Below are 56,014 nucleotides of genomic sequence, written 5' to 3' on the forward strand. Positions count from 1 at the left end.
GCCAAGGCCGCCCCGAGCGCCGCGCCCGCCGCCGCCGCTCCGGCCGCCGCCGAGCCGCGCAAGGCGCTGTCGCTGGAGCAGATGGGCATCCCGGCCGGTTCGTACGACCTCGTGCCGCTGGACGGCATGCGCAAGACGATCGCGCGCCGCCTGACCGACAGCTTCCGCGACGTCCCGCACTTCCCGCTGACGATCGACATCGAGATCGACACGCTGCTGGCCGCGCGGGCCAAGATCAACGGCCTGCTCGAGAAGCAGGGCGTGAAGGTCTCGGTCAACGACATCGTCATCAAGGCCGCCGCCGTGGCCCTGAAGCAGGTGCCGGAGGCCAACGCCAGCTACACGCCCGAAGGCATCGCCCTGCACAAGCATGCCGACATCGCCGTGGCCGTGGCCATCGACGGCGGCCTGATCACCCCGATCATCCGCGCCGCCGAGACCAAGGGCCTGGCCCAGATCTCGACCGAGATGAAGGACCTGGCCGCCCGGGCCAAGGCCAAGAAGCTGAAGCCCGAGGAGTTCCAGGGCGGCACCTTCTCGGTCAGCAACCTTGGCATGTTCGGCATCAAGGCCTTCTCGTCGATCATCAACGAGCCGCAGGGCGCGATCATGAGCGTCGGGGCCGGCGAACAGCGCCCGGTGGTCAAGAACGGCCAGCTGGCCGTGGCCACCGTGATGACCGTGACCCTGACCTGCGATCACCGCGTGGTCGACGGGGCCATCGGCGCCAAGTTCCTGGCGGCCTTCAAGCCGCTGATCGAAGAGCCTTTGACCCTGATCGTCTAAGGCCAAGGAGGGGCAGGGATGTCCGTCTACGACTATTCGGCCAAGACGCTGGACGGCCAGGACGCGAGCCTGGCCGACTATCGCGGCCAGGTGCTGCTGATCGTCAACACCGCCAGCAAGTGCGGCTTCACCCCTCAGTACGAGGGGCTGGAGCAGCTGTGGCGGACCTACAAGGACCGCGGCTTCACGGTCCTGGCCTTCCCCTGCAACCAGTTCGGCGCGCAGGAGCCCGGCGACGCCGCCGAGATCGCCAACTTCTGCTCGCTAACCTACGACGTCACCTTCCCGGTGATGTCGAAGATCGACGTCAATGGCGAGGGCGCTCATCCGCTGTACCGGTTCCTGAAGAAGGAACAGAAGGGCCTCTTGGGCACCGAGGCGATCAAGTGGAACTTCACCAAGTTCCTGATCGGTCGCGACGGCGAGGTCGTCGAGCGGTTCGCGCCGACGACCAAGCCCGAAGACCTGAAAGCGGCGATCGAAGCGCTGCTCTGAATTTCCCCGGACCGATCGCCTGGATCGGTCGATCGTCGCGCCGCTCCCCCGGCCGACGTCAAAGCTAGGGTAGACAAGACTATGTCCACGGAATTCGATGTCGTCGTCATCGGCGCCGGTCCTGGCGGCTACGTGGCCGCGATCCGCGCCAGCCAGCTGGGCCTGAAGACGGCCATCGTCGAGCGTGAGAACCTGGGCGGCATCTGCCTGAACTGGGGCTGCATCCCCACCAAGGCCCTGCTGAAGTCGGGCGAAGTCTATGAGCAACTCTCGCATCTCGGCGGCTACGGCCTGTCGGTGCAAGGCGCGTCGTTCGATTTCAACAAGATCATCGAGCGCTCGCGGGGCGTGGCCAAGCAGATGTCGGGCGGCATCGCCTTCCTGATGAAGAAGCACAAGATCGAGGTGATCGAGGGCGAGGCCAAGCTCGAGAAGGGCGATCCGGCCCCGAAGCTCGTCATCGCGCTGAAGGCCGGCGGCAGCCGCACGGTCCAGGCCAAGAACGTCATCCTGGCCACCGGCGCCCGCGCCCGCGAGATCCCGGCCATCGGCGCGGTCTCTGACGGCGACAAGATCTGGACCTATCGCGATGCCCTGGCGCCCAAGAGCATGCCCAAGTCGCTGGTCGTCATCGGCTCGGGCGCCATCGGCATCGAGTTCGCCAGCTTCTACCGCGCCCTGGGCGCCGAGGTGACCGTGGTCGAGGCGATCGACCGCATCATGCCGGTCGAGGACGAGGAGGTCTCCAAGGCCGCCCAGAAGGCGTTCGAGAAGCGCGGCATCAAGTTCCGCGTCGGCGCCAAGGTCGGCAAGATCGAGAAGGCCAAGGACGGCGTGGCCGTGACCGTCGAGGCCGGCGGCAAGATCGAGCAGCTGACCGCCGAGAAGTGCATCGTCGCCGTCGGCATCGCGCCGAACAACGACGGCCTCGAAGCGCTGGGCCTCAATCTCGATCGCGGCCACGTCGTCACCGACAAGCACTGCCGCACCAACATTCCGGGCCTCTACGCCATCGGCGACATCACCGGCGCGCCCTGGTTGGCCCACAAGGCCAGCCACGAAGGCATCCACGCCGCCGAGGCGATCGCCGGCTACAAGACCCCGAACGTCCACTCGCCGATCCCGGGCTGCACCTACGCCAACCCGCAGGTCGCCTCGGTCGGCTACACCGAGGCCGGCGCCAAGGCGGCCGGCATCGAGGTCAAGGCCGGCCGCTTCCCGTTCCGCGTCAACGGCAAGGCCGTGGCGGCGGGCGAGGTCGAGGGCTTCGTCAAGACCGTGTTCGACGCCAAGACCGGCGCGCTGATCGGCGCCCATATGATCGGCCACGAGGTCACCGAGATGATCCAGGGCTTCGTCACGGCCATCACCCTGGAAGCCACCGAGGAAGACCTGCACGGCATCGTCTACGCCCACCCGACCATGTCGGAGGCCATGCACGAAGCCGCGCTGGACGCCTACGGCCGCGTGCTGCACATCTAGGACAACTAGGGAGTCTGGATGGCGCGCAAGGCGGCCGCGACGACGGGTGAGAAACCAGCCAAGGCGCGGAAGGGATCCAAGACGACCCTTTCCGAGGCCAATCTGGTCGACCTGGGTCCCGAGCGCCTGGCCGCCATCCTGCTCGACCTTTCCAGCGACAGCCACGTCAAGCGCGTGCTGCGCCTGGAGCTTTTCGCCGAGGCGGGCGGGGAGGGGCTGGCGAGCGAGATCGCCAAGCGCCTGGCGACCATTGGCAAGTCGCAGTCGCGCATCCACTGGCGCAAGCGGCCGGCCTTCGCCAAGGATCTCGATCTGCATCGCCGGATGATCGAGCGGCTGGCGCGGGACGACGCCACGGCCGCCTTGGGCTTGATGCTGGATCTGCTGGATCTGGCCACGCCGACCCTGGACCGTCTCAGCCAGATCGAAGGCCCGATCGGCGACGTCTTCCTGGCCGCGCGCGACGGCGTCGGCGCCATCGCCGCCCAGGCTCTGCCCGATCCGCTGGCCCTGGCCGACCGCGTCGCGAGCCTGTTGCGCCACGACGAGTATGCTCAGTTCGGTCCGTTGGTGAACGCCCTGGCGCCGACCCTAGGCGGGACGGGGCGTGACCGGTTACGAAAGACGCTGGAGCAGTTGCTGGCCGCGCGGCCGACGCGGTCGGCCCACGCCTATGACGCGCGCGGCGCCATCTACAAGGACGCCCTGCGCCGCCTGGCCGACGCCAGCGGCGATGTCGACGCCTTCGAGGCGACCTTCTCGCCCGAGCTGCGACGCACGCCGCTGGTCGCCGCCGAGATCGGCCGGCGCCTGCTGGCGGCCGGCCGGGCCGAGGACGCGCTGGCTACGTTGCAAGCCGGCGCGCCCGGCGACCAGCGCGGCCGGCATCAGAGCTCGCTCGAGGAGCGCGCGACCTGGGAAGACGTGATGCTGGAGGCGCTGGAAGCCACCGGCCACCGCGACGAAGCCCAGAAGCGCCGCTGGACCGAGTTCGAGCGCACGCTGTCGATCCCCCGCCTGCGGACCTATCTGAAGGGCCTGCCGGACTTCGATGATGTCGAGGCCGAGGATCAGGCCAAGGCGGTCGCCCGGCGCTTTCCCCGCTTCGACATGGCCTTGGCGTTCCTGGTCTCGTGGCCCGACCTGCCGGCCGCCTCGCGCCTGGTGCTCGAACGCGCAGGCGAGATCAGCGGCGCGGACGACACCCTGATCGCCGAGGCCGCGCGCCGGCTGGAGGGGAGCTATCCGCTGGCCGCGACCCTGCTGCTGCGCGCGTCCATCCAGTACGTGCTGACCTATGGCGTGGCGACCCGCTACGCCGACGCCGCCCGCCAGCTGCTGGAGGCCGAGTCGCTGGCGGCGATGATCGGCGACTTCGGCGAATATCCCGACCACGCCGCCTTCGTCGCCGACCTGCGGGCCATGCACGGGCGCAAGCACGGCTTCCGCGCCGAGGTCGAGGCCCTCGGGGCGGTGTTTTAAGCCGCCCGCGCGTCCGTCTCGGCCATCCGCTGGATGGCGACATAGTCCGTCTTGCCGCTGCCCAGCACCGGCACCTCGGTGACCTTGAGGATCTTGCGCGGCACGGCCAATTCGGGCGCGCCGATCGTCTGGGCGTGCGCCACCAGCGGCCCGACGTCGGCGTCTGGACGGTCGGTGATCAAAACAAGCTTCTCGCCCTTCTTCTTGTCGGGCATCGAGATGACCGCGTGACGGCCATCGGGCCAGACGGCCGAGGCCAGGTCCTCGGCGGCCGTCAGGGAGACCATCTCGCCGCCGATCTTGGCGAAGCGCTTCACACGGCCCTTGATCGTGATCCACAGATCGTCGGTGACCGTGACCACGTCGCCGGTGTCGTGCCAGCCGCCCTCTGGCGCATCGACGCCGCCGTCCTCGCGCAGATAGCCGGCCATGATGTTCGGGCCGCGCACCAGGAGGCGTCCGCCTTCCGGAATGCCCTCGACCGGTTCGATCTTCCACTCCTGCCCGGGGAGCAGGCCGCCGACCGTGCCCCGGCGGTTGTCGTCGGGCTTGTTGACCGCGATGACCGGCGCCGCCTCGGTGGCGCCATAGCCTTCCAGCACGGGCACGCCGCCGAACTTCTCGGCGATCAGGTTGTGGGTCTCCTCGCGGACCTTCTCGGCGCCGCAGACGATGAAGCGCAGTCCCGAGAGCTCGTCGCTTTCCGCCGCGCGGGCGTACTGGTTGACGAAGGTGTCGGTGGCCAGCAGCACCGAGGCGCCGGCGTCCTTCAGCAGCGGCGGAATCTGCTTGGTGTGCAGCGGCGACGGATACTGGAACGCCTTCATGCCGGTCAGCATCGGCAGGATCACCCCGCCGGTCAGGCCGAAGCAGTGGAAGACGGGCAGGGGGTTGAAGAACACCCACGCGGGATCCAGCGCGATATGCGCGGCGATCTGCATGGCGTTCTGAACCAGGTTCTCCTGGGTCAGCACCACCCCGCGCGGCGCGCCGAAGCTGCCGGAGGTGAACAGCACGACCCCGGTGTCGGAAGGCTTGGCCGGATGGCGGAAACGGCGCGGAAAGAAGCCGGCCGCGGCGGCGAACAGCTTGTCGCCAAACCCGATCGTCGCCCGAACGTCCTCGAGATAGGTGACCTCGGCCGTCTCGCTGATCGCGTCGACGATATCGTGCAGCTTGCCCAGCTCGATGAACTTGTGAGCCGTCAGCACCCGCTTGACCTTGGCCAGCTTGCAAGCGGCCTTGATGTTCCGCAGCCCCGCCGTGAAGTTCAGCATGGTCGGCACGCGGCCGAAGGCGTGAAGCGCGAAGAAGGTCACCACCGAGCCCGCGCCGGAGGGCAGCAGAACGCCGACGTTCTCGCCGGGTTCGGTCACGGCCGCGATCTTGCGGCCCAACGCGAAGCTGGCCCGGATCACGTCCGTATAGGTGAGCGGATTGCGATCCTGGTCCTCCAGGATCGGCTTTTTGGCCCCGTATGTGTCGCGGGCGTCGATAAGGGCGTCGAACAGGGCCTTGTGGCCGTTACGCGCGTCGTAAGCTACCGGCATCCCGGCGAAACCTCCCCGAAAAGCGATGACCGCTTTCGTTCGTTGAACGCGGAGTCTGCCGAGGAAGGTCCAGCTTTGCAAGAAAGAGTCACAAACCGTGAGCTCAGCCCTTGCCGCCCGCGCCTTTGGCGGTGATCCGCGCCCGGGTGAAATCCTCGATCGCGGCCAGCCACGGGCCGCGAACGGCGTCCGATTCCAGGTGTAGCGCGTGCCCCGCGCGAGGGTCGCGGACCTCTCGACAGGCGGGCATCGCGGCGCAGAGCCGGGTCTGAGGGCCGGCGGTGGCCACCCTGTCGTCGCCGGCGGTCAGCATCAGGGTCGGCGCGGTCGCCTTCTTCACCTCGCGCGCGGCGGCCTCGGACGCGTCGAAGAAGGCCGCGTACCAGCCAAGGCTGCGGCCGCCCATCCGCAGGTCGGGATTGGCCAGCATCCAGGCCGCCCGCACCTTGCCGCGCGTTGCGTCGTGCGTGAGGCCGGCCTGAGCGTCGTCGGGGCCCTCGCGCCGCCAGCCGGGCTGGCCCGGGGCGCGGACCCAGCCCAGGTGAAGCGCGCGCATCGCCGGCGTGAATTTGGCGAACTCCGCCCGTGAGCGCGGCAGGGTTTTCAGGCCGAAGGCGGGCGTGGAGAGGATCAGGCCGTCCATGGCCAGGCCCTCCTGCGCCGCGCGCAGGGCGACGAGGCCGCCTTCGCCATGGCCCAGCAGGACCAGAGGCGCGCCGGCCGCCGGCCGGATCACGCCCTTCACCAGGCCCTTGGTCGCGGCGACGTCGGGCGCGAAGCTCTCGACATGGCCAAGGTCTCGCCAGGGCGTCGCCCGCTCCGAGCCGCCTTGGCCGTCGCGCTCCAGGACCCAGACCGAATAGCCCTGGTCCACGAGTTCGGCCACGGTTTCGAACCAGACCTCGGCGCTCTCGCCATAGCCCGTCAGGATCAGGATCGTGGCCTTGGGGGCGGTCGGCGGCGCGGTGACGCCGTAGCGCTGGGCGCGGCCGTCCCCGCTGCGGACATAGCCCCAGGCCCAGCCCGGCGGCGGATAGAAACGGACCCCCAGGGCCGGCGGCGTCCGGGTCTCGGCGAACGGCGCGCGCGCGCCGCCGTCGCCGCAGGCGGAGACGGTCAGGACGGGGACGAGGGCCAGGAGAACGGCGAGGAGGCGGCGACGCATATGCCGCAGTCATTTCGCGCCTCGCGGCCTTAAGCAAGATCGAGCGCTTGATCCAGCGGGCAAGAAGACCGATTTAGGCGCCATGGCCACGGTGATCGACACCCTCAAGGCGCGCGGCCCGGAAGACCGGGCGGCGCGTCACCCCGAAAAGCAGAACCGTCCGGACACGCCCGTGCTCCGCAAGCCCGAGTGGCTGCGCGTCCGCGCGCCAGGCTCGGGTCAGTACAACGAGACCAAGGGCATCGTGCGCGAGCACAAGCTGCATACGGTCTGCGAGGAGGCGGCCTGTCCGAACATCGGCGAGTGCTGGAGCCAGAAGCACGCGACCATGATGATCATGGGCGAGATCTGCACCCGCGCCTGCGCCTTCTGCAACGTCACCACGGGCCTGCCGACCCAGCTGGATCCCGATGAGCCGCGCCGCGTGGCCGAGGCCGTCGCCAAGATGGGCCTCAAGCACGTGGTCATCACCTCGGTGGACCGCGACGACCTGATCGACGGCGGCGCGCGGCATTTCGCCGAGGTCGTCACCGCCATCCGCGCCGCCGCGCCGGGCACGACGATCGAGATCCTGACCCCGGACTTCCTGCGCAAGGACGGGGCCGAGGACGTGGTGATCGACGCCAAGCCCGACGTCTTCAACCACAATCTCGAGACCGTGCCGCGGCTCTATCTGAAGATCCGCCCCGGCGCCCGCTACTACAATTCCCTGCGCCTGCTCGATCGGGTGAAGCAGCGCGATCCCTCCCAGTTCACCAAGTCCGGCCTGATGGTCGGTCTGGGCGAGACCAAGGAGGAGGTCATGCAGGTGATGGACGACATGCGCTCGGCCGGGGTCGACTTCATCACCATCGGCCAGTACCTGCAGCCGACCCGCAAGCACGCGGCGATCGACCGGTTCGTGACGCCCGAGGAGTTCAAGGCCTACGAGGCCATCGCCCGGGCCAAGGGCTTCCTGATGGTGTCGTCGAGTCCGCTGACCCGCTCGTCGCACCATGCCGGCGACGACTTCGCCAAGCTGCAGGCGGCGCGGCGCGCGCTCGACGCTCGCTCGGCCTGAGCCGTGCACCGCCATGCCGTCACGCGCGTCTTGCCTTACGCGCCCGAGCAGCTGTTCGAGCTCGTCGGCGACGTCGACGCCTATCCGAGTTTCGTGCCGTGGATCACCGGCATGCGGACCTGGAACGGCCGCGTGGACGGGGCGGTGAGCACCGTCGACGCCGAGGCTCAGGTCGGGTTCTCGTTCCTGAAAGAGAAGTTCGCCACCCGGGTTCGCCGCGATCGCGAGGCGCTGACCATCGACGTCAGCCTGCTCTACGGCCCGTTCAAGCGCCTCGCCAACGGCTGGCGCTTCGTGGCGGAGGGGGAGGCGACACGCGTGGAGTTCGTCATCGACTTCGCCTTCAAGTCGGTGATGCTGGACGCGCTGCTGGCGGCCAATATCGACAAGGCGGCCCACAAGCTGATCGCGTGCTTCGAGGATCGGGCGCGGCGGATCTACGGGTCGAAAGTCTAGTCCTTCTTCGCGACCGCTTCCTCGATCCGTTCCTCGAAGTCGCCGAGGTTGCCGAACAGGTTCTCGACCGCGAAGACGAGGCCGAACACGCGGGCGGCGTCGTCGAATTCCAGGTCCCGCGTCACGCCCTCCCGCCGCAGCGCCTCGACCGCGCCCTGAAACGCCTGGTGCGCGCTGGCGAAGGCCAGGCGGTCCGGTCTCGGGCCGTCGGCCAGCAGCGCCGCCGACGCGCGCAGAAAGGCGGCGCTGGCCTCCAGCATGTCCGCCGCCGCCGGGGCGAGGCCGGGCGCGGGCAAGGGCGCTTGCAAGGTCCGCCCCACCATCACCGTGTCGTTGCGCAGACGCCAGAGCGTGCGGGGCACGGCTTCGGAGATCGAGCGATCGCTGAGCTTGCTGGCGCTTTCACGGTCGGCCTCGGTCATGGCGCCCTGCAACCTGGCCAGCGCGGCGCGCAGCTCGTCCTGAGCCTTGAGATTGTCGACCGGACCCGCCGTTCCCCGCAGGATCGCCACGTGATTGTCCAGGACCTGGGCCTCGAGGTTCGCGATCTTCTGGACGCTGGCGACGACCGAGGCGTGGGCGCGGGCTGGGAAGATCAGCAAGGTGGCGGCCACGCCGACCACGCTGCCGACCGTGATCTCGGCCACCCGGAACCAGGCGGTCGTCAGCGGATCGAAATGGGTCGAGGTCCCGCCGATCAGCATGATCACCGCCGTCACCGGCGCGACCTTGAGCGCGGGCCGCATCGACACCACAAAGGACAACAAGGCCACCGTGACGCACAGGATCACCCCGCCGAAGTCGGGCCAACGGGCGTGAAAATACGCCGCCGCCGCCCCGGCCAGCGCGCCGACCACCGTGCCCATGAACCGCTCGACCGACGCCGTGATCGTCGCGCCGAGGCTGGATTGCACGACGATCACCGCGGTGAACACCGCCCAATAGCCCTGCGGCGGACGCAGCAGGGTGGCCAGGGCGAAGGCCGCGCCAACCGCGGCCGACACGCGGATCGCGTGACGAATCTCGGTCTGACGCGCGGCGGCGGCCTTCAGCGCCGTGCGCGGCAGCGCAACGCCCGTGAAGCGCCTCCAGTCGCCGGGCGTCGGCTCGGCCATCTAGGCGACCGCTTCGCGCAGCATCTCCAGCGCCGTGCGCACCGCCGCCAACTGCACGGCCTCGCGGGTCTGGCCGTCGAATCGCTCGTGGCGATGGACCACGGACCGATTGGCGCGGGCGACGGCGAAGTGGACCGTGCCGACCGGCTTCAAGGGCGTGCCGCCGCCCGGCCCGGCGACGCCGGTGATCGCGACGGCGACGTGGCCGTTGCTCTCCCGCAGCGCGCCTTCGGCCATCATCCGCGCCACCGGCTCGGAGACCGCGCCGTGGTCGGCGATCAGGTCGCCCGGGACGCCCAGCATCTCGGACTTGGCGCGATTGGTGTAGGTGACGAAGCCGCGCTCGAAGACGTCGGACGCGCCGGCGATGGCGCAGATCGAGCCGGCGACGAGCCCGCCCGTGCAGCTCTCGGCGGTGACCAGGCGGAGCGATCGGGCGCGCGCCTCGTCGATCAGCAGTCGGGCCAGGGTCTCGATTTCCAGCGGGAACATCCAAAGCGCTCCGGTTGCTATGACGACGAGTGTAACCCGATCAAGCCGGCGTCTCGACCGCCACGACGGCGGAAGCCGCCAAGCCCTCGCCGCGGCCGGTGAAGCCCATCTTCTCGGTCGTGGTCGCCTTGACGCTGATCCGGTCGAGCGGCAGGCCCAGGATCTCGGCCAGCCGTTCGCGCATCGCCTGCCGGTGGGGTTTGATCTTGGGGCGCTCGCAGATCAGGGTCACGTCGACATTGACGATCGCGCCCCCGCGCGCCGCCGCCAGCTCGGCCGCGTGCTTTAGGAACCGGTCGGAGGACGCGCCTTTCCACTGGGGATCGGTCGGCGGGAAATGGTCGCCGATGTCGCCCTGGCCGATCGCGCCGAGGATGGCGTCGGTCAGGGCGTGCAGGCCGGCATCGGCGTCGGAGTGGCCGATCAGGGTCTCGTCGTGCTTGATCGCCACGCCGCACAGCCAGACCTCGTCGCCCGGACCCCAGCGGTGGGCGTCGAACCCCTGGCCGACTCGGGTGATGCGCGCGGCGCCGGCGAGCCGTTCGGCCATGGCGAAATCCTCGGGATAGGTGAGTTTCATCAAGAGCGGATCGCCGGGCGCCAGCGCCACGCGGCCGCCGGCCGCCTCGACCACCTGGGCGTCGTCGGTCGGCTCGCCGCCGGACCAGACGGCGTAGGCGGCCAGCAGCGTCGCGCGGCGGGCGGCCTGCGGGGTCTGGGCGCGCCAGAGGTGATCTCGGGATGTCGTCGCCAAGGGCTCGCCTGGCTCAGCGCGCTTGAGCGTGTCCGCGACGGGCAAGGCGGGCAGGGCGAGGTCGGCGCTCTCCAGCGCCGCCAAGACCCCTGTGATCGTCGCCCCGCTCACCAGCGGACGGGCGGCGTCGTGGACCAGCACGGGCTCGTCATCCGGGCGATCGGCAAGCGCCGCGAGACCGGCTTGCACCGACAGGGCGCGCGTCGCGCCGCCTAGGGCCGAGGTCCAGCCGCTCAGGCCGGCGAGCACGTCGCTCAAGGCCGCTTCGCCGTCCCGCGTCGTGACGACGACGATCCGCGCCGCGCCCGCCGCCAGGAAGGCCTCCACCGACCACCGCAGCACGGGCTTGCCCGCCAAGGGCCGCCACTGCTTGGCCTGGCCGGGACCGGCCCGGGTTCCGGAACCGGCGGCGACGATGACGGCGGAGAAGGTCATGGCCGCTGTTTAGTCCGACCCTGGCGCTTGTCCAGTCGATCAGGGCTTTACTGCGCTGCACAACATGCCTAAAAAGATAGCTACGGGGATGATCAGAAAATGAGCAACAAGCTCGAAGTCGGCGGTGTCACCGTCCCCGGTCGGGTGTGGATCGCACCGATGACCGGGGTCTCGGACCTGCCCTTCAGAGAGACGGCCACGGCGCTCGGCGCGCCTTACGTGGCGACGGAGATGGTGGCCAGCGCGGAGTTCGCGAAGGGGCGACCCGATGTGGTGCGCCGCGCCGCGGTCGGCGAGGGGCTGCCGCTCACCGTGATCCAACTGGTGGGGCGCGACATCGGCTTCATGGCCCAGGGCGCGCGCATGGCTGAGGAGGCCGGCGCCGAGATCATCGATCTGAACTTCGGCTGCCCCGCCAAGGAAGTCGCCGCCGGGGCCGCGTGCGGTTCGGCTCTCATGCGCGAACCCGAGCTCGCCGAGGCGCTCGTCGCCGCCGCGGTGGAGGCGGTCGATGTTCCTGTCACCGTCAAGATGCGCCTGGGCTGGGACGTCGACAGCCTGAACGCGCCCGACATCGCGCGCCGGGCCGAGGCCGCCGGCGCCAAGGCGATCACCGTGCATGGCCGCACCCGCAACCAGTTCTACAAGGGCGTCGCGGATTGGACCGCCGTCTCGGCGGTGAAGCGGGCCGTCTCGGTGCCGGTGCTCGTCAATGGCGACGTCGTCGACGGGGACAGCGCGCGACAGGCCCTCGCCCAGTCGGGCGCGGACGGGGTGATGATCGGGCGAGGCGTGTATGGCCGTCCGTGGATCGCCGTCGCGATCGAGGCGGCGCTGGAGGGGCGCGGCTTCGTCGAGCCTGGACCCGAGGAGCGGCTGGCCATCGCGCTCACCCATTTCCGCCGAAGCCTGGCCTTCTACGGCGAGCGCTTGGGTTTGAAGATGTTCCGCAAGCACCTGGCCTCGTACATCGAGGCCGCCCCGTGGCCCGAGACCGCCGAGGCCCGGCGCGCGGCGCGCGCCGACCTGTGCCGTCTGGAAACCCCCGACGCCGTGGAAGCCGCCCTGAGCGACCTTTGGCTGGCGGGGCGGAGACTCGCCGCATGACCGACCGCGCCCGCGTCCTGGGAACCCTCGCTCCCGAAGCCCTGAAGGCCGCCGCCTTCGACCTCAGCCCCGAACCGGCCCTCGTCGTCGATCGGGATGGCGGCCTCGTCGCGGTCAACGAAGCCGCCGAGGCGCTGTTCGGCCACGGCCTGTCTCTGCTGGCGCGCGGCCGGTTCCGCGCCGCCTTGCCCCCCGGCTCGGTGCTGGTCTCGCTGATCGACCGCGCGATCTTCGAAGGCGCGCTGGTTCGCGAGCATGGCGTGGAGGTCAACCTCTTCGGCCAACCGCCGTTCGAGGCCGACGGCGCCGCCGCGCCGCTGGGCGACGGCTCGGTGCTGCTGACCCTGCACGTCAAGGGCGTCCTGGGCGTCGATCGCGGCGCCGACGCCGCCGGCCTACGCTCGGTCGTGGGCCTGGGCAAGATGCTGGCGCACGAGATCAAGAACCCGCTGGCGGGCATCCGCGGCGCGGCCCAGCTGTTGAAGACCGGCGCCAGCGCCGTCGACCAGCCTCTGGCCCAGTTGATCGTCGACGAGACCGACCGCATCCGTCGTCTGGTCGATCGAATGGAGGCGTTCTCCGACGAAATCCCGACGCCGCGCGAGCCCGTCAATATCCACCTCGTGCTGGACCGCGTGCGCGCCCTGATCGCCAATGGCGTCGCCGACGGGCTGGCGCTGAAGGAAAGCTATGATCCCTCGCTTCCCCCCGTCTGGGGCGACGAGGATCACCTGATCCAGATCTTCCTGAACCTGACCAAGAACGCCGCCGAGGCGGCGCACGCGCGGGGCGATGGTCGCGGCGCGATCTCGATCCACACGGCCTGGCGGCCGGGCGTACGGGTGCGCGGGGCCGACGGCAAGGCGACCAGCGGCGCGCCGATCGAGGTGCGAGTGGTCGACAATGGTCCGGGCGTGCCCGCCAGCCTGCGCGACCACCTGTTCCAGCCGTTCGTGACCACCAAGGCCAACGGCACGGGCCTGGGGCTGGCCCTGGTCACCAAGCTGGTCACCGCCCACGGCGGCCTGATCGATTTCGAGTCCGAGCCCGGCCGCACCGTGTTCCGCGTGCTGTTGCCCGTCGCGCCCCAGAAGGGCGCCCCCGAAGTCCAAGCCGGAGACGCCTGAGCATGAACGCCGCGAGCAAGAAGATCCTGATCGCCGACGACGACAGCTCGGTGCGCCTGGTGCTCAGCCAAGCGTTCACGCGCCTCGGCTATCAGGTTCGCGCCACCGGCAACGCCACGACCCTGCTGAAGTGGGTCACGGACGGGGAGGGCGATCTCGTCGTCACCGACGTGATGATGCCCGACGAGAACGTGTTCGACGTCCTGCCGCGCATCCGCAAGGAGCGGCCCAAGCTGCCGATCATCGTGATGAGCGCGCAGAACACCCTGCTGACGGCCGTCAACGCCGCCGACGCCGGCGCGTTCGAATATGTCTCCAAGCCCTTCGATCTCGACGATGTGACCGCCGCGGCCCGCCGCGCCTTGTCTCGCCCGGCCGACGCCGAGGCCTCCAAGGCCCAGGCCCGCGCCATGCGGGACGAGCGCCTGCCGCTGATCGGCCGCTCGGCGCCGATGCAGGAGGTCTATCGCACCATCGCCCGCCTGGTCGGCGCCGACCTGACGGTGCTGATTCTCGGCGAAAGCGGCACCGGCAAGGAGCTGGTCGCCCGCGCGCTGCACGAGCTGGGCCGTCGCCGCGACGGCAAGTTCGTGGTGATCAACCTGGCCGCCGTGCCGCGCGAGCGCGTCGAGGCCGAGCTGTTCGGGCGCGGCGAGGGCGACAACGGCCGCCTCGTCGAAGCCGATGGCGGCACGCTGTTCCTCGACGAGATCGGCGACATGCCGCTGGACGCCCAGACCCGCCTCCTGCGCGTGATCGACGGCACCGAGCCGGTGGTCAATCCCAAGACCGGCCGCCGTCCGAACGTGCGGATCATCGCCGCCACCAATCGCGATCTGCGCGGCCTGATCCAGCAAGGCCTGTTCCGCGAGGATCTGTTCTTCCGGCTCAATGTCGCGCCGGTGCGACTGCCGCCGCTGCGCGACCGGGCCGAGGACATTCCGGATCTCGCCCGCACCTTCCTGCTGCGCGCCGCCCGCGAGGGTTTGCCGGCCAAGACCATCGACCAGGGCGCCCTGGATCGGCTGAAGGCCCATCCCTGGCCCGGCAATGTGCGCGAACTCGAAAACCTGATGCGCCGGATGTGCGCCCTCTACGCCGAGGAGCTGATCACCGCCCGGATCGTGGATCGCGAGCTGCAGGATCACACGCCCACGGTGCGTTCGGAGGAGGGGCCGGTGACGCTCTCGACCCTGGTCGAGCGGCATCTGGCGTCGCACTTCGCCGATCAGCCCGACGGCGTGCCGCCGCCCGGCCTATACGACCGGATCCTGGAAGAGGTCGAGCGGCCGCTGATCCAACTGACTCTGTCGGCCACGCGCGGCAACCAGGTGCGGGCCGCCGAGATTCTGGGGCTGAACCGCAACACCCTGCGCAAGAAGATCCAGGACCTCGGGGTCGAGATGACGCGCGGGCGCAGGTAGCGCTGAAGCTTTCCTAGCACATAGCTGTTGAATTTGGGACACACGCTCCTAAACTCAGCGGCGATGTCGTCAGTGGCTTACGCACCGGAAACGGAAAGCCCGCCGACCCGGTACAGCCGGGCCTGGTGGCGGGCGCTGTTACGATCGCGCTATCTGACCGGCGGCGCCTACGCCCTGGCCGTGATCCTGACGGTCGCCAGCGTCGCCCTGGCCTCGTCTCCGCCGCGCACCGACTCGATCAGCACCGCCAGCACCGCGATCTTGGTCGTGCTGGGCTTCAATCTGGCCCTGATCCTTGGCGTCGCGACCATCATGGGTTTGCGGCTTTACGACCTGATTGACGCGCGGGCCAGCGACGCCGGCGCGCGGCTGCACCTGCGGTTCGTCGGGCTCTTCTCGCTGGCGGCCGTGGCGCCGGCGGTGATCGTGGCGCTGTTCTTCGGCGTCCTGGTCAATCGCGGCGTCGACGGCTGGTTCAGCCAACGTGTCCAGACCGTGGTCGGCAACTCCGCCAAGGTCGCCAACTCGTACGTCGAGCAGCAGAAGAACTACATCTCCGAGCACATCGCGCCGATGGCCGCGGACCTGAACCGCGCCGCCCCGGCCCTCGCCCAATCGCCGGTGGCGTTCGGCCACTATCTGGCGGGCCTGACCGAGGACAACGGCTTTTCGGCCGCCTACATCCTCGATCGCGACGGCCGCATTCTGGCCCGGGCCGAAAGTCCGTCCGCGCCGCCGTTCCTGGCCCCGCCGCCGTCGAGCTATCAGGCGACGGAGACGGGCGAGGCGACGGCTCAGCGGTTCATTTCCAACGACCTGTTCCGCGCGCTCTACAAGTTGAAGGCCTTTCCGGATGGCTATCTCTATGTGGTGCGGCCGATCGAGCAGGGAATTCTGAGCCACCTGATCGAGACCCAGGACGCGCTCTTGTCCTATCGCGACGCCAAGCGCAGTCGCGGACGGATCCAGGCGATCTTCGGCCTCAGCTATCTGGAGACCGCCCTGCTGGTGCTGGTCGCCGCGATTTGGGTCGGCATCGCCGCCGCCAACTCGATCGCGGGCCCGGTGGCCGGCCTTGTCGAGGCGGCGGGCCGGGTCTCGGCCGGCGACCTGGACGCGCGGGTGGAGGCCGACGCCGGACCGGAGGAGATTCGCGCGCTCTCCGACGCCTTCAACATGATGACCAGCGAACTCCAGCTCCAACAGGCGGCCTTGAAGGACGCCAGCCTGGACGCCGAGAGTCGCCGGCAATTCATCGAGACCGTGCTGTCGGGCGTCAGCGCCGGGGTGGTCAGCCTGGACGAACACGGCAAAATCTCGGCGGTGAACCGGCGGGCGGTGGCGCTGCTCGACCTGCCGGACGGCGCCCTGGGCGTCGACCTGATCCAGCTGGCGCCCGAGTTCGAGCCGGTGATGGCGGCGTTGGAGGAAAGCCGGCCGGAGACCGATGTCGAGGTCGACCTGACGCGCGCCGGCGAGACGCGGCGCCTGCGGGTGCGCGCGGCGGGCCATGTGGCCGAGGGCCTCGTGCTGACCTTCGACGACATCACCCGCCTGGTCGCGGCCCAGCGCAACGCGGCCTGGAAGGACGTCGCGCGGCGCATCGCCCACGAGATCAAGAACCCGCTGACGCCGATCCAGCTGTCGGCCGAGCGCCTGCGCCGCAAGTATCGCAAGGAGATCGCCGGGGATCTCGAGACCTTCGATCGCTGCACCGACACCATCATCCGCCAGGTCGGCGACATCGGCCGGATGGTCGACGAGTTCTCGGCCTTCGCCCGGATGCCCGCGCCGCGCTTCGAGCCGGCCAACCTGACCGAGATGCTGCGGGCCGCGGTGTTCGCCCAGCGCTTCCAGGACGCCGAGATCGAGGTGCGGCTGGAGGAGCCCGGCGGCGAGGACGTCTGGATCACCTGCGACCAGCGCATGATCGGCCAGGCCCTGACCAACATCCTCAAGAACGCCGGCGAAGCCGTGGGCGGGCGACGGCTCGCGGAGTCGGGCCTGCGCGGCCGGATCACCGCGACCTTGATCTCGGACGCCGACGATCTCTGCGTGACCATCGAGGACAACGGCGTCGGTCTTCCCGCGAAGGATCGTGACCGACTCACCGAACCCTATGTGACGACCCGCGAGAAGGGCACGGGCCTGGGCCTGGCCATCGTCAAGCGGATCATGGAGGACCATGGCGGCGGCCTGGCCCTCACCGACGCGCGCGAGCTTCCCGGAGCCCGCGTGATCCTGAAGTTTCCGACGACCGCGCGACTGCACGCCGCGGCCCAAAGTGGCGTTGAGGAGATGACATGAGCGCCGACGTTCTCGTGGTGGATGACGAGGCGGATATCCGCGAACTGGTGGCCGGCATCCTGGAGGATGAGGGCTACGCGGTGCGGACCGCCGCCGACTCCGACCAGGCCCTGGCCGCGATCCGGGCGCGCAAGCCCGCGCTGCTGGTCCTGGACATCTGGATGCAGGGCGGCGGCATGGACGGGCTGGAGCTGCTCGACATGGTCAAGGCGCTGGACGCCGACCTGCCGGTGATCATGATCTCGGGCCACGGCAATATCGAAACCGCCGTCAGCGCGATCAAGCGCGGCGCCTACGAGTTCCTGGAAAAGCCCTTCAAGTCGGACCGTCTGCTGCTGGTTGTCGAGCGGGCGCTGGAGGCGGCGGGTCTGCGTCGGGAAAACCGTCGCCTGCGCGCCCAGACCCTGGCCCCCGACGGCCTGATCGGCAAGTCGGCCCCGGCCCAAGCCCTGCGGCAGCTGATCCTGAAGGTCGCCCCCGCCAACAGCCGTGTTCTCGTGTCCGGCCCGCCGGGCGCGGGCAAGGAGCTGGTGGCGCGGCTGATCCACGGCGCCAGCGCGCGGGCCCGCCAGGAGTTCGTCGCGGTCAGCGCCGCCGGCATGGCCCCGGAGCGCCTCGACGTCGAACTGTTCGGCGAGGAAGGCGAGGGCGGTCGACCGCGCAAGATCGGCGTGTTCGAGCGCGCCCACGGCGGCACGCTCTATCTCGACGAGGTCGCCGACATGCCGCGCGAGACCCAAGGGCGCATCCTGCGGGTGCTGGTCGAGCAGCGCTTCCGCCGGGTGGGCGGCGACAGCGACGTGCAGGTCGATGTCCGGGTCATCTCCTCGACCTCGCGCGACCTGCGCGAGGAGATCGCGGGCGGGCGCTTCCGCGAGGACCTGTTCCACCGCCTGAACGTCGTGCCGGTGCGGGTGCCGGGCCTGGCCGAACGCCGCGAGGACATTCCTGAGCTGATCCAGTATTTCGTCGAGAAGATCAGCGAGGCCACCGGCCTGCCGCGTCGGCGCCTCGGCGAGGACGCCTTGGCCACCCTGCAGGTGCAGACCTGGCCGGGCAATGTCCGGCAGCTGCGCAACAACGTCGAGCGGATGCTGATCCTGGCCTCGGGCGAGCCCAACGACCTGATCACCGCCGAGATGCTGACCGGCGCCGACCAGCCCAGCGCCGGCAACGCCGGCGCGATCGGCGCCGAGCGGATCATCGCCTTGCCGCTGCGCGAGGCGCGGGAGCTGTTCGAGCGCGAGTATCTGAACGCCCAGATCCTGCGGTTCGGCGGCAACATCTCGCGGACGGCCAATTTCATCGGCATGGAGCGCTCGGCGCTGCACCGGAAGCTTAAGTCCCTGGGCGTCGCCGGGGCGCGGGGCGAGGAGGAAGAGTAGATGTCGCGCTTTGCCTATGTGAACGGCCGCTTCGTGCGTCACGGCGAGGCCGCCGTCCACATCGAGGATCGCGGCTATCAACTGGCCGACGGCGTCTATGAGGTCTGGGCCGTGTTCGACGGCAAGCTGGCCGACGCGGAGGGCCATTTCACGCGGCTGTGGCGCAGCCTGGACGAGCTGCGCATCGCTCATCCGATGAGCCAGGCCTCTCTGCTGATGGTGCTTCGCGAGGCGGTGCGCCGCAACAAGGTCAAGGAAGGCCTCTGCTATCTGCAGGTCACCCGAGGCGTCGCCCGTCGCGATCACGCCTTCCCGAACCCGGCCGTGCCGCCGTCGGTGGTGATCACCGCCAAGAGTCTCGACCGCGCCGCCACCGAGGCCAAGGCCGCGCTCGGCGCGTCGGTGGTTTCCGTGCCCGAGACGCGCTGGGCGCGCTGCGACATCAAGTCCATCGGCCTTCTGCCCAACGCCCTGGCCAAGCAGGCGGCCCGCGAGCGCGGGGCGATCGAGGCGTGGTTCGTCGACGACATGGGCCTGGTCACCGAAGGGGCCTCGTCGAACGCCTGGATCATCGACGCCGAGGGCACGCTGCGCACGCGGGACACCAACGCCAACATCCTGCGGGGGATCACCCGCTCGACCCTGCTGGAGGTGATCCGCGCGAGCGGTCTTCCGTTTAGCGAAAAGCCGTTCACCATCGCCGAAGCCCAGGCCGCCAAGGAAGCCTTCATCACCGGCGCGGGATCCCTGGTCACGCCGATCGTGGCGGTCGACGGCGTCAAGTTGGGCGACGGCAAGCCCGGACCGGTGGCGACGCGCTTGCGGCGTTCCTATATCGAGCTCGCGCGCCAGAAGGCCGTCTGAGTCCGGAACAATTCCGGCAACGGCGGCCGGCGTTAACGCTAGCATGCGGAAATTTTCGCCGACGGCCCGTCGCTTTCGGCGAAAAATCCTCTAGCATGGCTTTGTTTGTGTGGAGGGCGTGTTGCCCTCCGAAAACAACGAGAGGGGAACCCCCGATGTCGGCCGAAAAGAAGCAAAATCTGCAGGACACGTTCCTGAACAGCGTGCGCAAGTCGAAGACGCCGCTCACCATCTTCCTCGTCAACGGCGTCAAGCTGCAGGGCGTGGTCAGCTGGTTCGACAACTTCTGCGTCCTGCTGCGTCGCGATGGCCAGTCGCAACTGGTCTACAAGCACGCCATCTCCACCATCATGCCGGCCCAGCCCGTTCAGCTGTACGAGCCGAGCGCCGACTCCGACGACTGATCCGAGACCATTTGTCCAAATCCGCATCCAGGTCCATTGACCACGCCGCGCCGATCCTGAAGGCGCTCGTCATCCATCCGGCGCGGCAGGTTCGCGGCCAGGCGGCCCTTGAGGCCAGGGATCCCAACGCCCGCCTCGAGGAGGCCGTCGGTCTCGCGATCGCGCTGGATCTCGAGGTCGTCGAGGCGCTCGTCGCGCCCCTGCGCGCCGTGACGCCGGCGACCCTGTTCGGCAAGGGCAAGGTCGAGGAATTCGCCGCGATCTGCGAGGTCGAGCACATCGACGTCGCCGTTTTCGACGATCAGCTGACGCCGATCCAGCAGCGCAATCTCGAAAAGGCGCTGAAGGTCAAGGTCGTTGACCGTACGGGCCTGATCCTCGAGATCTTCGCCCGCCGGGCCCGCACGCGCGAGGGGCGGTTGCAGGTCGAGCTCGCGCGCCTGGAATACGAGCGCTCGCGCCTGGTCCGCACCTGGACCCACCTGGAGCGCCAGCGCGGCGGCACCGGCTCGACCGGCGGCCCCGGCGAAACCCAGATTGAACTCGACCGCCGCCTGATCCGCGACAACATCGCCAAGCTCAAGAAGGAGCTGGACGAGGTGCGCCGGACGCGGACCCTGCATCGCAGCGCCCGCAGGAAGGTCCCGTATCCGACCGTCGCCCTGGTGGGCTACACCAACGCCGGCAAGTCCACCCTGTTCAACCGCCTGACCGAGGCGGAGGTGCTGGCCAAGGACATGCTGTTCGCGACCCTGGATCCGACCCTGCGCACGGTGAAGCTGCCCGATGGCCGGCCGGCGATCATGTCCGACACCGTCGGCTTCATCTCCGACCTGCCGCACGAACTGGTCGAAGCCTTCCGGGCCACGCTGGAGGAGGTGCAGGAGGCTGACGTGGTCCTGCACGTGCGCGACGTCGCCAATCCGGACAGCGAGGCCCAGGCGCGCGACGTCGAGACGGTGCTGTCCGAGCTCGGCGTCACGCTCGACGAGGGCAAGACCGTCGTCGAGGTCTGGAACAAGATCGACCTGCTGTCGGACGACGACCGCGACATCGTCGAGGGCCAGGCCCGCCGCACCAACGCCTCGCCCGTCTCGGCGGTCACGGGCGAGGGTTGCGAGGCGCTGCTGCGGCGCGTCGCGGGTCTGATCGACGATTCCCCGCCGGTCGAGGTGTCGCTCGGCGCGCACGAGGGGCAGGCGCTGGCCTGGATCTACCGCAACGGCCGCGTGCTCAGCCGCTATGATGGCCCGGCCGGCGACGTCCAGTTGGTCGCCCGCCTCGATGGGCAGGCGCTGGGCCGCTTCGAGCGCCAGTTCCCCGACGCCCTGGTCAAGGCCGCGGCGGAGTAGCCAGCTTTTCGACCCGCCGCACATGACGGCCGCCCGCGAACGGCGTCGTCAGGAAAGCCTCGACGCAGGCCTTCGCCGTGTCTGGCGTGATCGCCCGGGCGCCCAGCGCGATGACGTTGGCGTCGTTGTGCTCGCGGCTCAGGGCGGCGGTCGCGGGTTCGGTCACGAGAGCGCAGCGGCAGGCCGGATGGCGATTGACCGCGATCGATATGCCCACGCCGGAACCACAGAGCGCGACGCCGAACGCGGACCAGCCGCTGGCGATGTGTTCAGCGAGCTTGTAGCCGTAGTCGGGATAGTCGACCGGAGTCCCGTCGTCAGGACCCAGGTCCGTCACCTCGTGGCCCCGCGCCGCCAACCAGGCCGCCAGTTCGGCCTTCAGGGCGACGGCGGCGTGGTCCGACGCGATGGCGACGCGCATCAGGCCTCTTTTTCCGCCGCCTTGGCCGCGTTCCACAGGCCATCCATCTCGGCGAGATCGGACTGGTCCGGCGTCTTGCCTCGCTCGGCGAGCCGCGCTTCGACGAAGCCGAAGCGGCGGGTGAACTTGGCGTTGGTGGCGCGCAGGGCGTCCTCGGGATCGACATCGAGCTTGCGGGCCAGGTTGGCGCAGACAAAGAGGATGTCGCCCAACTCCTCGCGCGCCTTGGCCTTGTCGCCGGCCTCGATCTCGACGGCGATCTCCTCGGTCTCCTCGCGCAGCTTGTCGAGCACCTCGGCGGCCGACGGCCAGTCGAAGCCGACGCGGGCGGCGCGCTTGGTCAGCTTCACGGCGCGGGTCAGGGCGGGCAGGCCAGCCGGCACGTCGTCCAGAACGCCGGTCTTGGCCTTGGCCTTGCGCTCTTCGGCCTTCAGCTGCTCCCAGCCGGCGACCTGGGCCGAGAGGTCGTCATAGGCGTGGTCGCCGAATACGTGCGGATGGCGGCGGATCATCTTGTCGGAAATGGCCGTCGCGACGTCCCTGAGGTCGAACGCGCCTTGCTCCTCGGCCATGCGCGAATGGAACACGACCTGCAGCAGGAGATCGCCCAGCTCTTCCTTCAGCTCCGGCAGGTCGTTGCGCTCGATGGCGTCGGCGACCTCATAGGCCTCCTCGACCGTGTAGGGCGCGATGGTGGCGAAGGTCTGCTCCAGGTCCCAGGGGCAGCCGCCGACCGGGTCGCGCAGCTTGGCCATGATCTCCACGAGGCGGAAGAGCGGGTGCTGATCTTCACTCGGCGGGGCCAAGGGCGGGGTCTGGGAAGGCATTCGGCTGCGACTCGGCTGCGGACGTGGCGGCGGCCGCCGAAGCCGCGTCCCGCGCCGCGAGCTGGCGCTGGATCTCGGCGAGGCGGTTCGCGTCCAGCGGATAGCGCATCATGATCGCCGCGACCACCAGTCCCAGCACCGCCGGCACGAAGGCGTAAAGTCCGATCAAGGCCGCGTCGCCCTCCGGCGTCGAAACCTTGGGGTCGAAACCCAGCCAGCCCAGCGCGATGAACACGGCCACGGCCAGGGCGTAGCCCAGCTTCACCGTGCCGGTGACGATCGCGTAGAGCAGGCCGGTCTTGTCGACGCCGCTTTCAAGCCGCTCCTCGTCGCCGACGTCGGCCATCATCGAGCGCACCAGCACCGGCGCGGCGGAATAGGGGAGGCCGGCCAGAATGAGCACGACCATGCCGATGCCCGAATTGCCTTCCGGCGTGATCACCGCGCAGACCTGGACGAAGGCGTAGACGATGGCGGCCACGACCAGCGCCCGGTGCTTGCCGAGCCGCTTGGCCAGAATCGGCCAAAGCGGCGCGCCGACCAGGGCGGCGACGAAATAGACCAGTAGCAGGACGCCGGCCTGGGTCTTGTCGAAGTGCTTGATGCGCTCGAAGAAGAACAGGAACAGCGTGCCGGCGATGCCGGGAGCCAGGCCCATCAGCAGGTCGGCCGTCAACAGCCGTCGCACCGACGGCCGCCCCAGGAGCTGGAAATACTGCTTAAGGCCGGTGTGGGCGGGACGCGGCGGCGCCTCCGGCTCCTTGACGCCCAGGACCGCCAGGGCCGTGGTCACGGGCAGCAGGAGCACGATGAACCAGCCCATGGCGCGTACGCTGTCGAGGTGGTCGCCCCTGAGCACGCCCGTGACGAACGGCGGCAGGCAGAGCACCAGGATCATGCCCACGACATTGGCGGCCTGCCACCAGCCGTAGATCCTGGAGCGTTGCTGATAGTCGCTCGACAGCACCGCGCCCCAGGCGGTCTGCGACAGCACCACGATCGAGAAGCCCGCGTAGAGCACCGCCAGCCAGAACCAGAGATACAGCGATCCGACTCCAGGCTCGGCCATGAACAGGGCGTAGACTCCGGCCGTCAGCAGCGGCGCGCCGAAGATCATCCACGGGCGGAAGCGGCCGAAGCGTGAACGGGTGCGGTCCAGCACGCCGCCGAAGATCGGGTCGAACAGGATGTCGAACAGCTTGACGATCAGAAAGGCCGAGCCGACCGCGGTCAGCGAGAGGCCCAGCGAGTTGATGTAGTATTCCGGCAGATACACCACGAGCGGCAGGCCCATGGCCGCGACCGGGATGCAGGGCGCGGCGAACGCGGCGAGCGACCATGAGGACGCTCTCTGAGGCGATGGCCCTTGCGACATGCTCGATCTCCTCCCAGCGCTGTTGCTCGCGCCGCGCCCGTGGTCCGGACGCTCTTATCGCCCGAGTGTGCGAGGAATACGCCAGGCGCGCCAGCCTCTTCGTGACGTCGACCCGAAGCCGCCTTCGAGGATGACCGGCGCGGCGCCATCCGAAGCTGCGCATTGACCGTGTGCGACGCACCGGGTAGGCCTGCCCGGGCGTCAGGTTCCTCGCGAGAGGATGAAAAGGGAACGAGGTTGAAGACCTCGGCTGCCCCCGCAACTGTAAGCGGCGAGTTCTAGCGCCATTGGCCACTGGGTCTCCATGACCTGGGAAGGCGGCGCCAAGAGCAGTGACCCGCGAGCCAGGAGACCTGCCCGGCGCGGTCGTTCATCGCTCGGCCGGGGTGCGCCGAACGAACGGGATCTCCCGAGAAACGACAGTCACAGGACCGCGCGGCGGTCCGGGGCGTTCGCGCGGCCGTCAGGCTGGCGGGAGCGTCGCGGTCGACGCGCGGGTCGTTCAAAAGGGAATGAACTTATGATCCGAGCGTTTCTCAGCTCCACCGCCTTGGCGTCCGTCCTGATCGCCAACCCCGTCCTGGCCCGCGATCAGCAGGCGCCCGAGGCGGACGTCGCCGGTCGCGCCGGCGCCAACGGCGTCGCCGAACTTGTCGTCACCGCCACGCGCGCGGCGACCCCGATCGAGAAGATCGGCGCGTCAGTGACGGTCCTGACCGAGCCTGTCATCAAGGCCAGCCAGGCCGTCGTGGTCACGGAACTGCTGGCCCAGCAGCCCAGCGTAAGCTTCGCCCGCAACGGCGGCCCAGGCTCCGCGACCAGCCTCTATATCCGGGGCGCGGAGTCCCAGCACGCCGTGGTGCTGATCGATGGCGTCAAGCTGAACGACCCCTCGTCGACCCAGGGCGGCTTCAACAGCGGCAATCTTCTCGTCGGCGACATCGCCCGCATCGAAATCCTTCGCGGCGCGCAGTCGACCCTGTGGGGCAGCCAGGCCATCGGCGGCGTGGTCAATATCGTGACCGCCGACCCGACCGTCCCCTTCACCAGCTCGGTGGAAGCCGAGGGCGGGGCCCGCGACACCGCCTATCTGCGCGGCGCGATCGGCGGCGCCACCGACAAGGTCACCTGGCGCGCGGCCGGCGGCTACTACACCACCGACGGCTTCTCCTCGTACAAGTTCGGGACCGAGAAGGACGGCTACCAGAACGCCGGCGCCTCGGGCCGCCTGCGCGTGAAGCTGGCCGACAACGTCTCGGCCGAGGTGCGCTCGGTCTATTCGCGCGGCAAGAACGACTTCGACGGCTTCAATGTCGACAGTCCGGAGTTCGGCCGCACCAAGGAACTGGTCGTCTATTCCGGCCTGAACGTCGCCCTGCTGGACGGCCGCTGGAACAACCGCATCGGCTTCGGCTACACCGACACCGACCGCCAGAACTACAATCCCGCGCGGAGCGTCCCGCTGACCTTCGACGCGGCCGGCAAGAACCGGCGCTGGGAATACCAGGGCGCGCTGGCGATCTCCGACCTAGTTAGCGCCACCTTCGGGGCCGAGCACGAGCGCGCCACGATGCGCACCCGCTCGCCCAGCGTCGCCCAGCCGCTGGTTCCGTTCCGCACCGGCCGCGTCGGCGTCGACAGCCTCTACGGCCAGCTGCGCGCCGAGCCGGTGAAGGGCCTCAGCCTGACCGGCGGGCTCCGGTACGAGGACCACGACACCTATGGCAGCCACACCCTGGGTCAGGTCGCCGCCGCCTGGGCCGTGAACGACGGCGATACGGTCCTGCGGGCCAGCTTCGGCCAGGGCTTCCGCGCCCCGGGGCTCTACGAGCTCTATAGCGAGTACGGCAATGTCGGCCTGTCGCCCGAGACGTTCGACAGCTGGGACGCCGGGGTCGAGCAGCGCCTTCTGGGCGGCAAGGCCCGGGTCTCGGCCACCTGGTTCCACCGCCAGGCCGACAACGAGATCCGCTTCTTCTCGTGCTCGTCGACCTCGTCCGATCCGCTGTGCCGCCCCGGCGGGACGTTCCGGTTCGGCTATTACAGCAACCTGCAGAAGACCAAGGCCCAGGGCCTGGAGCTGATCGGCGAACTGAAGCCCGTCCAGGGCCTGACCCTGACCGGCAACTACACCTACACCGACGCAGAGTCCGACAGCGGCGCCAGCAAGGGCAAGCAGCTCACGCGGCGGCCGAAGACCATGGGCAATCTGTCGGCGACCTACCGCTGGCCGGTCGGCCTGTCGACCGGGGTAGCGGTGCGTTATGTGGGCAAGACCTACAACAACGACGCCAACACCCAGGTGGTCGCCAGCTACGCCACGGTCGATCTGCGGGCTTCTTACCCGATCAACGAAAACCTCGAGGTTTTCGGTCGGGTCGAGAACGCCTTCGACAAGGACTATCAGACGATCCTGAACTACGGGACGCCGGGGCGTGGAGCCTTCGTCGGCCTGCGAGCGCGCTTCTAGCGCGCGTCCCGCCGGGCGGTCGCCAGATCGCCCGGCTCAGGCCTTGTCGAAGCCCGGCAGTTCGATCCTGACCAGCTTCCAGGCGAAGACGCCGCGTCGCTCCAGAACGAGGCCGAAGGTGTCGCCGTCGCGGCGATCACGATAGGCGGCCTTGAAGTGGTTGAGGTCGAGATAGGCCAGCTTACGCTCGGTGTCCGACGGAGACTTGGCCTTGGCCGGAGCCTCGGCCGGGGCTTGGGGCGCTGGGTCCGTGGGGCCCGGCGCGGCTTGCGCCGTGCTTTGCGGCGCCTTGTTCGTCGCCACCATGGTCGCGATCGCGTCGGGCGTGGCGTAGGTCTCCACGGCCTTGTCGACGACGCCGACCAGCAGCATCTGGCCGAAGGCGGCGAAGGGGTTGTCCCGCAGCTTCGGATCTTCGGCGAACTTGCGTGTCATCGCCGCCTTCAACTGGCTCTTCAGGCTCTCGCGCACCGCCGGAAAGTCGACCGCGCTTTCCAGCCTGGCCTTGTCGCCCGCCCGGGCGGCTTCGTTCAGGTTCTGGAGCGCCAGAAGCGGCGAGACGAAATAGCCGGCGACCAGAAGGACGACGGCGACGGTCGCGCCAGCGCCGATCAGGATACGATTGTTGCGAGTCATCGGAGCCTCCAGCCGCGATTGACGCAGGCGTAAGGCGCCTGGTCAACCGGACGGGGTCAGCGCGGCGGCGACGCGCGCAGGATTTCAATCCACGGCGCCGGCTTCTTGCCGGTGCGCTTGACGAGGTCGTCGCCCAAGGCCCCGTACTTCGGATCCAGAAGGCTGGCCAGGGCGTAGGTGCCCACGGCGTTCGAGACGTCCCAATTGTGCGGCGCGTACTCGGCCTGGCCCGAGGCGGCGCGGTCGCGGTCGAACTGGATCTTGGAATTGGCGAACTCGATGTGCGTCTTCTCTCCGGTGGCGTAGGCCGTCAGCCAGTCCAGCGAGTGGGGCAGGCTAGCGCCGGCGGCGGTCTTGAACGTGAACCAATCCTCGCCATGGGCCTGGGCGGCCAGCGCCGCCATCATCAGCGGGTCCAGATCGTAGGTCACATAGTGCAGGGCGTCGCGTTCGTGGAAATCGAACATCGACCCGTCGGCATAGAGATTGGCCGCGATCTGGTCGCGGAACGCCTGCCGGGCGCGGGCGATGAGCTTGGCGTCGCCTGTCTGGTAAGCGGCCAAGGTCGCCAGCTTGACCCGGTGGCTCTGCCAGTTGGTGTTGAAGTTCCTGGGTTTGGCGTCCATGGCGTCGAGATAGCCGCTGGCCATCTTGCGCCAGAACCCGTCGAGCTTGGCCCGGATCGGCGCGGGCAGGTCGTCCTCGGTCAGGTCATAGGCCATGATCAGGGTGTCGAAGCCCGTTTCGTCGATTGGGTTGAACGAGATCTGATAGATGTCGGCCCAGTTCTCGAGATAGCGCCCGGTCGCCGCGAGGAAGCGGCGATCGCCGGTCAGGCGGTAGGCGATCGCGAAGTTCAGCACGATCGGCTGGTCCTCGCGGGCCTTGATGCTGATCTCGCGGATGCCCTTGCCCGGCAAGGTGCCCTCGGTATGGGCGTGCGGGATGGCGCCCGGTGGCCGATCCAGGTTCGCGGCGGCCTTCGAGACGATCGAGTCCCTGCTCGCGGGCGCGATCGGTCCCTTGCCGAAGCCCGGCCCCAGCAGCCCGTAGTCGGCGGCCTGAGCGGCGGAGGCGGTGACGATCAAGCCGGCCGCGGCCATCCAAGCAGTCTTCAAAGCAGCCTCCCAACGCTGAACCTCGCCCGCGTCTTCGCGTGGCGTCGGGAAAGATATCTGACCACCTGAAGCGCTTGTCAATAATTGGCTATGCCAATTAAGGGAACTGGTCCGACCGTTCTCCGGCCGCTCTATGGCCCCGCCAGCAGGATGGAGAGCAGGGGGTTGGGAAAGCGCCGGTTCTGGATGATGGCGTAGAAGCTCTCGGTGATCCCAGGAACCTGGCACACCTCCACGAGGTCGCCGCGCGCCAGTTCGTCCCGAACCACGATCGGGGGAACCAGGGTAAGGCCGTCATGCTCGCGGGCGAACAGGCGCAACATGGCCATGTCGTCGACTTCAGCGTGAACGTCGGGCGTCACGCCGGCCAAGTCCATGGCGCGATCGAACGCCCGTCGGATCTCGCTCTCGGGGCCCGGCAAGACCAAGGACGCGCCGTCCAGGGCGGCGGGGTAGTCAAAGGCGCTGGAGGCGGCGCCGGGGCGGGCGACGAGGCTGACGGTCTGGGCGTCGATCAGATGGCTGCGCAGCGAGCTTCGGGCGTCCAGCGGGGCCGGCGAATTGGCCAGGACGAGATCGAGGCTTCGCTCCTCCAGCCGCGCGAAGAGCTCGCGCGTGCCGCCCGAACTGACGGTCAGTTCGACGTCGGGCCGGGCGAGAAGCGGCCGCAGAAACCCGAGCTGGAAGTTGCGCGACAGGGTCGTCAGGGCGCCCACCCGCAGGCGTTTATGGGTCGCGGCGCTTCGGCCCTTGAGCGTGTCGAACAGCTCCTCGCCGGTCTCGAACACCGTGTTGGCGTAGTCCAGGGCGATCTGCCCCGCCTCGGTCAAGACCAGCCGCCGACCCGCGCGGTCGAACAGAGCGACGCCCAGTTGCTGCTCAAGCTTTTGAAGTTGAACCGAAAGCGCCGACTGCGAGACATTGAGCCGCCGCGCCGCGCGCGTCATGGCGCCCTCCTGGGCCACGACCCAGAAATAGCGCAGATGGTTGTAGTTCAAGCTCGCCATTCATCTGTTTTATGAAAAATCCTGATCCAAACAATCAATTTTATCGAAGGCTAGCGGCGCTGTAGCTCTCCCTCCTGAAACCGGCGGGAGATTTCGGTGATGTTGGAACCTTGGCTTGGAGCTGTCGCGGCAATCGCCGTCCTGACGCTGGGCGGGCTCGTCGCGATCGTCAGAGGCGCGAGCGGGCCACGCCAAGCCGGACTGATCGCCGAGAGCGCGGCCGCGATCGCCGCAGGGCTGGTGCTGAGCGTCGGCGCCTGGGCGCTGGCGACGCCGGCCGCGGCGAGGGCGGGGGCCAACCTGCGGGTCGACGTGGCGTCGGTCTGCGTCGGCCTGCTGGTGACGCTGGTGGGCTGGGCCAGCCTGAGGTTCGCGCGGGTGCAACTGCGCGGAGAGCGGGGCGCTTCGGCGTTCTCCGGGTGGCTTTGCCTGACCTTGGCGGCGGGACTTCTGACCGCCTTTTCCGACCATATCGCCTTGACGGGCGTGGGCTGGGTGCTGGCCAGCCTCTGCCTGCACGCGCCGATCCGCTTTCGGTCGGAGCGTCCCGCCAGCCGCCGCGCGGCCTGGCGCAAGTTCTGGATCGACCGGGTCTCCGAGGTTCTGCTGGCCGGCGCGATCGCCATCCTGTGGGTCCGGGTCGGTGACGGCCGCTTCTCGGCCATAGCCGGCGCCTCCGCCGCGCTGGGCGGGTGGGGGGTTCTGGCCGCGTCACTCGCGGCCGCCGCGGTCGTGCTGCGTTCGGCTCAGGCGCCGTTCCAGGGCTGGCTGCTCGATCTGCTGGAGGCGCCGACGCCGGTCTCGGCCGTCCTGCACGCGGGCCTGATCAGCGCGGGCGGGCTGCTGCTGATGCGGCTTTCGCCCCTGATGGCGCACGCCCCGATGGTGATGGTCGCCCTGGCCCTGATCGGCGGCGCCAACGCCCTGATCGCCGGCCTGGTGCAGACCGCGCAGCCGGCCGCCAAGACCGCGCTGGTCTGGTCGACCGTCGCGCAGATGGGCTTCATGCTGCTGGAATGCGGGCTTGGCCTCTATCCGCTCGCCCTGCTGCACATCATCGCGCACGGCCTTTACAAGGCGCGGGCGTTCCTGTGGGCCTCCAGCGCCGTGCAGACCGTGGCCAAGCAGCGGCGCCTGGGCCCCGTCGCCGCGCCCGGTCCTCGGGCCATCGCCGCCGCGATGATCATCGCATTGATCTCCTATGGCGTCGCCGACGCCGTGTTTGGGCAGGCGGGGCGCCCGGTTCAGGCCCACGCCCTGGGCGCCATCCTGGTGCTCGGCGTCGGCTATCTGCTGGCCCAGGGCCTGGCGGACGCCGCGCCGCTTGGCCTGACCCTGCGCCTGGCGGGCGTGAGCCTGCTGGCCTTCCTCGCTTATTTCGCCCTCCAGGCGGTCGCGTGGCGACTGACGGCCGGCGGCTTCGCGCCGGCCCCCGCGGCCGGGCCGCTTTGGATCGCGATCCTGGCCCTGACCTTGGTGACCTTCGCGGCGCTGGTGGTGTTCCAGGCGACCCTGCCGCGCTGGCGCGAGCACGCGCTGGTCCGGCGACTGCGAGTGCACCTGGCCAACGGTCTTTACCTTGATCTGATCCTCAATCGCCTGGTTCGCCGGGCGGCTCTTAAGGAGGCCTGAGACATGGACGGCAATCTCACGCTCGTCGGCCTGGATCCGGCCGCCCTCGACTGGGCGCTGGATGCGATCCCGCCGGCCTTTCCGCTGGACGCGACCGTCGCGGTCAATCCGGTCCTGGGCTTCTCGCGCCTGGACCTGGGCCAGGCGAGCGCTCTGCTGGAAAAGACCGCCGGCGCGCGGCTGACGGCGCCTCGCGCCTGGTACGGACAGAAGATCGCCGGCGGCGAAATCACCTCCGGCGATCTCGACGAAGCCCTGAACGACGGGCCGGGCCCCAGAACCTTCACCGGGGTCGAGCGCCTGAAGTCCGCGGCGCGGAGCGACCGTCCCGCGCCGACGCCCCTGCCTTTGATCAGCGATCTGGCGCGGGCGCCCGGCGAGGCCGACTGGACCGCGTTCGTGACCGAACGGATCGCGACCTGGGCCTCGGCCTTCTTCGACCAGGGCCAGGCGCTGTGGGGACCCGCGCGCGAGCAAGACGCCTTCGCCGACTGGCGGGCCTTCGCGCGCGTCGATCTCGCGCCCGAACTCAGCGGCCTGCGGAAGTTCCGCGCTTTTGTCGGCGCGCTGGACCCGAACCCGCGCGCGGTGATCGCGGAGATCGCTGAACGGCTGGGACTAAGGCCCGCCGCCCAGAAGGCCTACTTCCTGCGCGTGCTGCACGCGATGGGCGGCTGGAGCCAACTCGCGGCTCACCGCCGCTGGACGGCGCTGCGCGACGGGCGGTCGGACGCGACCCTCGAAGGCCTTTTGGCGGCGCGGCTCGCCTGGGAACTCTATTTCCAGGCGCGGGGCAGGGGAGGCGCGCCGGTCCATTCGCCCGATCTGAGCGAGACCTATGCGGGCGCCTTCGCGTCGGATCCGGAGGCCGAGATCGACGCCGCGCTGCATCGGGCCTACGAGGCGGCGCAACGGCGCGGTCTGTCCGAGCGGTTGACGACCGGCGCGCCGATCGCCGCCAAGCCCGGCCGGCCGGCTCTGCAGGCGGTGTTCTGCATCGACGTCCGCTCCGAGGTTTTGCGGCGGCATCTGGAACGCCAGGATCCGAGCATCGTCACGCTCGGCTTCGCGGGGTTCTTCGGGATCGGCGCTGGCTTTTCGCCGGGCATGGGAGAGGAGCCCGAGCATCGTTTGCCGGTCCTTCTCCAGCCGCAGGTTCACGCCCACGCCTGCCAGGGGGACGTTCGGCGGACCGAGCGCGCGCGCCTAGACGCGCGAACCGCGCGGGCGATCGAACGCTTCAAGACCGGCGCGGTGGCGGCTTTCGCCTTCGTGGAGTCCATGGGCCTGGGCTCGGTCAAGGATCTGATGGGCGCCCGCGCCAAGCCGTCGCCGGCGGCGCGGCCGGTGCTGGACGCGTCGCTCGACCAGCGGATCGCCCTGGCGCGCGGCGCCCTGAAAGGCATGGGCCTCGATCGCGACTTCGCGCCCACCGTGCTGATCGTCGGCCATGGCGCGAAGGTCCAGAACAATCCGCACGCCAGCGCGCTGCAGTGCGGCGCGTGCGGCGGCCACGCGGGCGATGTCAATGCGCTGCTGCTGGCGGGCCTGCTGAACGACGCCGAGGTTCGGGCGGGCTTGGCCGAGAGCGGCCTTGTCATCCCGGCCGACACCCGGTTCTTCGCGGGACTGCACGACACCGCCAGCGACGCGGTCGAATGGCTGCGGGCGCACGACCACAACGAAACCGATCAGCGGTCGCTTCAACAGGCGCGCGCCTGGCTCGACGCGGCCGCGCGGGCCGCCCGGGCCGAACGCGCCGATCGGCGTCCGGGCGCGGCCCTGTCGTCGAGCCCCGGGCGCGCGGCGCGGTCCTTCGCCGAGGTTCGGCCCGAGTGGGGCCTGGCGGGATGCCACGGCTTCATCATCGCGCCGCGCGCGCGGACCCGGGGCCTGGACCTCGACGGCGCCGTGTTCCTGCACGACTACGACCAGAGCCAAGATCCCGATTTCAAGGGACTGGAAGCCATCCTGACCGCGCCCGTCGTCGTGGCCAGCTGGATCAACCTGGCCTATTTCGGCGCGCGCGTCGCGCCGGAAATCTATGGCGGCGGCGACAAGCTGCTGCATAACGTGGTGGGCGGCGTCTCGGTGGGCGAGGGCGGAAGCCTGACGCCTCGGCCGGGCCTGCCGTGGCAGTCGCTGTGGGGCGAACAGGACATCCATCCGCCTCGGCGCTTGGTCGTCGTGGTCGACGCGCCGGCGGCGGCGGTCGCCGAGATCCTCGACCGCCACCCGGATCTGAAGGCCTGGTTCGCCAGCGGCTGGCTGACCCTGACGACCTTGGAGTCGAGCGGAGGTCTTGGCCCGCGTTGGTCGCCGAAAGCCAAGCGGCTGGGCGCGGATCTTTGAGGACGGCTCGCGTATGCGGCGACCATTGCGTCGCCGCATACGCGGAACGGGGCGGAGCGAAGCCCGGGCGACTCCCGACCGTGATCAATGAATCGTCTAAGATATATTATCAGAAATAATGAAACACCCTCGGCGTCTGAGCCTTCGGATGGTTTTCCGCGTCGCGTCTGCCATTTAGCGGCGTTTTTTATAGCGCGGAACCGCGCCCCCTGACCGCAATTTCCCTCCTGCGCAGGAGGTGCGTCATGACGATCCGGAAAGAGAAATATCGGCGCTTGGCGCTCTGCGGGCTGGCGGCGCTGAGCGTCACGGCCTGCGCGACCGGCCAAGGCAGCTTCGTGGCGGGCTCCGGCGGCTCGGCCGGCGGCGAAGACGCCCGCTTGGAGGATCCGTCTCTTGACGAGGCCGCGCCGGGTCTGATGGCGGCCAGTGGCAACGCGCTGCTGCCAGGCGTCCGTGCGTCGACCCTGGCGGCTTCTCCGGGGCCTTCTTTGCTCGCGACGGGCCTTTCGGCCGGCCCCGCCGGCGGCGCTCTCGCGACGAACCTTTCCGTGGGACCGGTGGCGGCGAATCTCGACGCCTCGATCAATGCGCTCGGCGGCGCGCCATCGGCCAGCGTCGGCGCGGGATTGTCGTCAGCGCTAGGCTCGGCTCGGGTCGGCGCCAATCTCGGCGGCCCGCTGCTGGCGCTCAACGGCTCGCGTTCGGCCTTGCTGGGCGTCGCCGTCGCGGGACCTTCCGTGCTGGGCGCGACACCGAACCTCAACCTCAATGTCGGCGCGGCGCTCAATCCCGCCACCGCGGCGACCCAGACCTTGATCAGCGTCGGCGCCAGCGCCACCCCGACCTCGCCCGCGTCGCCGACGCCGCCTTCGACGACGGGTCCGCCGCCCGTGCTGCCGCCCGCGCTGACTGTCCCCGGGGCCACGCCGCTACAGATCCTGCTTCCGCTGCTGACGACGGCCCGACCGCCCCTCCCCTTGCTCGGCCGTTAAGGGATTCCGATGCGAAAATGCTTCCTGCTCGCCGCGGCCGCGCTGGCGCTGCCGCTGATCGCCCATGCCCAGACGAGCACCAGCCGCGTCGTGCCCCAGGACCGTCCTGACCAGAACCCGAGGGCCGGCCACAACCGTCCCGCGCCAGGCCCGCGCGCGCCGCGCGGCCGCGCGCGATCGGCCCCGGTCGCCGCCTTTGTCTTGCGCGACGTGGTGGTCGAGGGCTCCACCTTGCCTCCCGACGAGGTGCGCGCCGCCTGGCGGCCGTTCGTCGGCCAAAGTCTGGACGCCACGGGCCTGGTCAGGGTCACGGACGCCCTCGCTCGCGTCTACGCGCGCCGGGGCCTGGCGATCTACACCGTCACGGTCCCGGACCAGACCTTCGACAACGGCGTTCTGCGCCTGAGGGCGCTGGAAGGCTACATCTCCGAGGCCGTCGTCACCGCGCCCGCCGGCAGGGGCCGGGTCCAGGCCGATCGCTATGTCAGTCGGCTACGCGCCGAGCGTCCGCTGAAGCGCGCGACGCTGGAGCGTTACGTCTCGTTGATCCGCGACCTTCCCGGGACCACGAACGAGATGGCGCTCGAGAACGGCGACGGCGATACGGGTGTGCGCCTGCGTCTGAACCTGAAGCCCCAGCCCGTCCAGATCGCGTTTTCCGTCAATAATCGCGGCACCAGCTATCTCGGCCGGACCCAGGTCCAGGCCGATCTCTACCTGAACGGGCTGCTGCGATCCGGCGACCAAACCCGCCTCACCGTCGCGCTCCCGACCGACACCGGCCGGTTTCAGTCCTACGGGCTGGGCCACGTGACGCCGATCGGCTCCGAAGGCCTGACCCTTGGCGTCAACGCCGGCTACCTGAAGACCAAGCCCAGCGTCGGCGGGCTGGTGGGCCACGCCAAGTCGGCCGGCGCCCAGCTCTCCTACCCTGTCCTGCGCGGTTACGAGCGAGACCTTTACGTCAATCTCTCGGTCGACGGCGTCGACAGCGACAACGCCTTCCTCGGCTATACCTTCGCCAACGACAAGACCCGCGCCGCTCGGGCGGCGCTGTCGACCAGCACCCAGAAGACGCGCGGCCTGTGGTACGCCAGCGCGACCGTCAGCCAAGGCATCGACGGGCTGGGCGCGCGCGCGGACCCCGCGCTGGCCAAGCTGGATTTCCGCAAGTTGAACTTGCGCGGCGGCGCGGCGTGGAGTGTGGGAAAGCAGGCCGCCGTGCGGCTCAATGCCGCCGGCCAGGTCACGTCGGACCGGCTGCCGGGCGCCGAACAGTTCGCGGTCGGCGGCGACGAATTCGGGCGCGGCTACGAGGCCTCCGTGATCGCCGGCGACAGCGGCTACGCCGCCTCGGCCGAGCTCGCCTTCATTCCGGCCCGGACGCCGGCGGGGCTTGGGGGTTCGGAGTTCTACGGCTTCGTCGACGGCGGCAAGGTCTGGTATCGCGGACGTCTCGGCTACGCGACCTCCCACGCCGACTTGCGCTCGGCCGGCGGGGGCGTGCGGCTGCGCGTCCGCGACAAGGCCATCTTGCAGATCGAGGCCGCCAAGGCCCTGCCCAATGACTTGGCCTTCCTGGACAACCGCCCCTGGCGCGGCGTCGTCATGGTCAAGACGGTCTGGTAGTTGGATCGTACGGGGCTCGCCTCCCATGACGACGAAAAGAAAGGCCGCCCTCGCGAGGCGGCCTTTTTCGTGGAGGCTGCGAAAGGCGAGCGGGCGCGGCGAGGCCGCGCCCGGCCTGCCCGTCAGCGCGGCGTCGACGAGGAAGAGCTCTGCTGGCTCGAATTGTTCGAGCTGTTCGAGGTCGAGGACTGCCCCCCGCTGCGGTCGCTCGACGACCTGCTGGAGTTGTTCCAGCGATTGCCGCCCGAGCTGTGACGCTCGAAGCCGCCGAGGGTCACGCCATCGGTGCTGATCGGCACGCCGATGTTCAGGCCGCTCGACGAGGCGTTGGCGCTGTTGTTATTGGCCGAGTTCGCGCCGCCGCCGGAGCCGCCGTTGGCGCCGCCGCCATTGTTGGCGTTCGACGAGGCGTTATTGCTCGTCGTGTCGCGATAGGCCCCGACGTGCGGATCGACATGGATGCCGCCGATCGTGGTGTCGCGCAGGTTCGAGTTGTTGTCATGCCAGCGTTCGCCAGCCTTGCTGGCTTGCCGGTTCTGGACGTCGTTCTTCCAGGATTGGCTCGCGTTCGAGCTCTGCGAAGTGTTGGTCGAGCTGTTTTGCTGGCTGGTGCTGGAGCCGCGCCCCAGAAGGTTCATGCCGTTGCCGCTGCCGATCTGGGCGAAGGCGGGCGCGGCGATCAAGGTCAGCGCGGCGGCGCCGGTCAGAAGATAGGTACGCACTTATAATTCTCCTGAATTTATTGCATAGATCCATCGACGAAAGCCGATGAATAGAAAACTCGTCGTGAAACTGTTAGTTTCGATATTTGATTTCTGATTGCGCCGTCGGTAACATATCCTATTCAGCGCTATAGATTACAAATATTCGGAATATGCCTACGGTTATGCTGATGGCGCTTGGAATTATACTGACGTTAAATTTGGTCGCTTGGGCCTTTCAGCTCGTCGGCCGGCGCCACCGAGCAGAAGCGCGCGCCGCTCATCGCGAGGCTGTCGCGAGACGCGAATGGCGACGCTTTGGATGATTTCACACGGACCCAAGGGCTCTAGGCTCCGCCGCTTCCCTGGTCAGGAAAGCGGCCGTGGCCCGATGACAGACCCTAGCCCTGGTCCGTCCCAGGTTCGGCCATCTTCCGGTGCTGCTCGGCCAGGACGCTCTGCGGCGTCACGGCGGCGGCCGCGGCTTGCAGCTTGTTCTTGAAGCCGGCGACGACATCGCCCTCGCCCTTCTGCATGGCCCGATAGCCGGTCAGCGCCACGTCGGCCGGATCGGCCTTCTTGGGATCCGAGCCGATCTTGGTGTCGAGCATGTCGGCCCGCTCGAAGAACTCGGTGTCGGTCGGCCCCGGCATCAGACAGCTGACCGTGACGGCGGTGTCCTTCAGTTCGTTGCGCAAAGCCCAGGCGAAGCTGTCCAGGAACGCCTTGGTGCCATTGTAGATGGCCTGGAACGAGCCCGGCATCAGGCCAGCGATCGAGCCGGTGATCAGGATCCTGCCGCGGTCGCGGGTCCGCATGTCGCGAGCGACTTGCTGGATCAGGTAGACCGTGCCCGTGACATTGGTGTCGATCACCAGACGCGCTTGCGTCCAGTCCTGGTCGAGGAAGCCGTGGCCAAGGCCCCTGCCCGCATTGGCCATCAGCGCGTCGACTTGGCGGCCGCCAATCAGCGCGACAAGCTCATCGACGCCATCGGTGGTCGACAGATCGACCTGCAGCGCCTCGACCTTGCCGCCATGCTGCTCGAGCGCGCCCTTGGCCTCGACGATCGCCGGCTCGTCGGCGGCGATCACCAGGTCGTAGCCGTCCTCGGCCGCCAGGCGGGCCAGTTCATAACCGATGCCGGACGAGGCGCCCGTCACGACGGCCAGGGGGCGAATATCGTCGATCATCACGAGCTTCCTCAGGCTTCCAGAGACGCTGGAAGAACCTGGCCCCGGACGCATCGTTCCTAGGGCGAAGGTCGAAGCCTCAAAGGTTAAACGGCGCCGGATTGGTTCGGGGCCGGGGCTAATACCGGGCGCGGAGTTCGATCGAGAGGGTCCGGGGCCTTTGAGGCGTCACTTGCCGATACGACCTCAGCGTGAACGGGTTGCCGTAGGCGAAGGTGTCGCCGGCGTGGTCGAAGAGATTGTCGACCGAGACGCCCAAGAGCAGCCGATGCGACTCCAGCCGGAGGGCCGCGCGCGTCGCCGCGTAGTCGCCCATGCTGGGCGCCGTGGCGGCGTCGAAGCTCAGGCGCGACCGGCCGACATAGGCCGCGCGGAGATCCGCTCCGATCTTCCAGTCGGCGTCGAGGGGGCGCTCGTAGCTGGCCGAGAGCGCCGCCGAGCCCGCCGGAACGCCCGCCAGGCCGAGGTCCTTGCGACCCGGGAACGCGGGATTGACGGAGTCCAGTTCCGGGTGGTTCAGGAGGAAATTGGCGTCCAGCCGCAGCCGCCCGACCACATAGGTTCCTTCGAATTCCAGGCCGATGTTGCGGCCGTTTCCCAGGTTGGCGGTATAGGGCAGCCCCGAGGGCAGCAGCTGATCGCTCTGAATGCCGTTCCAGGCCGCGTAGAACGCCGCCATGCGCAACCGCAGGCGACCGTCCAGCTTGACCGTCTTGGCGCCCGCCTCGTAACTCCAGAGCTCGTCGCCCTCGTAGCGGCGCTGGGGTTCGCCGCCGCCGCTGTCGAACCCCTGGCTGGGAATGAGCGCCGTGTTGAAGCCGCCGGAGCGGTACCCCTCGACGGCCTGGGCATAGATCAGCGTCGACGGCGTCGGCGCGAACGACAACACCACCTTCGGCGCGAACCCGACATAGCCCTGCTTGCCCGCGAACGCGACGGCCGCGCTCGCGCCGGCGGCCTGACTGGCGACCTCCTTCCAATTGGCGAACAGGCGCCCGCCCAGCGTCAGGCTCCAGCCGGCGCCCAGGTCGCCGGTCGCCTCGCCGTAGAGCGCGCTTTCCTCAAGCACGTCCCGGCGGCGTTCGCGGGCCAGCGCGGTCGAAGTGGCGCTCACCAGATTGATGACGCCATCGCGGCCCTGTCGCGTCCTGGCCAGGAAGGCGCCGGCCTGCCAGACGATCGGTCCGCCCGGCCGCGAGGCCAAGGACGCTTCCGCGACCACGGCGCCGACGTGGTTGTCATCGTCGAAGGCGACGGCGGCGCCCGGAGGCGCCGGGACCGGCGGCGCGGCGCTGGCGTCGTAGCGGCTGGAGAGATCGTGGCTCACCGCCGCGAGCGAAAACCTCGCCTCGCGTCCGAACAGAACGCCCCGCGCGCCCACGTGCGTCTCAAGGAAGTCGTTGTCGTGCGGTTCGGCGAGCCGGTTGCGCCGGTCGAAGCCGCCAAGCCGAGCATCGCCATATTGGGTGTCTGCGGATTTGATGCTCTGGGCCACGGCGCCGACCTCGGCCGTCCACGTCAGCCCGACGGCCGCGTCCACAGCCAGCCGCAGGCCAGAGCGGCGGGTCTGGTTGACGTCCTTGAGGCCCTGGCCGTCGTCATCGATATAGCCCCCCTGGCGCTCGGCGTAGGCCACCAGACGGGCCGCGCCGCGTCCGCCGACGAGCGGCGCGTTGATCATGGCCGAGGCCAGGCCGCTCCCCTGCCCCGCGCGCGTGCTCGACGCGGTGACGGCGGCCCAAGCATCGAAGCCGTCCGGATCGGGCCGCCGCGTCGTCAGTTGCAGCACGCCGCCCAAGGATCCCGAGCCGTAGAGCGCGCCCTGCGGCCCGCGCAGCACCTCGATCTGGCCGATGTCGACGAGCAGCAGGTCGGGGTCCGGCGCGTTGTAGGTCAGCCGCACGCTGTCGAGATAGATGCCGACCATCGACTGGGTCTGTCCCGTCAATGGACCATCGGACAGACCGCGCAGAATGAGCTTGTCACGGCCGGGGCCCAGGTTCGTGACCGTCATCGATGGCACGGCGCGCGCCAGATCGACGGAATCGCGCAGGCCTTGGTTCTGGACCGCGCGTCCGTCCACGACGCTCACGGAATAGGCCAGGCGATCGGCCAGGGTCGGGCGCCGCGTGGCCACGATAACGAGCTCAGGGAGCAGCGACGAGGCGCTCACGGGGGGCGCGGCGATGGTCGGCGGGGGAGCGGAGGCTCGAGGCGCGATCGGGGCGCGGGGATGGATCTGGTAAGCGCGCGGCGCGACCCGCCGCGCCTCGCAACCGGTGCCGGCCAGGATCGCCGCCAGCGCCGCCTCCGGCGTGGCGCGGCCCGAAAACCCGGGGGACCGTCCGCAGCCCCCGGCGGCGGTGACATCGATCGATACGCGCGCCTGCAGCGCGAATATCGTCGCCGTGCTCCGAACCGGTCCGGGCGGCGCGGCGAACGCCATGGTCTCGCCGGAAGCCCAGGCGCACGCGGGCGCGACGGCCAGAGCCAGCGCCGGAAAATGCCGAAGTCTCCGCCATGCGCGGTTACGCAAACTTGCGCCCCTCGAAAGTGTCAGGGCGTCACTTTAGGATGATTTGTCCGGGCGTGCGATCGACAGTGAGCGACGCCGACGCCGCCAACAGGCGCACCGCCGCGTCCTGGTCATCGAGCGCGATGACGCCGGAGAAGCGTTGCTTGGCCGCTTCGGACGTGATGCGGACCGGCCTTTTGAAGCGCCGGTTCAGATCGGCGACGATGTCGCCGAGGGTTTCGTTGTCGGCGACCAGGCGCCCTTGCGCCCAGGCGAAGGCGGCGTCGGGCGCGACCCGCCGCACGGTCGCCGGGCCGGCGCCGTCCGTATGGCGCAACTCCTGACCGACGGTGAGCCGCGCCGGCGCGCCGACCTGGCCCTCGCGCGCGGCGACCTCGACGACACCGCGTCGCACGGTCACTCGCGTGCTGGTCCGATCGCGCCGAATATTGAACTCCGTCCCGACCACCCGGACCCGCTGATCGCCGACTCCGATCAAGAACGGCCGGGCGGGGTCCTTCGCCACGTCAAAGCTGGCCTGGGCTTGGCCCATCTCGACCTGCCTCCGACGCCAACCGAACCGCACGGTCAGCTTGGAGCCGCCGTCGAGGGTGATCCGGCTGCCGTCGGCCAGAATGATCCGTCGCGTTTCTCCGGGCTTCGTCTCGTAGGCGACCAAGGGTCCCTGAGACGCGTTCCACACCGCCGGCGCGGCGACCATGGCCGCGAGGCCAGCGGCGACGGCGCCGCCGATCCAGACGCGCCTGGCGGGGCGGCGAGCCGTCCGCGCCTGGAAGTTCACGACCTGGGGCGCGCTCCGGGGCGCGGCGTCGGCGATCTCGGCGCGGCGAGCCTCCAGATCCGCGACGATCAGTTCGGCCTCCTCGAACGCCGCGAGACGCGCCTCCGAGACAGCGAGCCAGTCCGTAAGGGCGGTCCAATCCTCGGCCGTCGCGGCGTCGGATTGGATACGAACCAGCCACGCGACCGCCTCGTCGCGCAGTCCCTCCGTCGTCTCCCCGTCGTGACCGCTCATGCGCGTTCGCCATGCGCCGGAGGGCCAAGCGCTCTCCGGTTCGCCTCAAAGACGCCATAAAGGCCGCGGCGCCTCAAAATAATCTCGCGGACCCCTGTCACGGCCATCGCCCCACCTTGGCGACGATTAGCTTAAGGCTGGCCATGATGTACTTCTCGACGCTGGAGCGGGAGACGCCCATCGCCGCCGCCGTCTCGGCGTGGCTCAGCCCTTCGAGCTTGTGAAGCTGAAACGCCCGCTGGGCCGCCGGCGGCAGCGCCTTGATCGCCTCGACGATCCGCGACAGCTGGAGCTTGGCCGCCGTCGCCTCGTCGGGCGAGGCTTCGTCGACGATCTGAGCCCCGCCGATATCCGACACATGCGCGCCGTGCCACTGCGCGTCCCGCGCCTCGGCTCGCCGACGGACCTTGATCCGGTCCAGCATCAGGTTCGTGCCCAGGCGATAGAGATAGGCGGCGGGGTTATCGATATCCTCGCCGCCGCGATCGGCGATCTTCAGATAGATATCCTGCACCAGATCCTCGGCGGCCTCCTGCGAACGGAGGCGGACGCGGAAGTACCGCAGAAGGTCCTCGCGCCTCTCCATGTAGGTCGATAGCAGGGGGCGGACCGGGTCGTCCAAGGCGCGGCCGCGCTCCTCGAAGGCTCGCGCCGAGAATCTGCGGCGCGCGGGGCCAATCTTTCCGAACCGCCCGCGCCGCGCAACCGCTCAAACGCCCCCGAGCCCAGGCGCGCTAGGCCGCTACCCGCGCGTCCAGCGCCGCCAGCTTGGCCAGCACGCGGTCCAGCGTCGAGCGCTTGATGGGCTTGCCGTCGCGCAGCTTCGTCCAGGTGGTCTCGCTGATGGCATAGCAATCGAACAGATGCTCGCGGGTCACGGCGGGCAACCGCGCCCGCAGGCGCTGGAAGATTTCTCGAGAGACGGTGACGGTTTCAGCCATGGGGTGGTCTGATCAGCAACGCACGGTAGGGTGACAGTACCGCGTCCCTATGACGGTGTTGTTGGGCTCTCTTATTTCAACGCTGTTACGAACGGCCAAGTTCTCGCCTGACTTCGACGACAAAGCGACGAAAGCGGGCGGACGAGCGAGAAGCCCGCCTGAAACGTGAGCTTAACACGGGCCAGACGGGCTCAAAGTGACAACGCGCTAACCTAGCGCATCACGCCGAACAGATAGAGCAGCAGGATGATCGGCAGCGGCACGCCGAGCAGCCAGAGAAAGACGCCTCGCATGATCGACCTCCTTTAGACTTGCGGGTTGTAGGTGGCGCGCTCGCGGCGATGCCATTGCGGATGCTGCGAGCCCAGATAGCCTCCGGCCACGGCGCCGATCGCGCCGAGCGCCATGCTGGCCGCGCCCCACCAGGCCAAGGCGGCGGTCACCTTGCGGGCCGCGTCGGCGGCGGCCTTCACGTCCGCGTCGGTGACCCGGGCGTCGTCCCGGGTGGCCTCGATCGAGGCCTGGGCGCCGGTCAGCAACGACCCGGCGCTCGCCCCGCCGCCGGCGCCGCCGAGCGCGACCAGGAAAGCCAGCCCCCACACGGTCAGGCCGATCAGCGCGCCCTTATGATGGTCCGGGAACTTAGCGGCGCGGGCGGCGACATAGGCGCCGAGCTGCAGGGCGAACGCGTTGGCGAACACCACCCACAGACCGCCGCCCAGGGTTAGGCCGGCGGCGCCGGTGTCCGTCAGCCGGAACGGATTGGCGATCGTGGCGCCGATCGCCAGGCCGACGAGATTGAGCAAGGCGCCGAGCGCGATGGCGACGACGACGCCCGCGAACACGCCGCCCCAAGAGATCAGCGGGTGAGCGTACGGGTCTTCATGGAAAGCATAGACTTTCGGTTCGGCCATTTTGGTCCTCCCAAGCGTGGCGGGAGAACTCCGCGCGCGTTCGAAGGTTGCCGGGGGCCTCAGAGGGTGAAGCGCAGGCCGTCATGGCCGGGCTCGACGCCCGCCGGGAGCCGAGCCGCCAGGGCGTTGAAATCCAGGTCGATATGGAGATTGGTCAGGATCGCCCGCCTTGGCTTGGCGCGGGCGATCCACTCCAAGGCGAGGTCGACATGCGCATGGGTCGGATGCGGCGTCCAGCGCAGGGCGTCGACGATCCAGACATCGAGATCGGCCAGCGCCGCCCAGCTGGAGTCGGGGATGGCCTTGACGTCGGGCGTATAGGCGACGCCGCCGAAGCGGTAACCGACCGCGCGAATCTCGCCGTGATCGAGGTCGAAGGTCTGGACGGGGATCGCGCCGCTGGGTCCCTCGATCACGAAGTCCTCGCCCAGCGGCGGGATCAGGCGCGGCTCCAGGATTGCCGGATAGCCGCCCCGGGTGCGGAAAATGTACTCGAACCGGGTCAGCAGGCCATCGTGCGTCGCCTGGTCCATATAGGCCGGGATGCGAACGCGCTGGTTCAGGAAGAACGGCCGCAGATCGTCTATGCCGTGGGCCTGGTCGGCGTGATCGTGGGTGAACAGCGCCGCGTCCACCCGCCTGACCCCCGCCGACGCCGTCTGCAGTCGCAGGTCCGGCGAAGTGTCGACCACGACGGTGGTTTCATGCAGGGGGCCGCCCTCCCCTTTTCGCCGCACGAGCAGCGAGCAGCGCGACCGATGGTTCTTCGGCTCGGCCGGATCGCAGTCGCCCCAGTTGCCGTCGGCGCGCGGCACGCCGCCCGACGAACCGGAGCCCAGGATCGTGAACTCCAGCGGCCCCGTCACGGCCGCTCGATCCGGTCGAACAGCGCGAAGAAGGCATCCTCGGTGCGCTGCTCTGTCTCGGCGCGGGTCCAGCCGCGCACCTCGGCGAGCTTGTCGTAGATGTGCGGCAGGAACGCCGGCTCGTTGCGTCGGCCGCGCATGGGCACGGGCGCCAGGTAGGGGCAGTCGGTCTCGACGATGATCCGGTCGGCCGGCATATCGCGGATCAGGGCCCGCACCTCCTCGGCCGCCTTGAAGGTGGCGATGCCCGACACCGAGAACCAGGCGCCCAGGGCGGCGGCGCGGGCCGCCAGCTCGGCGCCGCTGGTGTAGCAATGCATCAGGATCTTGAACGGGCCCGCGGCGTGCTCGGCCTCCAGGATCTCGCCCATGACGTCGTCGGCCTCGCGGGTGTGGACCACCAGCGGCAGGCCGCTTTCGCGGGCGGCGACGCAGTGCTGGCGGAACACCTGGGCCTGCACATCGCGGGGCGACAGGTCGTAGTGGAAGTCCAGCCCGCACTCGCCTATGCCCACGACGCGCGGCCGCTGGGCCAGCTCGACCAGCCGCGCGGCGACGAGGTCCGGATCCTCCTTGGCCTCGTGCGGATGCGTGCCGACCGTGCACCAGATGTCCGGCTCGGCCATGGCGATCGCGTGGACGGCCTCGAACGACGAGACCTTGTCGCAGATCGTCACCATCAAGCCGATCCCAGCCTCGCGGGCGCGGGCGATGACGGCGTCCTTGTCCTCGGCGAACTGGGGCGCGTGGAGATTCACGTGGCTGTCGATGAGCATGCGGCTCACATCGCCGTCTTGGCCGCCGCGCGCAAGTCCGAGATCACGCTCCAGAAGGCGTCGGCGCGATCCAGGTTGACGGCCTCGACCTCGCCCGGGACGCTGACGAGGCGCTCCCACGCCGCCGCCCAGCGGTCCAGCGCCAGCCCGCTCTTGCCGTCGGCGGCCACCTGCGCGGCGAAGATCCGGACCTGGTCGGCCATCCGCTCCATCAGGAGCTCGAACCGGGCCGCGCCGTCCGCGCCCCGGAACGTATCGGCCAGGGCCAGCAAGGCGCCCTCGTCCAGCTTGGGCAGGCCGCGCAGGATCTCATTGGCCGCGTCGTCGATCTCGAGCGCCTTGGCGGCGGCCAGCTGCAAGGCCTTGCCGGGCGCGCCATGGGCCATGCGGGCGAGGCGCTCGGCGTCGCGGGCGGGCAAGTCTGCCATGCGCTCGACCATCTCGGCGGCGGCCGCGACGCCCGGCGCCGAAACGGCCAGGCGCCGGCAGCGGGAGCGGATCGTGGGCAGCAGCTTGCCCGGCGCGTGGCTGATCAGCAGGATCACCCCGCGCGGCGGCGGCTCCTCCAGGGTCTTCAGCACCGCGTTGGCGGCATTGACGTTGAGATCGTCGGCCGCGTCGATGATCGCCACGCGATAGGGCGACACCGCCGGCGTCGTGGCGAAGAATTCCGGCAGCCGCCGGGCCTCGTCGACGGGGATCGACTTGCGCGCCTTGCCGTCGTCGGTCAGCCGCTCCAGCACCATCAGGTCGGGATGCGAGCGCGCCGCGACCTGGCGGCTCACCGGATCCGACGGCGCGGCGCCCAGTAGGCCCTGGCCAGGATCCGGCCGCGCGCCCAGCAGGCGACGGGCCATGCGATAGGCCAGGGTCGCCTTTCCCACCCCCTCGGGTCCCGTCAACAGCCAGGCATGATGCAGGCGGCCGCGATCCAGGGCGTCCAGAAACGCGGCCTCGGCGGCGGACTGGCCGTCCAGCCGGTAGACGTCGCGGGGGTGAGCCGGCGTCATCGCAAGTCCAGCCGCTGGGCGACGGCCTCGGCAATCGCGGCGGTCACACGGTCGAGCTCGGCGTCGGCGTCGATCACGACGCAGCGCTCGGGCTCCCGGCGGGCGATCTCGAGATAGCCGGCGCGCAGGCGCTGGTGAAAGGCCAGGCCCTTGGACTCGAACCGCGCCGCCCCGCCCCGCGCCTCGGCGCGCTTCAGGCCCGTTTCGGCGGGCAGGTCGAGGATCAGGGTCAGGTTCGGAACCGTTCCACCCAGCACATGGTCCTCCAGCGCCGCGATCAGGCTGGCGGGCGCGTCGCCGCCCGCCCCCTGATAGGCGCGGGTGGAGTCGGCGAAGCGGTCGCACAGCACGATCTGGCCTTGCGCCAGGGCCGGACGGATCACCCGCTCGACATGGTCACGGCGCGCGGCGTACATCAGCAGGGTCTCGGTGACCGGCGACCAGCGGTCGGCCGCGCCGTTCACCAGAAGCTCGCGAATGGCCTCCGCGCCCGGGCTGCCGCCCGGCTCGCGGGTGACGACGACGTCGTGGCCGGCGGCCTCTAGGCGCTCGGCCAGACGGCGGATCTGAGTGGACTTGCCCGCCCCCTCCCCGCCTTCGAAACTGATGAAATAGCCCTGGGTCACACGGCCTCATTCGGCCGGATTCCCGGGCTTGTCCAGAGGCTAGGGACGCAGGACCGTCGCGCCCTGATAGCCCAGCGACTCCACGCGATCCCGCAGACTCCAGGCCTCGCCCTCGTTGGGACCGGCGGCGACCGTGACGCGATAGAGCGTGCCGCCCGGACGTTCGATCGCGTCGATCGAGGCGCGGCCGGCGCTGGCCAGCTGACGCACGGCCTTTTCGGCGTTTTCGCGGTTCGAAAACGAGCCGGCCTGGATGCGGAAAGCGGGCTTGGCGCTGGCCAGGATCGGGTCGGGCGGATTGATCTCCGGGGCGGCGGGAACGGCCGGCGCGGCCCACTCCGGCTCGCGACGCGGCGGCAGAACCTGCACGCGCTGCGGCGGCTCGCGGATATCGTCGAAGCTGCGCGGCGCGGTCTCGGCGCGGACATACTGGCGCGGCGCCTCGAAGACGCTCTTGGGAGCCGGGCCGACATACTTGACCCGCACCCGGGCCACGCCCTGGCGGTAGTAGCCCAGTTGCTGGGCGGCGGCTTTCGAAAGATCGATGACCCGATCGCCGACGAACGGCCCGCGATCATTGACCCGCACGATCATCTTCCTGCCGTTGTCGAGATTGGTCACCTCGACCAGGCTGGGCAGCGGCAAGGTCTTGTGAGCGGCCGACGGGACGTCCATGTCGAACATCTCGCCATTGGCCGTGCGGCGGTTGTGGAATTGCTCGCCGTACCAGGAGCCGACACCGGTGACGTTGTAGTCCTTGTCTTCGTGAGGATAGTACCAGACGCCATTGATCTGATAGGGCTTTTCCGTGCCGCGCAAGGGCTTGCCGTCGCGACCGACCGTCGAGCCGGCGCGCGGCGCCGCGCCCGTGCTGGTCGACGCCATCGGACGACCGACCTCGTATTTGGGCGTGGCGCAGGCGGCCAGGCTCGCCGCCGCCAGGGCCATCAGGCCGAGGTTGCGCGCGATCCGCCACACCTGTTCGAAACCCCGGTTCATCCGCGAAACATCCAGACGGGTCCGCCCCTTCCGAGCGGGCAACATCGCAGGTTTGTTTTGAAGTCTGGTTAAGCACCGGACGCGCTGATATAGCCGCCGGTTCCGGACAGGTGGCCGAGTGGTTTAAGGCAGCGGTCTTGAAAACCGCCGTAGGTGGAAGCCTACCGTGGGTTCGAATCCCACCCTGTCCGCCAGCCGCTGGGCGATCGGAAAAACCCTTTCAGGACAAGCATGCCGGCTTCACGTTCCGCGCTCTATGGCCAAGCCGACCACGACCTGGCGCCGTCCGCGCCGGACGCCGCGCAGCTGTCGCCGCTGGTGCTCGGCTCGACCGACATCGCGTCGGCCCCGGACGAATCCTTTGACGCCGTGACCGTCCGCGCCCCGGCCGGCGCGGCGGAGCGGCGTTATGTCCTGGCGCACGCCCTACGCGTTCTGACGCCCGGCGGCCGGATGACGGCCTTCGCGCCGAAGGACCGGGGCGGCCTGCGCCTGCGCAAGGAGCTCGAAGCCCTGGGTTGCGAGGTCGGCGAAAGCGCGCGGCGGCACAATCGTATCTGCCTCGTCGTGCGACCGTCCGCGATCAAGGGCCTCGAAGAAGCCCTCGCGGCCGGCGCGCCGCGCCAGATCGCCGAGAACGGTCTCTGGACCCAACCGGGCGTCTTCAGCTGGGACCGCCTCGACGCCGGAACCAACGCCCTGCTGCAAGTGCTGCCGCCGTTTTCCGGCGTCGGGGCCGATTTCGGCGCGGGCATCGGCCTTCTGGCGCTGAACGTCCTGGCCTCGCCGAAGGTGACCAAGCTGACCCTGGTCGAGCTCGATCGCCGGGCGCTGGAGCTTTCGAAGCGCAACATCGCCGATCCGCGCGCCGCCTTCGTCTGGGGCGATGTGCGCCAGAACGCCGGCGGCCTGGAAGGCCTCGACTTCGTGGTCAGCAATCCGCCGTTCCACGAGGGCGGCGGCGAGGACAAGGCATTGGGCCAAGCCTTCATCCGCGCGGCGGCCGAGGCCCTGCGCAAGGGCGGGAGCCTGTGGATCGTGGCCAACCGACACCTGCCGTACGAGGCGATCCTGGCCGAGAGCTTCGCCAAGGTCCGGCTGGTCGGGGAAGGCGGCGGCTACAAGGTCTTCGAGGCGCGCAAATGAGCAAGGCGCTGATGGCGCGCCTCGACCGGCTGCTGGCCAATCTGGGCTATGGCAGCCGCAAGGAGGTCCAGGCGCTGGTCAGCGCCGGCAAGGTCGTGCTGGACGGCGCGGTGCTGAAGGACGCCGGGGCGCGGATCGCGGTCGACGCCACCCTGCCCGACCGCATGACGATCCGGGGCGCGCCGGTCGACCCGCCGGCCCCGCTGGTGCTGATCATGCACAAGCCCCTGGGCGTCGTATGCTCGCACAAGGAGGACGGCGAGAAGATCTACGACCTGCTGCCCCGCCGGTGGCGGTTGCGCGATCCCGGGCTCTCGACCGTCGGCCGGCTGGACAAGGAGACCAGCGGCCTGATCCTCATCACCGACGACGGCGACTTCCTGCACCGGGTGATCTCGCCCAAGCGCCACGTGCCGAAGACCTATCTGGCGACCCTGGATCGGCCGCTGAGCGGCGCCGAGGGCGACATCTTCGCCGCCGGGACCCTGATGCTCGAGGGCGAGGACAAGCCGCTGCTGCCGGCCAAGCTCGACGTCGTCGATGCGACGACCGCCCGGCTGACGATCACCGAGGGCCGCTATCATCAGGTCCGGCGGATGTTCGCCGCCGTCGGCAATCACGTGGTCGCGCTGCATCGCGAGCGGATCGGCGGCCTCGGACTGCCCGCCGATCTGGAGCCGGGTCAGCACCGTATTCTCCCGGCGGCCGAGGCCGAGGGGGTGTTCGCCGATGACTGACCCCATCCTCGTCGACGCGCGCGGACACCATTGTCCTGTGCCGACCCTGAAGCTGCGCAAGGCGCATGAGGCGGCGACTCCAGGGACGGAACTCGTGCTGCTGGCCACGGATCCGATGGCGCGGATCGACGTGCCGCATTTCGCCGGTCAGATCGGCGCGACGGTGCTCGAGATCGCCGATCAGGACGGCGGCGTCATTCGGTTTCGTATTCGGAAGGCGCCTTCAGCGGAATAGGCCGGGGTCCCGAGAGCAGCGCCCGGGGCCGCTCGTCCAGCGCGATCTCGACCTCGGTGGCCAGGGCCCCGCCGAAGAAGATGGCGTTGACGCTCCAAGACAGCCAGATCAGGAACACGATCACCGCCGAGATCGAACCGTAGGTCGCGCCCAGGTGCACGACCTTCTCGACATAGAAGGCGCTGGCCCAGGACATGAAGACGCACAGGGCCGCCGCCGCCACGCCGCCGGAGATCGAGGCGCGCCAGCCGACCGGTTCTCGCGACATGGCGTAGCGGTAGACCAGACTCATGCCGACCACGATGCCGAAGCTGGCCCAGGTCCATTCGGACTGGATCCAGGACACGCCCGCCAACGGCCGCAGGTCCAGGGCGGAGCCGAGCACTCGCAGGGTCACGAAAATCCCCGACATCACGAACAGCAGGCCGAAGGCGGCGATCAGGACCAGCAACGCCATCAGGTTGAAGCCGAAGAAGCCGCGCTGGTTCTCTTCGTCGTGAATGAACGAGAGGCCCGCCAGCAGCGCCTTGAATCCGCGATGGGCGGCGTAGGCGCCGACGATCAGCACGACGCCGCTCTGCAGGGAGACGGTCTGGCCCGGCGCGTGGGCCAGCCTGGCGAACTCGTCCTGGAACATCGAGCGCGCGGCCGACGGGATCAACTCGGCCATCCGGGCGGCCTGGCGCGCGGCGGTCTCGGGCGTCAGGAAGAAGCTGTAGAGGCCGATCATGATCGCCAGCCCCGGAAACACGGCCAGCAGGGCGAAGAACGAGGCGCCGCCGACGTAGAGCATGACGTCGCGGCCCCACAGACGCGCCAGCGCCAAGCCGAGTACGCGGAGGATCTCGCGAGCCCAATGCATCGGATCAAGGTCCAGGTCGCGCCAACGGATGCGGGAATCTTGCATCCGCCGGACCATGGCGACCCGCGCCTCCGGAGTCAAAGACGCGCCGCCTCGGATGAGGCGACGCGTCTCCGCAGGACGTGCCTGTGAACCGATCGCCGCATCGAGGGACGGATGGCGCGACGACCGATCGACCCTCGCAAGCTAGGACCCGGCGGCTGAACCGGACCTGAACGCATTCATCATGTTTCAGAGCGCGCCGGAGGCCTTCAGGGCCGCGATCGCGTCGACCGAGAAGCCCCAGTCGCCCAAGGCCTCGTCGTTATGCGCGCCGATCTTCGGCGGCGGACCCTGGATCGCGCCCGGCGTGGCCGAGAAGCGCGGAGCCGGCGCCGGCTGGGTCACCCCCGCCACCTCGACGAAGGTCTGTCGCGCGGCGTTGTGGGCGTGGCCCGGCGCCTCGTCCATGGTCAGGACCGGCGCGAAACAGACGTCGGTGGCGTCCATGATCGCGCACCATTCGTCGCGGGACTTGGTCCGGATCACGGCGGCCAGCTTATCGCGAAGTTCCGGCCACTCCTCGCGGCTCATCTGATGCTGGAACTGCGGGTCGGAAATGCCCGTCTTTTCCAGCAGAAGCAGGTAGAACTGAGGCTCGATCGAGCCGATCGAGATCCACTTGCCGTCGGCGCATTCGTAGGTGTCGTAGAAGTGGGCGCCGCCGTCGAGCAGGTTGCTCCGACGGCCTTCGTTCCACATGCCGCCGGCCTTGAATCCGTAGAACATCGCCATCAGCGAGGCCGCGCCGTCGCTCATGGCGCAGTCGATCACCTGGCCCTGCCCCGTGGCGCGGGCGTGGATCACGCCGGCCAGCAGGCCGAACGCCAGATAGAGCGCCCCGCCGCCGAAATCGCCGACCAGATTCAGCGGCGGCACCGGCTTGTCGGTCGTGCCGATCGCGTGCAGCGCGCCGGTGATGGCGATGTAGTTCATGTCGTGACCCGCCGCCTTGGCGTAGGGTCCCGTCTGTCCCCAGCCGGTCATGCGGCCGTAGACGAGCTTCGGGTTGCGGGCCAGCACGACCTCCGGCCCCAGGCCCAGCCGCTCCATCACGCCTGGACGGAAGCCCTCGATCAGGCCGTCGGCGCTTTCCAGCAGCTTCAAGCAGGTCTCGATCGCCTCGGGATGCTTGAGATCCAGCGCCACCGAGCGGCGGCCGCGCGCGGTGACGTCGGCCGGCGAACCGCGGCCCTGGCCCTTGCGGTCGATCCTGACCACGTCTGCGCCGAGATCCGACAGCAGCATGCCGCAGAACGGCCCCGGACCGATGCCGGCGAACTCGACGATCCTCAGCCCCGAAAGCGGCCCCTGGCCCATGACGCGATCTCCCCGAATGCTCTCTTTGGGCGGCCGAACCGGCCGAACCATGGTCACTAGAGCGACCCTGACGTTCGGTCAGGCAAGCCCCAAGGCGCGCGGCGTGGATTTCCTCGCCTGACCGCGACGTTGCGCGGCTTTGACGGCGCGAACCCTCTGCTATGTTGCGACGTCGAATCTCGATCCTGGCGTGGGCATGGCCCGGCGAGATTTCGGGCGGAGGTTGGTTTGGCGGTTGACGCCCGGATTCTGATCGTGGCGCGAGACGATGTTCGCGCGGGACCGCTGGCCGAGGGGCTGGACCGGCTGGGCTGGCGCACCATCACCGCGCGCGGGCCCTACGCCGCGCTCGCCGCCCTGGGCGACCTGCCGATCGAGGCGGTGATCGTCGACCTGGCCAGCGCCGGTCCCGAAACCCAGACCCTGGCGCGTCGCCTCAAGGCCGCCGTCGCGCCGCGCCGCCTGCCGGTGATCGCGATCGGCGAACCGCACCACGACTATCGCAACCAGGCCTTCGACCTGACCCTTTCGCCGCCGCTGCACCCCTCCCAGGCCGCCCTGCGCCTGGAGACCCTGGTGCGCACCGCCATCGCCGAGGAAGAGTTCGAGCTGCGTCTCGAGACCTTCGGCGAGCGCGGCCGTCGGCTGGACCTGCCCGAGCCGCTCGACGCGCCGTTCCGGGTTCTGGCGGTCGGCGAACCCGCGCCCCAGTTCCTGGCCCTGTCCAACGCCCTGCAGGCCAGCGGCGCCGAGGTTGTCGGCGCCTTCACGGCCTATACGGCCTTCGACTATCTGCACGAGCGCCCGTTCGACGCCGTCGTCCTGTGGGCCGGCGACAGCCAGCAGGAGGCGCTGTCGATCGCCGCCGGCATGCGCCGCAACACCCGCCTCTTCCACATCCCGGCCCTGCTCTACCTGAAGGCCGAGAGCTATGTGACCATGGCGGAGGCCTTCCATCGCGGCGTGTCCGACGTCGCCTCGCCCGAGACGCCCGAGGTCGAGACCGCCCTCCGCGTCATCGAGCTGGCGCGGAGCTTCCGGCGCGGCGAAGCCATTCGCGGCGCGCTGGAAAAGGCCCGCAGCTCGGGCCTGATGGACGCCGCCACGGGCCTCTTCACCCGCGACCTGTTCGCCGCGCACCTGGCGCGGCTGGCCAGCGCGGCCCGCGAACGGGCCAGGCCGCTGTCGATCTGCGTGCTGCGCATCGCCGACAAGCCCGAGACCGTCTGGGCCCGGCAGAACGGCTGGCTGGACCGCGCCATCCCGCAGATCGGCTCGATGGTGGGGCGGCTGGTCCGGGTCGAGGATACGCCGGCGCGACTGGCCACCGAGGTCTTCGCCCTGGCCCTGCCGGCGACCCATGAGAGCGCCGCCCGCGCCGCCGCCGAGCGCATCGCGGCGGTGATCGGCTGCACCGCCTTCGACGCCGGCGAGGATCGCGCGCCGTTCGTCTGCGAATTCGATATCGGCGTGGCCGAGGTCCAGCCGGGCGAAGGCGCGGTCAAGGCGCTCGAGCGCGCGGCGGCCAGCGCCCTCAAGCGCGAGGCCGGCTGACGTTCGGTCACGCTTGGGCGCTAGGTCCGTGGCCCCTATATGTAACCTGTCCAGTAGCGGACTCGGTTGCGGAAGGAGGCCCCGATGGCCCAGGCCATGATCATCGACGTGGTGGCCGACGTCGTCTGCCCCTGGTGCTATCTCGGCTGGCGACGGCTGAAATCGGCGCTGGCGCTTCGCCCCGACCTGAAGGCTCAGCTGGTCTGGCGCCCTTATCAGCTTGATCCGACCCTTCCCGAGGCGGGCGTCGATCGCAAGGCCTACATGGCCCAGAAGTTCCGGGATCCCGACAAGCTGAAGGCCGTCCACGCCGCCTTGGTCGAGGGCGGCGCCGAGGAAGGCATCACCTTCGATTTCGACGCGATCGCGCTGTCGCCGAACACCAACGCGGCCCATCGCCTGATCCGTTGGGCCCTGACGGCCGGTGTTCAGGACCAGGTGGTCGAGGCGCTGTTCGCCGCCTATTTCACCCGAGGTCTGGACATCGGCGATCCCATCGTCCTGGCCGATATCGCCGAGGCCGCGGGCATGGAACGGCTGGTGGTCCTGCAGCTGCTGTCGGAAGGCGCCGACAGGGAGGCCGTCACCCGCGAGCACGCCATGGCGGTGCAGGGCGGCGTGACCGGGGTGCCGTTCACGATCTTCGCCGGCAAGGTCGCGGTGGTCGGGGCCGAGGCGCCCGAGCGCATCGTCGAGGCGATCGACCAAGCCCTCACCGCCAGCGCGTGACGAGCCGAGCCGAGCCGAGCCGAGCCGAGCCGAGCCGGCGAAGGCTTGGGCGCGACAAATCCGTCAACGCCCTTGCTTTTTTTGTCCGGACCAGCCCATAAGCCTGGTCATCGAAGCCCCCTTGACGTCGCCTCGGCGCCGGAAGGGGGCTATTTTTGTTGGAATTGACCAAGAAGCGGTCCGAGGCGAGCGTCGCGACCCTCCAGGCAAGGGGCCCGATTTGGTCATTGGCGCGAGCCGCGCGTGTTTGTGTGCGCGGTCGCAGACGTGAACTGGACCCATATGCCCTTCCCCGCTTCCCACCCCGCTCTTGAGCGGGCTCTCGCCGCTCAAGGTTACGCCGAGCCCACCCCCGTTCAGGCCGCCGTGCTGGCCGCCGACGCCGCCGACCGCGACCTGCTGGTCAGCGCCCAGACCGGCTCGGGCAAGACCGTCGCCTTCGGCCTCGCGGCCGCCCCGACCCTGCTGGGCGAGGCCGAGACCTTCGGCCAGGCGGCCGAGCCGCTGGCCCTGGTGATCGCGCCGACCCGTGAGCTGGCCATGCAGGTCAATCGCGAACTGGCCTGGCTCTATGCCGAAGCCAAGGCCGCGGTGATCAACTGCGTCGGCGGCATGGACGCCCGCCGCGAGCAGCGCGCGCTGAACTACGGCGCCCACATCGTCGTCGGCACGCCAGGGCGCCTGCGCGACCACATCGAGCGCGGCCACCTGGATCTCTCCAAGCTGAAGGTCGCCGTCCTCGACGAGGCCGACGAGATGCTGGACATGGGCTTCCGAGAGGATCTCGAGTTCATCCTCGACGCCGCGCCGCCCGAGCGCCGGACCCTGCTGTTCTCGGCCACCCTGGCCCGCGACATCGTCGAGTTGGCCAAGCGCTATCAGAACGACGCCCTGCGCATCGACACCATCGCCCGCGACGAGCCGCACCGCGACATCGAGTACCGCGCCGTGCGCGTGGCCCCCAACGAGGTCGAACACGCGGTCGTCAACCTGCTGCGCTTCTTCGAAGCCCCCGGCGCGCTGGTGTTCGCCAACACGCGGGAAAGCGTGCGGTCGCTGCACGGCAAGCTGCGCGAGCGCGGCTTCGCCGTCGTCGGCCTGTCGGGGGAGCTCTCCCAGCGCGAACGCGCCGACGCCCTGCAGGCGCTTCGGGATGGCCACGCCCGCGTCTGCGTCGCCACCGACGTCGCCGCGCGCGGCCTGGACCTGCCGGACCTCGGCCTGGTGATCCACGCCGAGCTGCCGATCAACAAGGCGACCCTGCTGCACCGCTCGGGCCGCACGGGGCGCGCCGGCAAGAAGGGCGTCAGCGCCCTGGTCGTCCCCTACACCCGTCGCCGCAAGGCCGAGCAGCTCTTGTACGCGGCCGGCGTCGACGCCGACTGGGGCGGCGCGCCCAGCGCCGACGCCATCCGCGAGAAGGATCAGGAACGCCTGCTGGAGGATCCGATCTTCTCGGAAGCCTCCACCGAGGAGGACATCGCCCTGGCCGAGGCCATGCTGGCCAAGCGCACGCCGGTCGAGATCGCCGCGGCGCTGATCCGCACCCGCCGCGCCAAGCTGCCCTCGCCCGAGGACATCTATGACGATCCGCGCCACGGCGCCGATCCGGGTCCCCGCGCCCGCGCCGGGGAGATGGGCGAGCGTCCGCCGCGCGAGCCCCGCGCCGACATGGAAGGCTCCGAGTTGTTCCGGATCAGCGTCGGCCGTCGCGGCAACGCCGATCCCAAGTGGCTGATCCCGATGATCTGCCGCCTGGGTCACATCACCAAGAAGGACATCGGCGCGATCCGGATCTTCGACTACGACACCAAGTTCGAGATCTCCGCCGAGGCGGCGACCAGGTTCGGCGCGGCGGTGCAGGCGACCGTGCGCGAGGACGTGTCGATCACCCCGACGGCGGCCCCCGCGCCGCGCGGCGAACGTCCGCCGCGCGATCCCAATGCCCCGCCGCGCGAGTTCAAGCCACGCCCCCCGCGCGGCGAGGGCGACGAGCGCCCGCAGCGTCCGCCGTTCAAGAAGCGCTTCGAGGATGGCGATCGTCCGCGTGACGTGGCGCCGCGCCCCTATTCGCCCCAGGACTCCGAAGACCGTCCCAAGCGCGCCTTCAA

The 56,014-nt window shown here is 69.5% G+C and carries 50 protein-coding genes, 1 tRNA gene and 1 riboswitch (1 of these 52 cut by a window edge); of the genes, 26 read left to right on the forward strand and 25 right to left on the reverse strand.

The window, feature by feature from the left end:
• From Q0V34_RS10025 to Q0V34_RS10040, 4 genes are all read left to right on the forward strand, one after another.
• Positions 1-786, forward strand: a 786-nt coding sequence (locus tag Q0V34_RS10025) for a 2-oxo acid dehydrogenase subunit E2 (protein WP_297511278.1), incomplete at its 5' end; no start/stop codon positions are given.
• Positions 787-804: 18 nt separating this feature from the next.
• Complete coding sequence (locus tag Q0V34_RS10030; RefSeq protein ID WP_297511280.1) at positions 805-1,281, forward strand: glutathione peroxidase; 477 nt, start codon at positions 805-807, stop codon at positions 1,279-1,281.
• Between the two features lie 81 nt (positions 1,282-1,362).
• The gene (gene lpdA, locus Q0V34_RS10035; protein WP_297511282.1) at positions 1,363-2,763 is read left to right on the forward strand and encodes a dihydrolipoyl dehydrogenase; all 1,401 of its coding nucleotides are present in this window, start codon (positions 1,363-1,365) and stop codon (positions 2,761-2,763) included.
• Between the two features lie 18 nt (positions 2,764-2,781).
• Positions 2,782-4,245 (forward strand): DUF6880 family protein, encoded by a 1,464-nt coding sequence (locus tag Q0V34_RS10040; RefSeq protein ID WP_297511284.1) that lies wholly within the window; start codon positions 2,782-2,784, stop codon positions 4,243-4,245.
• Here the strand turns inward: Q0V34_RS10040 and Q0V34_RS10045 are convergent.
• Positions 4,242-5,795, reverse strand: coding sequence for an AMP-binding protein (locus Q0V34_RS10045; protein WP_297511286.1), 1,554 nt, complete (start codon positions 5,793-5,795; stop codon positions 4,242-4,244). The two genes, Q0V34_RS10040 and Q0V34_RS10045, sit on opposite strands and share 4 nt — an antisense overlap.
• Before the next feature lie 103 nt (positions 5,796-5,898).
• Entirely contained in the window at positions 5,899-6,960 is a 1,062-nt protein-coding gene (locus Q0V34_RS10050; protein ID WP_297511287.1) for an alpha/beta fold hydrolase, read from the reverse strand.
• 82 nt (positions 6,961-7,042) lie between these two features.
• Between Q0V34_RS10050 and lipA the strand changes: the two genes are divergently transcribed.
• Both lipA and Q0V34_RS10060 read left to right on the forward strand, forming a co-directional pair.
• The gene (gene lipA / locus Q0V34_RS10055) at positions 7,043-8,020 is read left to right on the forward strand and encodes a lipoyl synthase (protein ID WP_297511289.1); all 978 of its coding nucleotides are present in this window, start codon (positions 7,043-7,045) and stop codon (positions 8,018-8,020) included.
• A gap of 3 nt (positions 8,021-8,023) precedes the next feature.
• Entirely contained in the window at positions 8,024-8,476 is a 453-nt protein-coding gene (locus Q0V34_RS10060; RefSeq protein ID WP_297511290.1) for a type II toxin-antitoxin system RatA family toxin, read from the forward strand.
• On the opposite strand, the gene Q0V34_RS10065 is transcribed toward Q0V34_RS10060, so the two are convergent.
• Genes Q0V34_RS10065 through Q0V34_RS10075 form a run of 3 tightly spaced genes read right to left on the reverse strand, consistent with a single transcriptional unit; the run spans position 8,473 to position 11,272 of the window.
• A complete protein-coding gene (locus tag Q0V34_RS10065) occupies positions 8,473-9,591 on the reverse strand; it encodes an FUSC family protein (RefSeq protein ID WP_297511292.1) in 1,119 nt (372 codons plus the stop codon). The genes Q0V34_RS10060 and Q0V34_RS10065 overlap by 4 nt on opposite strands.
• Positions 9,592-10,083, reverse strand: coding sequence for a CinA family protein (locus tag Q0V34_RS10070; RefSeq protein ID WP_297511294.1), 492 nt, complete (start codon positions 10,081-10,083; stop codon positions 9,592-9,594). It abuts the gene before it with no gap.
• A 40-nt stretch (positions 10,084-10,123) separates the two neighbouring features.
• Positions 10,124-11,272 carry a bifunctional 2-C-methyl-D-erythritol 4-phosphate cytidylyltransferase/2-C-methyl-D-erythritol 2,4-cyclodiphosphate synthase gene (locus Q0V34_RS10075; RefSeq protein ID WP_297511296.1) on the reverse strand — a complete coding sequence of 383 codons (1,149 nt, stop codon included), beginning with the start codon at positions 11,270-11,272 and terminating at the stop codon, positions 10,124-10,126.
• Positions 11,273-11,371: 99 nt separating this feature from the next.
• On the opposite strand from Q0V34_RS10075, the gene dusB reads away from it, so the two are divergent.
• The 8 genes from dusB to hflX all read left to right on the forward strand — a co-directional run bounded on the left by dusB (position 11,372) and on the right by hflX (position 21,242).
• Positions 11,372-12,379: a tRNA dihydrouridine synthase DusB gene (gene dusB / locus Q0V34_RS10080; protein WP_297511298.1), complete on the forward strand. Its 1,008-nt coding sequence runs from the start codon at positions 11,372-11,374 to the stop codon at positions 12,377-12,379.
• On the forward strand, positions 12,376-13,506 hold the full coding sequence (locus tag Q0V34_RS10085) for an ATP-binding protein (protein WP_297511300.1): 1,131 nt from the start codon (positions 12,376-12,378) through the stop codon (positions 13,504-13,506). Before dusB ends, Q0V34_RS10085 begins: the two co-directional genes overlap by 4 nt.
• Before the next feature lie 2 nt (positions 13,507-13,508).
• Entirely contained in the window at positions 13,509-14,930 is a 1,422-nt protein-coding gene (locus Q0V34_RS10090; RefSeq protein WP_297511302.1) for a sigma 54-interacting transcriptional regulator, read from the forward strand.
• A 63-nt stretch (positions 14,931-14,993) separates the two neighbouring features.
• The gene (locus tag Q0V34_RS10095) at positions 14,994-17,237 is read left to right on the forward strand and encodes a PAS domain-containing sensor histidine kinase (RefSeq protein WP_297511304.1); all 2,244 of its coding nucleotides are present in this window, start codon (positions 14,994-14,996) and stop codon (positions 17,235-17,237) included.
• A complete protein-coding gene (gene ntrX / locus Q0V34_RS10100; protein WP_297511306.1) occupies positions 17,234-18,622 on the forward strand; it encodes a nitrogen assimilation response regulator NtrX in 1,389 nt (462 codons plus the stop codon). Before Q0V34_RS10095 ends, ntrX begins: the two co-directional genes overlap by 4 nt.
• Positions 18,623-19,486 carry a D-amino-acid transaminase gene (locus tag Q0V34_RS10105; protein ID WP_297511308.1) on the forward strand — a complete coding sequence of 288 codons (864 nt, stop codon included), beginning with the start codon at positions 18,623-18,625 and terminating at the stop codon, positions 19,484-19,486.
• 155 nt (positions 19,487-19,641) lie between these two features.
• On the forward strand, positions 19,642-19,890 hold the full coding sequence (hfq, locus tag Q0V34_RS10110; RefSeq protein WP_013079113.1) for an RNA chaperone Hfq: 249 nt from the start codon (positions 19,642-19,644) through the stop codon (positions 19,888-19,890).
• An 11-nt stretch (positions 19,891-19,901) separates the two neighbouring features.
• The gene (gene hflX, locus Q0V34_RS10115; protein ID WP_297511311.1) at positions 19,902-21,242 is read left to right on the forward strand and encodes a GTPase HflX; all 1,341 of its coding nucleotides are present in this window, start codon (positions 19,902-19,904) and stop codon (positions 21,240-21,242) included.
• Here hflX and Q0V34_RS10120 read toward each other — a convergent pair.
• The 3 genes from Q0V34_RS10120 to Q0V34_RS10130 are packed head-to-tail and all read right to left on the reverse strand — an operon-like array spanning position 21,223 to position 23,865.
• A complete protein-coding gene (locus Q0V34_RS10120) occupies positions 21,223-21,663 on the reverse strand; it encodes an RpiB/LacA/LacB family sugar-phosphate isomerase (protein ID WP_297511313.1) in 441 nt (146 codons plus the stop codon). The two genes, hflX and Q0V34_RS10120, sit on opposite strands and share 20 nt — an antisense overlap.
• Complete coding sequence (gene mazG / locus Q0V34_RS10125) at positions 21,663-22,490, reverse strand: nucleoside triphosphate pyrophosphohydrolase (protein WP_297511315.1); 828 nt, start codon at positions 22,488-22,490, stop codon at positions 21,663-21,665. Before mazG ends, Q0V34_RS10120 begins: the two co-directional genes overlap by 1 nt.
• The gene (locus Q0V34_RS10130; protein WP_297511316.1) at positions 22,453-23,865 is read right to left on the reverse strand and encodes an MFS transporter; all 1,413 of its coding nucleotides are present in this window, start codon (positions 23,863-23,865) and stop codon (positions 22,453-22,455) included. The genes mazG and Q0V34_RS10130 overlap by 38 nt, the downstream gene beginning before the upstream one ends.
• Positions 23,866-24,051: 186 nt before the next feature.
• Positions 24,052-24,241: riboswitch (cobalamin riboswitch) on the forward strand.
• Between the two features lie 144 nt (positions 24,242-24,385).
• On the opposite strand from Q0V34_RS10130, the gene Q0V34_RS10135 reads away from it, so the two are divergent.
• Positions 24,386-26,335 (forward strand): TonB-dependent siderophore receptor, encoded by a 1,950-nt coding sequence (locus Q0V34_RS10135; protein ID WP_297511318.1) that lies wholly within the window; start codon positions 24,386-24,388, stop codon positions 26,333-26,335.
• Positions 26,336-26,371: 36 nt separating this feature from the next.
• Here the strand turns inward: Q0V34_RS10135 and Q0V34_RS10140 are convergent, their stop codons facing one another.
• The 3 genes from Q0V34_RS10140 to Q0V34_RS10150 form a co-directional block, all read right to left on the reverse strand.
• The gene (locus Q0V34_RS10140; protein WP_297511320.1) at positions 26,372-26,971 is read right to left on the reverse strand and encodes a DUF2939 domain-containing protein; all 600 of its coding nucleotides are present in this window, start codon (positions 26,969-26,971) and stop codon (positions 26,372-26,374) included.
• A 56-nt stretch (positions 26,972-27,027) separates the two neighbouring features.
• On the reverse strand, positions 27,028-28,074 hold the full coding sequence (locus Q0V34_RS10145) for an alginate lyase family protein (protein ID WP_297511322.1): 1,047 nt from the start codon (positions 28,072-28,074) through the stop codon (positions 27,028-27,030).
• A gap of 146 nt (positions 28,075-28,220) precedes the next feature.
• Positions 28,221-29,096: a LysR family transcriptional regulator gene (locus tag Q0V34_RS10150; protein WP_297511324.1), complete on the reverse strand. Its 876-nt coding sequence runs from the start codon at positions 29,094-29,096 to the stop codon at positions 28,221-28,223.
• A 99-nt stretch (positions 29,097-29,195) separates the two neighbouring features.
• Between Q0V34_RS10150 and Q0V34_RS10155 the strand changes: the two genes are divergently transcribed.
• The 4 genes from Q0V34_RS10155 (at position 29,196) to Q0V34_RS10170 (ending at position 35,704) form a co-directional block, all read left to right on the forward strand.
• Complete coding sequence (locus Q0V34_RS10155; RefSeq protein WP_297511416.1) at positions 29,196-30,728, forward strand: proton-conducting transporter membrane subunit; 1,533 nt, start codon at positions 29,196-29,198, stop codon at positions 30,726-30,728.
• A 3-nt stretch (positions 30,729-30,731) separates the two neighbouring features.
• Positions 30,732-33,080: a putative inorganic carbon transporter subunit DabA gene (locus Q0V34_RS10160; RefSeq protein WP_297511326.1), complete on the forward strand. Its 2,349-nt coding sequence runs from the start codon at positions 30,732-30,734 to the stop codon at positions 33,078-33,080.
• 245 nt (positions 33,081-33,325) lie between these two features.
• Complete coding sequence (locus Q0V34_RS10165) at positions 33,326-34,075, forward strand: hypothetical protein (RefSeq protein WP_297511328.1); 750 nt, start codon at positions 33,326-33,328, stop codon at positions 34,073-34,075.
• A 9-nt stretch (positions 34,076-34,084) separates the two neighbouring features.
• On the forward strand, positions 34,085-35,704 hold the full coding sequence (locus Q0V34_RS10170; protein WP_297511330.1) for a ShlB/FhaC/HecB family hemolysin secretion/activation protein: 1,620 nt from the start codon (positions 34,085-34,087) through the stop codon (positions 35,702-35,704).
• A 122-nt stretch (positions 35,705-35,826) separates the two neighbouring features.
• Here the strand turns inward: Q0V34_RS10170 and Q0V34_RS10175 are convergent, their stop codons facing one another.
• The 12 genes from Q0V34_RS10175 to Q0V34_RS10230 form a co-directional block, all read right to left on the reverse strand.
• Positions 35,827-36,426 (reverse strand): hypothetical protein, encoded by a 600-nt coding sequence (locus Q0V34_RS10175; protein WP_297511332.1) that lies wholly within the window; start codon positions 36,424-36,426, stop codon positions 35,827-35,829.
• Between the two features lie 380 nt (positions 36,427-36,806).
• Positions 36,807-37,598, reverse strand: coding sequence for an SDR family oxidoreductase (locus Q0V34_RS10180; RefSeq protein ID WP_297511334.1), 792 nt, complete (start codon positions 37,596-37,598; stop codon positions 36,807-36,809).
• Positions 37,599-37,716: 118 nt separating this feature from the next.
• On the reverse strand, positions 37,717-40,044 hold the full coding sequence (locus Q0V34_RS10185) for a TonB-dependent receptor (protein ID WP_297511335.1): 2,328 nt from the start codon (positions 40,042-40,044) through the stop codon (positions 37,717-37,719).
• A 118-nt stretch (positions 40,045-40,162) separates the two neighbouring features.
• Positions 40,163-41,149, reverse strand: coding sequence for a FecR domain-containing protein (locus Q0V34_RS10190; protein WP_297511337.1), 987 nt, complete (start codon positions 41,147-41,149; stop codon positions 40,163-40,165).
• 97 nt (positions 41,150-41,246) lie between these two features.
• Positions 41,247-41,771, reverse strand: a complete 525-nt coding sequence (locus Q0V34_RS10195; protein ID WP_297511339.1) for a sigma-70 family RNA polymerase sigma factor — start codon at positions 41,769-41,771, stop codon at positions 41,247-41,249.
• A gap of 112 nt (positions 41,772-41,883) precedes the next feature.
• Positions 41,884-42,090, reverse strand: a complete 207-nt coding sequence (locus Q0V34_RS10200) for a hypothetical protein (protein WP_297511341.1) — start codon at positions 42,088-42,090, stop codon at positions 41,884-41,886.
• A 305-nt stretch (positions 42,091-42,395) separates the two neighbouring features.
• Positions 42,396-43,004 carry a hypothetical protein gene (locus Q0V34_RS10205; protein ID WP_297511342.1) on the reverse strand — a complete coding sequence of 203 codons (609 nt, stop codon included), beginning with the start codon at positions 43,002-43,004 and terminating at the stop codon, positions 42,396-42,398.
• A 59-nt stretch (positions 43,005-43,063) separates the two neighbouring features.
• Positions 43,064-43,870, reverse strand: coding sequence for an MBL fold metallo-hydrolase (locus Q0V34_RS10210; protein ID WP_297511344.1), 807 nt, complete (start codon positions 43,868-43,870; stop codon positions 43,064-43,066).
• Positions 43,867-44,655, reverse strand: a complete 789-nt coding sequence (locus tag Q0V34_RS10215; protein ID WP_297511346.1) for a TatD family hydrolase — start codon at positions 44,653-44,655, stop codon at positions 43,867-43,869. Before Q0V34_RS10215 ends, Q0V34_RS10210 begins: the two co-directional genes overlap by 4 nt.
• Positions 44,652-45,656, reverse strand: coding sequence for a DNA polymerase III subunit delta' (locus tag Q0V34_RS10220; RefSeq protein WP_297511348.1), 1,005 nt, complete (start codon positions 45,654-45,656; stop codon positions 44,652-44,654). The genes Q0V34_RS10215 and Q0V34_RS10220 overlap by 4 nt, the downstream gene beginning before the upstream one ends.
• Positions 45,653-46,282 carry a dTMP kinase gene (gene tmk, locus Q0V34_RS10225; RefSeq protein WP_297511350.1) on the reverse strand — a complete coding sequence of 210 codons (630 nt, stop codon included), beginning with the start codon at positions 46,280-46,282 and terminating at the stop codon, positions 45,653-45,655. Before tmk ends, Q0V34_RS10220 begins: the two co-directional genes overlap by 4 nt.
• 39 nt (positions 46,283-46,321) lie before the next feature.
• On the reverse strand, positions 46,322-47,281 hold the full coding sequence (locus tag Q0V34_RS10230) for a septal ring lytic transglycosylase RlpA family protein (protein ID WP_297511351.1): 960 nt from the start codon (positions 47,279-47,281) through the stop codon (positions 46,322-46,324).
• 104 nt (positions 47,282-47,385) lie between these two features.
• Between Q0V34_RS10230 and Q0V34_RS10235 the strand changes: the two genes are divergently transcribed.
• The 4 genes from Q0V34_RS10235 to Q0V34_RS10250 all read left to right on the forward strand — a co-directional run bounded on the left by Q0V34_RS10235 (position 47,386) and on the right by Q0V34_RS10250 (position 49,399).
• A tRNA-Ser gene (locus tag Q0V34_RS10235) sits at positions 47,386-47,475 on the forward strand.
• A gap of 37 nt (positions 47,476-47,512) precedes the next feature.
• Entirely contained in the window at positions 47,513-48,427 is a 915-nt protein-coding gene (locus tag Q0V34_RS10240) for a class I SAM-dependent methyltransferase (protein ID WP_297511353.1), read from the forward strand.
• On the forward strand, positions 48,424-49,164 hold the full coding sequence (locus Q0V34_RS10245) for a pseudouridine synthase (RefSeq protein WP_297511356.1): 741 nt from the start codon (positions 48,424-48,426) through the stop codon (positions 49,162-49,164). The genes Q0V34_RS10240 and Q0V34_RS10245 overlap by 4 nt, the downstream gene beginning before the upstream one ends.
• A complete protein-coding gene (locus Q0V34_RS10250; RefSeq protein WP_297511358.1) occupies positions 49,157-49,399 on the forward strand; it encodes a sulfurtransferase TusA family protein in 243 nt (80 codons plus the stop codon). Before Q0V34_RS10245 ends, Q0V34_RS10250 begins: the two co-directional genes overlap by 8 nt.
• Here Q0V34_RS10250 and Q0V34_RS10255 read toward each other — a convergent pair.
• Both Q0V34_RS10255 and Q0V34_RS10260 read right to left on the reverse strand, forming a co-directional pair.
• Positions 49,359-50,342, reverse strand: coding sequence for a YihY/virulence factor BrkB family protein (locus Q0V34_RS10255; RefSeq protein ID WP_297511360.1), 984 nt, complete (start codon positions 50,340-50,342; stop codon positions 49,359-49,361). The two genes, Q0V34_RS10250 and Q0V34_RS10255, sit on opposite strands and share 41 nt — an antisense overlap.
• Positions 50,343-50,492: 150 nt before the next feature.
• Positions 50,493-51,620 carry a CaiB/BaiF CoA-transferase family protein gene (locus Q0V34_RS10260; RefSeq protein ID WP_297511362.1) on the reverse strand — a complete coding sequence of 376 codons (1,128 nt, stop codon included), beginning with the start codon at positions 51,618-51,620 and terminating at the stop codon, positions 50,493-50,495.
• A 228-nt stretch (positions 51,621-51,848) separates the two neighbouring features.
• Between Q0V34_RS10260 and Q0V34_RS10265 the strand changes: the two genes are divergently transcribed.
• From Q0V34_RS10265 to Q0V34_RS10275, 3 genes are all read left to right on the forward strand, one after another.
• Positions 51,849-53,174: a PleD family two-component system response regulator gene (locus Q0V34_RS10265; RefSeq protein ID WP_297511363.1), complete on the forward strand. Its 1,326-nt coding sequence runs from the start codon at positions 51,849-51,851 to the stop codon at positions 53,172-53,174.
• 84 nt (positions 53,175-53,258) lie between these two features.
• Positions 53,259-53,903 (forward strand): DsbA family oxidoreductase, encoded by a 645-nt coding sequence (locus tag Q0V34_RS10270; protein ID WP_297511365.1) that lies wholly within the window; start codon positions 53,259-53,261, stop codon positions 53,901-53,903.
• Positions 53,904-54,185: 282 nt separating this feature from the next.
• Positions 54,186-56,014, forward strand: partial view of a DEAD/DEAH box helicase gene (locus Q0V34_RS10275; protein ID WP_297511367.1) — the 5' portion only. The gene runs 235 nt beyond the window's last position; 1,829 of the gene's 2,064 nt are visible here — the first part of the coding sequence; it begins with the start codon at positions 54,186-54,188; its stop codon lies beyond the right edge, outside the window.

This window comes from uncultured Caulobacter sp., from assembly GCF_947036865.1.
In the GTDB taxonomy this organism is placed as follows: domain Bacteria; phylum Pseudomonadota; class Alphaproteobacteria; order Caulobacterales; family Caulobacteraceae; genus Caulobacter.

What these genes read in the sequence shown, in the direction of transcription:
- Q0V34_RS10030 (WP_297511280.1), top strand. Translation starts at nt 805, where the DNA reads ATGTCCGTCTACGACTATTCGGCCAAGACGCTGGACGGCCAGGACGCG.
- lpdA (WP_297511282.1), top strand. Translation starts at nt 1,363, where the DNA reads ATGTCCACGGAATTCGATGTCGTCGTCATCGGCGCCGGTCCTGGCGGC.
- Q0V34_RS10040 (WP_297511284.1), top strand. Translation starts at nt 2,782, where the DNA reads ATGGCGCGCAAGGCGGCCGCGACGACGGGTGAGAAACCAGCCAAGGCG.
- Q0V34_RS10045 (WP_297511286.1), bottom strand. Translation starts at nt 5,795, where the DNA reads ATGCCGGTAGCTTACGACGCGCGTAACGGCCACAAGGCCCTGTTCGAC.
- Q0V34_RS10050 (WP_297511287.1), bottom strand. Translation starts at nt 6,960, where the DNA reads ATGCGTCGCCGCCTCCTCGCCGTTCTCCTGGCCCTCGTCCCCGTCCTG.
- lipA (WP_297511289.1), top strand. Translation starts at nt 7,043, where the DNA reads ATGGCCACGGTGATCGACACCCTCAAGGCGCGCGGCCCGGAAGACCGG.
- Q0V34_RS10065 (WP_297511292.1), bottom strand. Translation starts at nt 9,591, where the DNA reads ATGGCCGAGCCGACGCCCGGCGACTGGAGGCGCTTCACGGGCGTTGCG.
- Q0V34_RS10070 (WP_297511294.1), bottom strand. Translation starts at nt 10,083, where the DNA reads ATGTTCCCGCTGGAAATCGAGACCCTGGCCCGACTGCTGATCGACGAG.
- Q0V34_RS10075 (WP_297511296.1), bottom strand. Translation starts at nt 11,272, where the DNA reads ATGACCTTCTCCGCCGTCATCGTCGCCGCCGGTTCCGGAACCCGGGCC.
- dusB (WP_297511298.1), top strand. Translation starts at nt 11,372, where the DNA reads ATGAGCAACAAGCTCGAAGTCGGCGGTGTCACCGTCCCCGGTCGGGTG.
- Q0V34_RS10085 (WP_297511300.1), top strand. Translation starts at nt 12,376, where the DNA reads ATGACCGACCGCGCCCGCGTCCTGGGAACCCTCGCTCCCGAAGCCCTG.
- Q0V34_RS10090 (WP_297511302.1), top strand. Translation starts at nt 13,509, where the DNA reads ATGAACGCCGCGAGCAAGAAGATCCTGATCGCCGACGACGACAGCTCG.
- Q0V34_RS10095 (WP_297511304.1), top strand. Translation starts at nt 14,994, where the DNA reads ATGTCGTCAGTGGCTTACGCACCGGAAACGGAAAGCCCGCCGACCCGG.
- ntrX (WP_297511306.1), top strand. Translation starts at nt 17,234, where the DNA reads ATGAGCGCCGACGTTCTCGTGGTGGATGACGAGGCGGATATCCGCGAA.
- Q0V34_RS10105 (WP_297511308.1), top strand. Translation starts at nt 18,623, where the DNA reads ATGTCGCGCTTTGCCTATGTGAACGGCCGCTTCGTGCGTCACGGCGAG.
- hfq (WP_013079113.1), top strand. Translation starts at nt 19,642, where the DNA reads ATGTCGGCCGAAAAGAAGCAAAATCTGCAGGACACGTTCCTGAACAGC.
- Q0V34_RS10120 (WP_297511313.1), bottom strand. Translation starts at nt 21,663, where the DNA reads ATGCGCGTCGCCATCGCGTCGGACCACGCCGCCGTCGCCCTGAAGGCC.
- mazG (WP_297511315.1), bottom strand. Translation starts at nt 22,490, where the DNA reads ATGCCTTCCCAGACCCCGCCCTTGGCCCCGCCGAGTGAAGATCAGCAC.
- Q0V34_RS10130 (WP_297511316.1), bottom strand. Translation starts at nt 23,865, where the DNA reads ATGTCGCAAGGGCCATCGCCTCAGAGAGCGTCCTCATGGTCGCTCGCC.
- Q0V34_RS10135 (WP_297511318.1), top strand. Translation starts at nt 24,386, where the DNA reads ATGATCCGAGCGTTTCTCAGCTCCACCGCCTTGGCGTCCGTCCTGATC.
- Q0V34_RS10140 (WP_297511320.1), bottom strand. Translation starts at nt 26,971, where the DNA reads ATGACTCGCAACAATCGTATCCTGATCGGCGCTGGCGCGACCGTCGCC.
- Q0V34_RS10145 (WP_297511322.1), bottom strand. Translation starts at nt 28,074, where the DNA reads ATGGCCGCGGCCGGCTTGATCGTCACCGCCTCCGCCGCTCAGGCCGCC.
- Q0V34_RS10150 (WP_297511324.1), bottom strand. Translation starts at nt 29,096, where the DNA reads ATGGCGAGCTTGAACTACAACCATCTGCGCTATTTCTGGGTCGTGGCC.
- Q0V34_RS10155 (WP_297511416.1), top strand. Translation starts at nt 29,196, where the DNA reads ATGTTGGAACCTTGGCTTGGAGCTGTCGCGGCAATCGCCGTCCTGACG.
- Q0V34_RS10160 (WP_297511326.1), top strand. Translation starts at nt 30,732, where the DNA reads ATGGACGGCAATCTCACGCTCGTCGGCCTGGATCCGGCCGCCCTCGAC.
- Q0V34_RS10165 (WP_297511328.1), top strand. Translation starts at nt 33,326, where the DNA reads ATGACGATCCGGAAAGAGAAATATCGGCGCTTGGCGCTCTGCGGGCTG.
- Q0V34_RS10170 (WP_297511330.1), top strand. Translation starts at nt 34,085, where the DNA reads ATGCGAAAATGCTTCCTGCTCGCCGCGGCCGCGCTGGCGCTGCCGCTG.
- Q0V34_RS10180 (WP_297511334.1), bottom strand. Translation starts at nt 37,598, where the DNA reads ATGATCGACGATATTCGCCCCCTGGCCGTCGTGACGGGCGCCTCGTCC.
- Q0V34_RS10185 (WP_297511335.1), bottom strand. Translation starts at nt 40,044, where the DNA reads ATGGCGTTCGCCGCGCCGCCCGGACCGGTTCGGAGCACGGCGACGATA.
- Q0V34_RS10190 (WP_297511337.1), bottom strand. Translation starts at nt 41,149, where the DNA reads ATGAGCGGTCACGACGGGGAGACGACGGAGGGACTGCGCGACGAGGCG.
- Q0V34_RS10200 (WP_297511341.1), bottom strand. Translation starts at nt 42,090, where the DNA reads ATGGCTGAAACCGTCACCGTCTCTCGAGAAATCTTCCAGCGCCTGCGG.
- Q0V34_RS10205 (WP_297511342.1), bottom strand. Translation starts at nt 43,004, where the DNA reads ATGGCCGAACCGAAAGTCTATGCTTTCCATGAAGACCCGTACGCTCAC.
- Q0V34_RS10220 (WP_297511348.1), bottom strand. Translation starts at nt 45,656, where the DNA reads ATGACGCCGGCTCACCCCCGCGACGTCTACCGGCTGGACGGCCAGTCC.
- Q0V34_RS10230 (WP_297511351.1), bottom strand. Translation starts at nt 47,281, where the DNA reads ATGAACCGGGGTTTCGAACAGGTGTGGCGGATCGCGCGCAACCTCGGC.
- Q0V34_RS10240 (WP_297511353.1), top strand. Translation starts at nt 47,513, where the DNA reads ATGCCGGCTTCACGTTCCGCGCTCTATGGCCAAGCCGACCACGACCTG.
- Q0V34_RS10245 (WP_297511356.1), top strand. Translation starts at nt 48,424, where the DNA reads ATGAGCAAGGCGCTGATGGCGCGCCTCGACCGGCTGCTGGCCAATCTG.
- Q0V34_RS10250 (WP_297511358.1), top strand. Translation starts at nt 49,157, where the DNA reads ATGACTGACCCCATCCTCGTCGACGCGCGCGGACACCATTGTCCTGTG.
- Q0V34_RS10260 (WP_297511362.1), bottom strand. Translation starts at nt 51,620, where the DNA reads ATGGGCCAGGGGCCGCTTTCGGGGCTGAGGATCGTCGAGTTCGCCGGC.
- Q0V34_RS10270 (WP_297511365.1), top strand. Translation starts at nt 53,259, where the DNA reads ATGGCCCAGGCCATGATCATCGACGTGGTGGCCGACGTCGTCTGCCCC.